The following is a 56,404-nucleotide window of genomic DNA, read 5'->3' as shown; positions in this document are numbered from 1 at the left end:
ACGGCGTCGGATACCGCTTCAAGGAAATGTAGCGCCGGCCCATGTCACCATCGTCCCCGCGAGGGGTAACGCGAGCTATGAGCGCATCCGACGGCAGCGGCGACATCGCCGACGTGGAGAAACGCCCGGACGAGGCTCGGGCGCGAGAAAGCGGTCCCGCCCAAAGCGAACGCGTCGCCCAACCGCGTCCGGCGCGGACGGGGCGCGCGCTCTCCCTGCGGCTGAAGCGCCTGTCGCGCCTCGTTCAATCGCACCTGTCCTCCTCGCTCACGCGGCGCATCGTCGTGCTCAATCTCGGCGGGCTCGTCGCGCTGCTGGGCGGGTTTCTCTATCTCAACCAGTTCCGCGAGGGCCTGATCGACGCCCGCGTGCAGAGCCTGCAGACGCAGGGCGAGATCATCGCGGCCGCCATCGCCGCGTCCGCGACGGTCGACACCGACGCCATCACCATCGACCCCGAGAAGCTCCTGAAGCTCGCGCCGGGCGAAAGCGCCAGCGCGAGCGAGGGCCAGCCGTCGCTCGAATTTTCGCTCAATCCCGAGCGCGTCGGCCCTCTGCTGCGTCGTCTCGTCTCGCCGACGCGGCTGCGCGCGCGCATTTATGACCGCGACGGCTACCTGCTGCTCGATTCGCGCTCTGTCACGGGTCGCTCGAACATCCTGCGCTTCGAGCTGCCGCCGTCGGGCGGACAGCCGACGACGCTGGACGCCTCGTCCTTCCTTCAGCGCTCCCTCGATTTCCTGCGCCGGCTCGTTCGCCGTCCGGAACTGCCGCTCTACGAAGACATCGGCATGGGCAACGGCAAGACCTATCCCGAAGTCGGCAGCGCGCTCGAGGGCCACGCCCATTCGGTGGTTCGCGCGAATGAAAAGGGCGAGACCATCATCTCCGTGGCTGTGCCCGTGCAGCGTTTCCGCTCCGTGCGCGGCGCGCTGCTGCTCTCGACGATGGGCGGCGACATCGACGCGATCATCGCCACCGAGCGCTGGGGCATCATCCGCATCTTTCTCGTTTCCGCCGGCGTGATGCTGCTGCTGTCGCTCTTCTTCACCAACACCATCACCGAGCCGATGCGCCGCCTCGCCGAGGCGGCCGAGCGCGTGCGCCGCGGCGCCAAGTCGCGTCAGGAAATTCCCGATTTCTCCGACCGTCAGGACGAAATCGGCCATCTCTCCGGCGCGTTGCGCGACATGACGACCGCGCTTTACAACCGCATCGAGGCGATCGAGCACTTCGCCGCCGACGTCGCCCATGAGCTCAAGAATCCGCTGACGTCGCTGCGCAGCGCGGTCGAGACATTGCCTATTGCGAAGACCGACTCCGCGCGCGACCGCCTGCTCGCCATCATCAAGCACGACGTCGGCCGGCTCGACCGCCTGATCAGCGATATTTCCGACGTCTCGCGTCTCGACGCCGAGCTCGCCCGCGCCGACATGGATCACGTCGATCTCTCCGCCGCTCTGCTCACCGTCGTCGACGTCGCCCGCGCCGTCGATCGCGGCGACGGGGTGAAAATCGAATTGACGATGCGTCCCTCGCCGGCGGAGCCCCCGCGCAGGCGATGGCGCGTGCTCGGCCATGATTCGCGGCTCGGCCAGGTCTTCAACAATCTCATCGACAACGCCCGCTCCTTCTCCACGCCCGGCGGCAGCGTGCGCGTGCTGCTGTGGCCGGAACGCGCCAAGGGCCCCGGCGGCGTCCAGCTCGAGGGCTATGAGATCATCGTCGACGACGACGGGCCGGGGATTCCCGAAGGCGCTTTCGATCGCGTCTTCGAGCGTTTCTACACCGACCGCCCGGAGGCGGGCTTCGGGCAGAACTCCGGCCTCGGCCTCTCCATCTCGCGCCAGATCATCGAGGCGCATGGCGGGCGCATCCGCGCGCTCAACCGCACGCGCCGGCATCCGCAGGGCACGGACGAGCCGGAGCCCGACGACGTCGTGCTCGGCGCGCGATTCGTGGTCTGGCTGCCGGCGGCGCGATGAGCGGCTCGCCGGCGAGCGTCCACATCCACGCCAACGCCCTTGTCATCGGAGAGCGCGGACTGTTGCTGCGCGGCCCCTCCGGCGCGGGGAAAAGCGCGCTCACCCTCGCGCTGATCGCGCAGGCGCAGGCGCGCGGCGATTTCGCCCGTCTCGTCGGCGACGACCGCGTTGCAATCGAGGCGCTGGGGGGACGATTGATCGCCCGGCCGCATCCCGCAATTCGCGGATTGATCGAGGCGCGCGGCGAAGGGCTGCTCGAGATCCCGCATGAGCCCGCTTGCGTCATTCATGCGGTCGTTGACCTCTGCGAAGCCGAAAGGCCGCCGGAACGCTATCCGGAGGAGGACGAGAAATGCGCGAAACTGCTCGGCCTTACCCTGCCGCGACGGCGCCTCGCGGGCGGCGGCGACGCCGCAGTCGCACAGATTTTCAATTTTATTCAATCAGTTACGATAAAATAATACGCCAATGTTCTTTTTACTTGCGAATTTCGCCGCGTTGCACAAAATGTCGCCCCTGTCCGGCGCCTGGCGAAATGAGAAGTGGCGCGACGGTTTTGCTTGTATATGCTGCCGCGGGCGACGAACCGCCGCCGCGGGCATAAGATATCATCCGTCACCAAGGCATCTGCGCAGCTCGAGACGTCTTCATGAGTGGTAGGGTCGAATGATCGGAATGGTCCTGGTGACCCATGGCCACCTCGCCACGGAGTTTCGCGCCGCGCTCGAACATGTCGTGGGCCCCCAGGAGCAGCTCGTCGCGATCTCCATCGGCCCCGAGGACGACATGGAGCGCCGCCGGCGCGACATCATCGAGGCCATTCGCGAATCCGACAGCGGCGACGGCGTGGTGCTGCTGACCGACATGTTCGGCGGGACCCCGTCGAATCTCGCGATCTCGGTCATGAACGGCGGCAAGGTGGAAGTGCTCGCCGGGGTGAACCTGCCGATGCTCATCAAGCTCGCCTCGGTGCGCGACACGGCTCCGCTGGAGCAGGCCGTTCTGGCGGCGCAGGACGCCGGCCGCAAATATGTTTATATCGCCAGCAAGGTTCTCAATTCGAAATGACGGATCTCATGCCCGACACGCAGGAGCCGGCTGCGCAAAGCGCCCTGTCTCGCGATCTTCCGATCATCAACAAGAAGGGCCTGCACGCCCGCGCAACGGCCAAATTCGTGCAGTGTTGCGAAAAATTCGACGCGGAGATCACCGTCTCCAAAGAAGGCGAGACGGTCGGCGGCAGCTCGATCATGGGCATTCTGACGCTTGGCGCCGGCAAGGGCTCGACGATCACCGTGACCGCCGCCGGCCCGCAGGCGAAGGAAGCGCTCGACGCGCTGGAGGCGCTCGTCGCCAACCGCTTCGGCGAGGAAGAATAGATCAGGGCAGCATTCCGCCCGCGGCGGACGCCGGCTCCAGCCGGTCGGGCCGCCAGGCGGCGAGAAAGGCGAGAAACTCCTGGCGCGGCAGCGGCCGGCTGATGAGATAGCCCTGCGCCTCGCTGCAGCCCACATTTCGCAGCCATTGCAATTGCGCGAGCGTTTCGACGCCTTCGGCGACGATCCTCATGTCGAGGTCCGCGGCCATGCGCGTCACGCCCGTGACGATGGCCGCGCAATCCTTTTTCGTGAGCACGTCGCCCACGAAGCTGCGGTCGATCTTGACCCTGTGCAGCGGCAGTTTGCGCAGATAGTTGAGCGACGAATAGCCGGCCCCGAAATCGTCGAGCGAGATGCTCAGCCCGGCGCCCGACAATTTCCTGATCGCGGCGTCCGAAACCTCGTCATCGGCGAGAAGCGCTGTCTCCGTGATTTCAATCTCGATTCTGCTCGGCTCCGCCTGCGTGCGCGTCAGAGCCTCGAACACGCAATCGGGAAACTCCTGCCGGCGCAGCTGCAAAGGGGAAATATTGATCGCCACGCGAAAATCGGGCGGGAAATGCGCCGCCGCGGCGCAGGCTTCCTCTATGACCCATAGCCCGATCTCGTCAATGAACCCGGTCTTTTCCGCGAGCGGAATGAACAGGGACGGCGCGACCTGCCCTCGCGTGGGGTGGTTCCAGCGCAGCAAGGCCTCGCATCCGACGATCTTGCCTGTCGCGACATTGATGATCGGCTGAAACACCAGCGCAAGCTGCCGCAGGCTGATCGTGCGCCGCAAATCGAGCTCCAGCGCGCGGGATTCGCGCGATTCCATGTCGTGGTTCGATTCGAACAGCCGCCAGCAGCCACCGCGCTGCTTCGCCTGATAGAGCGCGATGTCGGCGCTTTTGACCAGTTCGCGCTGATCGGCGCCGTTGATCGGCGCGAGCGCGCCGCCGACGCTCGCCGCCCCGTAGATCTCGCGGCCCTCGATGAGGAATGAATCGTCGAAACAGAGAATTATCCGCTCCGCCAGGGCGACGGCGTTTTCCCGACCGTCGACGCCATTTGCGATGATGGCGAATTCGTCGCCGCCGAGACGCGCGACGACGTCATAGCCCCGCAGGCAGGCGCGCATGCGCTCCGCCGCCGCGACCAGCAGCTCGTCGCCCGCCGGATGGCCGAGCCGGTCGTTGATCGTCTTGAAATTGTCGAGGTCGACGCAAAGCAGCAGGAATCCCGCCCCGGTGCGCGACATGCGCGCGAATTCGCGTTCGATGGCGTCGGTGAAGCCCAGGCGATTCGGAAGGCCGGTCAGAGCGTCCGTCCTGGCCTGCTGCTCGGCGTCCATATGCGTCAGCACGCGCTTCCTTAGGTTTTCCGCGTCGACGAAGACCGTGCGCAGCAGGACGGCCACGTAGATCGCCAGCACGATGGCGATGCGCATGTGGTCGGGATCGCCGCCGCGCAGAAACGTCGCCTCGGAAGCAATCACGATCGGGCTTATGAAGGCCAGCGCCGCGAGCGGAGCGGTCGCAAGGGCGAAGGCGCCGCCGAAAAGCATCCCGGCGGTGAGCGAGACGACCATGAGCCGGCCGCCGCTGTCCGCGTCGATGAAAAACAGGGCGGGGACAGCCGCCCAGAGCGCGCCCAGAAGGAGGGCGTTGAAGACGGCGCGCCGCGAGACGCGGGACAGCCTCGATGTCGTCAGACGCTTGCAGGCGCGCCGCCGCGCGCGCAGGTAAATGTAGCCGACGACGGCGATCAGCGCGCTCGCCCAGAGCGTCGCCGCGCCCGCCATCGGCGTGTCCCAGAGCGCGGCGAGCAGCACAAGCGCGTTGCAGAGATTCGCCGCCATCATTCCGGGGGTGTTTCGCCACACAGCCGCGAGTTGCTCCTCCTGCAATCGCTCGGCGGCGTGCGGGTCGGCCGGAGCCGCGAACAGGCTGCGCATCCGCTCCAGAAATGACCTGACATACGTCACCGGGGATCCCACCATTCTAGCGGCCTCTCGACGCTTCCCGCGCGGGGCGACGGTATCCGGTCAAGCCTGCGCGGGGCTGTCGTCGCCGATGGCCCGCAAGCGGCGTCCGGGCCTTGCGCGGGGGCGTTCGCCCCTGTAGAGCGCCTGACGGGGCATATTGCGGGCTTTTCGATGTCGGTTCTTTCCATCTACGCCCGCGTCCTCGGCCTGTTGCGGCCGCAGGCGCGGCTTGTGATGATCCTCGTGGTCGCCAATCTGGCGCTCGCCGTCGCGCAATTCGCCGAGCCGCTGCTCTTCGGCCGCATCATCGACCGCATGACCCGCGCGCAGGCGCCGGGCGAGACGCTGACCTGGGGAGACCTTCTGCCGCTCGTCGCCGCCTGGGCCGCTTTCGGCATCTTCTCCATCGGCGGCGCGATCCTCGTCGGCCTCAACGCCGACCGGCTGGCGCATCGCCGCCGACTCGCGGTGATGTCGGATTATTTCGACCATGTGCTGAACCTGCCGCTGACCTTCCACACCAATGTGCATTCGGGCCGGCTGCTGAAGACGATGCTCGACGGCGGCGCCGCAATGTTCGGCCTCTGGCTGTCCTTCTTCCGCGAGAACTGCGCCTCCTTCGTCGCGCTTTTCATCCTTTTGCCAGCAACGCTGCTGGTGAACTGGCGCCTCGGCGCGCTGCTGATGGTTCTCGTCGCCGTCTTCTATTTCGCGACCAGCTTCGTGCTCAGGCGCACCGAGCATCTGCAGGGGCTGGTCGAGCGCTACAACTCCTCGCTGGCCGAACACGCCTCCGACACGCTCGGCAATATTCCGGTCGTGCAGAGCTTCACGCGGATCGAAAGCGAGTCGCAGGCGCTCAACCGCATCATCGACGACGTGCTCGCGGCGCAGATTCCCGTGTTGTCGTGGTGGGCGCTGGTCGTGGTCGCGAGCCGCGCCTCGGCGACGCTGACCATTCTCGCGATCTTCCTGCTCGGAACCTATCTGCACCTGCACGGCCTCGCCACGATCGGCGAGATCGTCACCTTCATGAATTTCGCGACCATGCTCATCGGCCGTCTCGAGCAGGTCGTGGGCTTCGTCAATGTGCTGTTCCAGCAGTCGGCGAAGATAAAGGACTTCTTCGACGTGCTCGACACCAAGCCCGCCGTCGCCGATCGGCCCGGCGCGCGGGACGCCGGCCGGCTCAAGGGCGTCGTCTCCTTCGAGAACGTCGCCTTCTCCTATGACGGGCGCCGGCAGGCGGTGCGCGATGTGAGCTTCTCGGCCAAGCCCGGCCAGACCATCGCGCTCGTCGGCTCCACGGGCTCCGGCAAATCGACGACGCTCGGCCTGCTGCACCGCGTCTTCGATCCAGACGAGGGCGCGGTGAAGATCGACGGCGTCGACATCCGCGACTTCACGCTCGTCTCGCTTCGGCGCAACATCGGCGTGGTGTTTCAGGAGCCCATGCTCTTCGCTCGCACGATCGAGGAAAACCTGCGCATCGGCAATCCGGACGCGACGGATGAGGAAGTCGCCCGCGCGCTGCAGCTGGCGCAGGCGACGGAATTCGTCTCGCGCCAGAGCGACGGACGCGAGACGCGCGTGGGCGAGCGCGGCCGATCGCTCTCGGGCGGCGAGCGCCAGCGCCTCTCCATCGCCCGCGCGCTGCTGAAGGACCCGCCGATCATGGTCTTCGACGAGGCGACCTCGGCGCTCGACGCCACGACCGAGCGGCTGATCCAGAAGGCGCTGGAGGCGGCGACCAAGGGACGCACGACCTTCGTCATCGCCCATCGCCTGGCGACGGTGCGCAATGCGGACGTGATCCTCGTCTTCGATCAGGGCGAGATCGTCGAGAGCGGCTCCTTCGAGACGCTCGTCGAAAAGGGCGGGCGCTTCGCGACGCTGGCGGCGGCGCAATTCATGACCGAGCCCACGACGCCGACGACGCCGCTCGACGGCGTGCACGAGGCGACGGCCCCGCAGGTGCGGGCGGGGTAAGACGCGCCGACCGGCGCGTTCTGGTTGACCGTTGTTGACCCAAAGCAGCCGTTCACTAACCGGGTAACACGCGATCTTCCCGACTACGGTGCGACCGGTTGAAGCCCGTGCTAAAAATAGTCGCTACAGTGCAAACTCCGGGCTCCAGAAGCGCCATTCGATTTTCGTTTTATCAATGGGCCTTTTATTTGGGTGCGGCATTGCGTAGCAACACAGACGATCGCAACCCGGAAGCGATTAGGCGGCGAAAGGCTTAACGAGAGCAGCATGCTTAGGTACGATACAAAAGCGTGGTGGAAGCTTATCTTCCAGTTTCACGAGGGAGACACTCTAAGGACTCTCCTACCAAACATATCCATCTTTGCGCTGCTTGCGTTACTAGTCGTGTATTTCAACTCCGGAATAATGCCAGGGTATCTGAAATATACAGCGACAGTGCATAATCTCTTTGGGTTCGTTATCTCGCTTTTGCTCGTGTTCAGAACCAACACCGCTTATGATCGATGGTGGGAGGGTCGGCGGCTTTGGGGCTCTCTCGTCAACACATCTCGAAATATCGCACTAAAGTGTCATTCGTATCTGGACGCACGAGATCACTTTAGAGCGACGATCGCTTTCGATATAGCGAATTTTGCCGACGTGCTCAAAGACCATCTCCGCGGCTACGCAAGTGACATTCCATACCCCGTTGGCCATGCGCCGAGCCTCGCTGCAGAACAGCTATTCATGGACGTCGCAGATCTTAATCGACAGGGATTGATAAGCGAAGTTCAGTTCTTGACCCTGAATGGCGAGCTGACGGCGCTCTTGGAGATATGCGGTGCATGTGAGCGCATTAAAAAAACGCCAATACCCTTTTCCTATCATGTTTTCATAAAGAAGTTTGTCTTCTTTTACATCGTCAGCATGCCATTCGTTTTTGCGCCAGAGTTTGGTTATTGGACAATTTTGATCACGAGCTTCATGTTTTATGTTCTTGCAAGCCTTGAGACGTTAGCAGAAGAGATCGAGAATCCGTTCGGTACTGACACAAACGATCTACCCTTGGATGAGTTTAGCGCCCTCATCAAAAAGAACGCCCATGAAATTCTTGTCGATTACCCGATTTACAAAAGCGCAGGATGACGGCCAGGACGTAAACTCGTGAACGCCGCGACCCGGGTCCGAAAGCCGGTGGCGTATTCCAAGCTTCTTGAAAGAGCTACGCGATGACCTTTTGTGAGTTGATGGATCTCGACGGGTCTGCTCCTCGCGCATTGCGGACTCAAGCGCGCGCGCAACGTGGCTTTTAAAAGACCCTAAAATCGAAAAGCACAGGGCATGCCATCCAACAAAAAAACCGCGCCCCTTTCGGAGCGCGGTTCTCGAGTCGCGAACAAAGGATCTCTTACCGGATCACATACGGCAGCAGCCCGAGAAACCGGGCGCGCTTGATGGCCTGCGCCAGCTCGCGCTGTTTCTTGGCCGAGACGGCCGTGATGCGCGAGGGGACGATCTTGCCGCGCTCGGAGATGTAGCGCGACAGCAGGCGCGTGTCCTTGTAGTCGATCTTCGGCGCGTTGGCGCCGGAGAAGGGGCAGGACTTGCGGCGGCGGAAGAAGGGACGACGGGGCGCGGTGCTCATTCTGCCTCTCCTTCGGCTCTGCCTTCCTCACGACGGGGGCGACGCTCCGGACGGTCGCCGCGCGGGCCGCGGCGCTCGCCGCGGTCGTCGTCGTCGCGCTTGCGCAGCTGCGCCGACGGACCTTCCTCGAGCTCCTCGACGCGCAGCGTCAGGACGCGCAGAACGTCTTCGTTGATGCTCTGCTGGCGCTCCATCTCGGCGATGGCCGCCGGCGGGGCGTCGATGTTGAGCAGCGTGAAATGCGCCTTGCGGTTCTTCTTGATCCGATAGGCGAGCGACTTCACGCCCCAATATTCGGTCTTGCCGACCGTGCCGCCGAGCGACGTGATGATGTTCTTGAACTGCCCGGTCAGAGCCTCCACCTGCTGGGGAGAAATGTCCTGACGGGCGAGATAGACATGCTCGTAAAGAGGCATGATTTTTCGCCTTTCCGTTGCCGCGAGCCGCTCCGGCGCCAAGCCCTTCGAGCGTTTCTGGGGAAGTTTCCCCGGGGAAAGGCTCGAGAAGGAAAGTTCGAAGGCGGAGACACGGGAAGAAGGGAAACCCACGCCGGCAAGCCGGCGCTTCCGTTCAGCCCCCGGCCGGGAACGTCGCGATGGCGGGGTTATACGCGGGTTTTGGCAGGATGCAAGGGCGCGGGTCCGCCATCCTTGTCGGCGGCGGCGCGCGCGGATATGTTCGCCGCGCAAATCGCCCGAGAGGAAGCGGCATGAAACGCAGATTGGCACTCGCTCTGACGCTCGTCGGCCTCTCGGCGGCGCTCTCCGCCTGCGACAAATGCGGCGGCATTCAGGATATTCGCGTCCCGGGCCAGCCGAACGCCTGCCGGGACGCCTCCGCGCGCTGATTTTCGAGCGCGCCGCCGGAGCCGCCCCGTGCCAGTAGCCGATCGTTTTGCACAGATGAAGCGCCGAGGCGAGAAGATCGTCGTCGTCACCGCCTATGACGCGCCGACCGCGCGGATCGAGGCGGAGGCCGGCGTCGACGTCATCCTCGTCGGCGACAGCGTGGGGGTGAACATCCTCGGCTATTCCCACGAGCGCGAGGTGACGCTCGCCGACATGGCGCATCACATCGCGGCCGTCAGGCGCGGCGCGCCGGACATGTATATCATCGGCGATCTGCCCTACGCGACCTACGACACCCCCGAACAGGCTCTCGCGAGTTCCCGCGTCCTGCGCGACGCCGGCGCCGACTGCGTGAAATTCGAGGGCGCGCAGGCGGACGTCGTCGCCGCGCTCACGGCCGCGGGCTTCGACGTCTGCTGCCATCTGGGGCTCGAATCGCAGCATCAGGAAGTCAAGCGCCGGCAGGGCCGCACGGCCGAGGCCGCCCGCAAGCTCTACGCCGACGCGCTCGCGCTCGACGCCGCGGGGCAGAAATTTCTCGTGCTGGAGCTGGTGCCGCAGGAGCTCGCGGGGCGCATCACCCGCGCGGTGAAAGCCGCGACCATCGGCATCGGCGCCGGGCCGGAGACGGACGGGCAGGTGCTCGTCGTCAACGATCTCGCCGGGATCACGGCGCGGGACTTCAAGCACAATCGCCGCTACGGAGCCGTCGCCGCGGCGCTGCGCGAGGCCGTGGGTCTTTATGCGAAAGACGTGCGGGCCGGCGCCTTTCCGGCGCCGGAGCACGCCTTCCACATGGCGGACGAGGAGCGCGAAGCCTTCGAAAGGCTGATCCGCCAGGGCGCGTGACCCGGGCGCGGGAGCGACGCTTCGCCGGTGTTTTTCGCGGCGCGAAGGCATTATATGTCGGCGCAAAGCTCTCGCCCCCGGGGCGGAGCGAAGCTTCTCGCAAAACAGGCGAAATATGACCCCAGCCTCTTCCGCCGCCGCATCGCCGGTCGGTCTGCTCATCGTCAATCTCGGCACGCCGGACGCCCCGGATGTTCCGTCCGTGCGCCGCTACCTCGCGCAATTCCTCTCCGATCCGCGCGTCGTCGACCTGCCGCGCATCCTTTGGCTGCCGGTGCTGCACGGGATCATTCTCAACACGCGGCCGAGGAAATCGGCGCACGCCTACGCCTCGATCTGGAATCACGAACACGGCGAAGGCCCGCTGAAGACATTCACGCGCCTGCAGGCGGAAAAGCTGCGGGAGCGAGCCGGCGCGCTCGGTGAAAAGGCGCCCGTCATCGTCGATTACGCGCTGCGTTACGGCTCGCCGTCGATAGCCTCGAAGATCGACGAGCTCATGGCGCAGGGATGCGAGCGCATCGCGCTGCTACCGCTTTATCCGCAATACGCCGCCTCCACCAGCGCCTCGGTCGCCGACGACGCCTTCGCGGCGCTGCGCAGGATGCGCAAGCAGCCGGCGCTGCGCGTGGGCGCGCCCTATTACGACGATCCCGCCTATATCGAGGCGCTGGCGGCGAATGTGCGGCGCGAACTCGCCGCGCTCGACTTCGAGCCCGAGGTGGTGCTCGCCTCCTTCCATGGCCTGCCGCAGGCGCAGGTGGATCGCGGCGACCCCTATCGCGCCCATTGCGAGGCGACCTTCGGGCTTTTGCGCGAGGCGCTGGACATGCCGGCCGACAGGCTGCGCCTCTCCTTCCAGTCGCGCTTCGGGCCGGCGAAATGGATCCAGCCCTATACGAGCGACGTGGTGAGCGAGCTGGCGCAACAGGGCGTCCGGCGCCTCGCCATCGTGGCCCCCGGATTCTCGGCGGATTGTCTCGAAACGATCGAGGAGCTCGGCGTCGAGATCCGCGACCTGTTCCTCGAAAAGGGCGGCGAGAAATTCGCGCGCCTGCCCTGTCTCAACGACAGCGAGGAGGGGATGCGGCTCCTCGAGACGCTGGCGAAACGGGAGGTCGCCGGATGGGCGTGAGCGGCGGCCCACTGGCGCCGCAATTCCATGTCCTGATGCGCGGCATGATCCTTCGCCGTCATGCTCTTCTCCTTCTGTCCCTCCTGCTCGCCGGCCCTGCCGCCGCGCAGGAGGCGCCCGCGACCGGCGGCTCGATGATCGGACGCATCTTCGACGCCACCGGCCTGCGCGCGCCGCCGCCGCCGTCCGCCGATTTCGTGCGCCAGTCGCGGCCCGGTGAACTCGACTACGCCCCGCTGACGCCCGCGCCAGCGCAGAGCCGCAAGAAAACCGCCGCTGAAATGGAGGCGTCAGGCGCCCAGCTCGACCGGGCCATCGCAGACAACAAACGCAAGGCGGCGCGGGTCAAGATTCCGAACTGACGCGCCTTCCGGCCCCTGAAAGACTCTTGATTTGAGCAAGCGTTCAGGGGCGTTATGGCGCATGAGATTTTTTCGGGCCCTCCTCCTTTTCATCCTGACGGTCGGCGCTCACGGCGCCGGCGCTCAGACGAGCCGCTCCGTCGTTTCGATGACGCTGACGCAAGGCGATTACGGCGGCGGGCGCGTCTACCTGCCCATGCGCTTCGACAAGGTCATGGGGACGATGCGCCTCGACACCGGCGCCTCCACGACCCGCATTGCGCTCGCGCCATGGAACAAGGACCTGCCGGCCATGGGCGCAAGCGAATCGACGGGGGCCTCCGGGCTCACGATCCGCTGCGACGACGTCGAGGCGAGGAATGTCGCGCTGAAGGCTGTGCAGGGCAACGACATCGCGCGCGCGAAATATGAGGTCACGCGCTGCCCGACGAGCGACGGCGGCGATCTCCTAGGGCTGGATTTCTTCAAGAACGCCCTCTTCACGCTCGATTTCGACCATCGCGAAATGGTGTTTTTCGGCGCGCCGCTTTCAACCGGCCATGCGCGGCCCTTCCGCATGCTCGGCCCCGACCGGCGCCTCGTCGGCGTCGAGCTTCGCGTCGGCAATGTGACGAGCGTGGGCCTCTTCGACACGGGCGCGGAGATTTGCGCCGTCGATCAGTCCTTTGTCCGGAAGCACAAAAAACTGTTCACGCTGGAGAAGGCGGCGGGCAAGGCGAGCGAAGCGGGCGGGAAAAAATTTGCGTCGAAAATCTACCGGATCAGGGAGATCGATCTCGGCGACGGGCGCGTGGCGCGCGACGTCCATGCGCTCGCCTATGACTTCGGCCCCCTGCGCGCGGCGCTGGGAAAGGAGACGCCGTTCATTCTGGGCTATAATCTGCTCAGCCGCTTCACGTGGGAGCTGGATCTTCGCGCGCCCGACCGGCCGATGTGGGATGCGCGGGGGAGGTAGACAGGCTGTGAACGGCGGCCCGTGACTGGCCGGTTTGCTGTTTACCGTATACACGCCAAAGCGCTCGGCGGGCCTCATCAACAAACTGTCGGCGCGTTTCTCGCGGGCTCAATCAATCAATGATTGAAGATGGAGGATATTTGCCCCGGAAGGCGCCGCAGGTCTTTCGTAAATTGTTTTGCAAAGCCGTCGACGGTGCGGCCGATGACGCTGAGCGAATCATTCTGTCGCTTTCTTTTGGAGACCGCGACGGATTTGGGGCGAGCGGCGTGAGCCAGAGGCCTTTTTCCTTTTTCCGATGGTCCAGCGCCCGGATTTTCATCGCCTCCACGCGACTCGCCGGATGCGGCTCCAGCGGACGAGCTCGGTGAAGCGAGGTTATTGGCTGAAAATTTCGCCTCCGCGCCATCCTTGTTTGCATGTTCAGTGACGTCGCCTGCGCGCGCCGACGAATTACCGGCGCCATCCCCATCCGGCGCAACGGACTTCGCGGAAAAATTGGACGCGGCCATTTCATCCGCTCCAATTTGCTGGCCGATGTTCGAAGCTTTCCCGTTTCCTGAAGCTTTATTCGTTGCTGATGAAGCAGCACGCGCTGGAGAAAGTTGCTCGACTGACGCCATCTGCGGCGAGGATCCCGAAAACGGCCTGTTGAATGTTTGCGCTGCGATGAGCGCAATTGCTGCAAAAACAGCCGCCGCCACGGCAAAAGCGTTCATCGATTTCCGCTCGGGAATGCGACGCGTGACTGCTGTCGACATTTTTTCCCCATCAATGCACGGAACTTCTATCAGCGCCCCTGCCCGCTGAAATTTTTGACCGTCGATCTCCGCAAATCTCAAATGGCGGGATGCAGTCATGGCAGGCAGCCGCGACTCCGATTCTTCAGACGCTGCCGGGCCGCCCCGTTCGACACTGTCGCTTGCAAAGCCTTCAACTGCGATGCCCGGCCTGTTTCCCAAAGACTTCACGACACGGAACGCCCAAAACTCGAGCCCCTCGGCCTCGCTATCAAAGAATTCTTTCGACAGCTCATAAAGTCGGGTCACGATTTGATGATGCTTGCCCTTCCCGCCCGGATCGCAAGGATCAGTCGACACTACGCCGCAATCGAGGGTGAGCGTGGGCGCCATGCCGATCAGAAGTTTCTTGCCCTTGCCTTTGGAGTCGTCGCTCAATTGCATCGGCAAATTTACGCCGAGCAAGAAAGCCAATATCAGAATATTCAGCTCCGAAGCGTCCAGTAACCGGGAGGAGGCGCTCGTGTTTAACGTAACCACCTCGCCTTTGAATTTGAGTGGAAGCCTTCTGAGAGCGGCAGGGCAAGCAGATACCGGGTCTGGCTCGACTTCGAGCATGAAACGAACATATCGGTCGGCGACCGGGAAAAAATAGTCGTGCTTCGCTTCAGCGCAGGCATCGTTTCCGAAGCCGCAGGTTTCTGGCAGGACAAATTTTCCCTCTGCGGCGGCGCGTAATTTCCGCGCAGCTTCAAGAAGTTCGTTTCTCGAGAGCTTTTTCATTCGAAGTCTCCGGATGAGAGACGCATTACGAATCAGAAGATCGTCGCTGTGGGCGTTAATTCGAAATTAGCCAAACGCCCCTGGCTGCGCCCCGTGCATGGCCCAATTTCAATCTGCCAGCAAGCCGGAACACCCGGCCCGACGGCGCGTCGCGCTTGGACGCCATGGCGAGCCCTCGCGCCCTGAATCGGCGCCGTCACCGGAAATTCGCGCCTTCGCGACCCAACCCTATGAATCCGACTCGAATATGCGTCAAGCGGGGGCGCGGCGGCGGGGGACGCGATCGGTCGAGGACCCGTTCGTGCCGGGACCCTGCCAAGAGCCGGGATTTGAAATTGCCCCCTTGTCGCCCCGACCCCTCCCCCGCCCCGCCAAAATCGGCTAGACTCCTCACTTCGCGCGGCCATTCCCGGAACAAAGACAGAATGTCGGATTTCTATCGCATCAAGCGCCTGCCCCCTTATGTCTTCGAACAGGTGAACCGCCTGAAGGCCCGCGCCCGTGCGGGCGGCGCCGACATCATCGACCTCGGCATGGGAAATCCGGACCTGCCCGCGCCCAAACATGTCGTCGACAAACTCGTCGAGACCGCCGGCAAGCCGCGCACCGACCGCTATTCGGCCAGCAAGGGCATCGCCGGCCTGCGGCGCGCGCAGGCGAATTATTATGCGCGCCGCTTCGGCGTGAGGCTCGACCCCGAGACGCAGATCGTCGCGACGCTCGGGTCCAAGGAGGGCTTCGCCAATATGGCGCAGGCGATCACGGCGCCGGGCGACGTAGTGCTGGTGCCGAACCCGTCATACCCGATCCACGCCTTCGGCTTCCTGATGGCGGGCGGCGTCATCCGCTCCGTCCCCTCCGCGCCGACGCCGGAATATTTTTCCGCGCTGGAGCGGGCGATGATCCATTCGATTCCAAAACCCATCGCGGTCATCGTCTGCTATCCGTCCAATCCGACGGCGGAAGTAGCCTCGCTCGATTTTTACAAGGACCTCGTCGCTTTCGCGAAGAAGCACGACATCTTCATCCTTTCCGACCTCGCCTATGCCGAAGTCTTCTTCGACGACAACCCGCCGCCCTCGGTCCTGCAGGTGCCGGGCGCGATGGATGTGACGGTGGAGTTCACCTCCATGTCGAAGACCTTCTCCATGGCGGGCTGGCGCATGGGCTTCGCGGTCGGCAATGAGCGCCTCTGCGCGGCGCTGGCGCGCGTGAAGAGCTATCTGGACTATGGCGCCTTCACGCCCATTCAGGTCGCCGCCGCGACCGCCCTCAACGGGCCGGACGATTGCGTCAAGGAGATGCGCGCGATCTACAAGAAGCGCCGGGACGTGATGGTGGAGAGTTTCGCGCAGGCCGGCTGGCCGATCCCTGCGCCGCGCGCCTCCATGTTCGCCTGGGCGCCCGCGCCCGAACGTTTCCGCAACATGTCCACGCTCGAATTCTCGAAGCTTCTCATCGAGAAGGCCGACGTCGCCGTGGCTCCGGGCGAGGGCTTCGGCGAACATGGCGAAGGCTTTGTTCGCCTCGCGCTCGTCGAGAACGAGCAGCGCATCCGCCAGGCCGCCCGCAATCTGCGCCGCTTCTTCGATGCGGCGGACGGACAGCTGCACAATGTCGTGCCGCTCGCGGCGCGGGGGTGAAAGGGGCTCTGACGCCCCTCGTGCTTCGAGACGCCTGCTGCGCAGGCTCCTCAGCATGAGGGGCTTCTTTTTATGCGCCAACGATTAGGCCTCATCCTGAGGAGCGAGCGAAGCTCGCGTCTCGAAGGACGAGGCCGCCCTGGAGCAGGTTTAACAAGGGTGGAGGCGGCTCGACGGCCGCCCGATTTTCAGACGCCTTACCCGTGCCCGCTGATGCGCTCGATCTGCGCGCCGCAGCCGGACAGCTTCTTCTCCAGCCGCTCGAAGCCGCGGTCGAGATGATAGACGCGGTTGATCGTCGTCTCGCCGCGCGCGGCGAGCGCCGCGATGACGAGCGACACCGAGGCGCGAAGGTCGGTCGCCATAACCGGCGCGCCGTCGAGATGATCGGCGCCGGTCACGATCGCCGTATCGCCCTCGAGCCGGATATGCGCGCCGAGGCGCGCCAGCTCCTGCACATGCATGAAGCGGTTCTCGAAGATCGTCTCGGTGATTCGGGACACGCCTTGCGCGCGCGTCATCAGCGCCATGAACTGCGCCTGAAGGTCGGTCGGGAAGGCGGGGAAAGGCGCAGTCTCGACGTTGACCGGCATGATTCCCGAGCCATTGCGCGACACGCGCAGGCCCTCGTTGGTTTCGCTCACCTTCGCGCCCGCTTCGACGAGCGCGTCGAGCGCCGCCTGCAGCAAATCCGCGCGCGCGCCGGCGAGCAGCACGTCGCCGCCGGTCATCGCGACCGCCATGGCGTAGGTGCCGGCCTCGATCCGGTCCGGCAGAACGGCGTGACGCGCGCCATGGAGCGAACTCACGCCCTCGATCTCGATCGTCGAACTGCCCGCGCCGGAAATGCGCGCGCCCATCTTCACGAGGCAATCGGCGAGATCGACGATCTCCGGCTCCCGGGCGGCGTTGCGCAGCACGGTGGTTCCGCGCGCGAGCGAGGCGCCCATCAGCGCCGTATGGGTGCCGCCGACGGTCACTTTCGGGAATTCGATCTCGGCGCCGACGAGGCCGTCCTTCGCCGTGGCGACGACATAGCCGTTCTCGATCTCGATATGCGCGCCGAGTTTCTCAAGCGCCATGATCAGCAGGTCGACGGGCCGCGTGCCGATGGCGCAGCCGCCGGGCAGCGACACGCGGCATTCGCCCATGCGGGCGAGGAGCGGCGCGAAGACCCAGAAGCTCGCGCGCATGCGCGACACAAGCTCATAGGGCGCCGTCGTGTCGACGATCTCGCGCGCGGTGAAATGCACCGTGCGGCCGGAGTTCTCCGTATCGCCCGCGCGCTTGCCGGAAATGGTGAAGTCGACGCCGTGATTGCCGAGAATGCGCTCCAGCTGCGTCACGTCGGCGAGCAGGGGCATGTTTTCGAGCGTCAGCGTCTCTTTCGTGAGCAGCGACGCGATCATCAGCGGCAGGGCGGCGTTCTTGGCGCCGGAGATCGGGATGACGCCGTTGAGCGTCGAGCCGCCGACGATTTTGATCTTGTCCATCACCCCTCGCTGTCGCTTTTTTCGCCTGCGGACTTCAACGCCCTGTCGCGCGCCTTGCGCCTGGCCAGATTGGCGCGCAGAGCAGCCGAAAGCGCTGCGGCGTTCTTTTTGCCTGCGGCATTGCCGCCAGACTTCCCGCCCGATTCGGCCCCTTTTGGGGCGGCGGGGGCGGTTTCCTTGCCCTCTTCCGTCATCGTGTCGTCGATCCTGCGGGAAATCGCGGGTTTTCCTAGGCCTTTGGGGCGGGAGTGGCAAGCAGGCCCGGTCAGAGCGCCTTCACCACCAGCGTTGCGTTGATGCCGCCGAAGGCGAAGGAGTTCGACAACGCGACGCGGATCGGCATCTTGCGGGCCTGGTTGGGGATGGCGTCCACCTGGCATTTCGGGTCGGGCTCGATGAAATTGATCGTCGGCGGGGCGATCTGCTCGCGCAGCGCGTTGATGACGACCGAGAGCTCCAGCCCGCCGCTCGCTCCGAGCGCATGGCCGTGGATGGGTTTGGTCGAGGACACGGGCGGCGGACGGTCGCCGAAGACCGCGCGCATCGCCTCGGATTCGGTGATGTCGTTGGCGTAGGTCGCCGTCCCGTGGGCGTTGAGATAATCGACGTCCCCGGGCTCCAGCCCGGCGCTCTCGAGCGCCAGTCGCATGCACCGCGCCGGACCCTCGACGTCCGCGCGCAGCGGATCGAAGGCGTCGCTCGTCGTGCCATAGCCGGCGAGTTCGCAAAGCGGCGTCGCGCCGCGCGAGACCGCCGACTCCAGCGTTTCGAGGATGAACACCGCGGCCCCCTCGCCGAGCGTCATGCCGTTGCGCTTCGTGGAGAAGGGCCGGCAGAGGTCGGGCGTCAGCACGCGCAGCGCCTCCCAGGCGCGGATCGAGCCGTTGATGACGCAGGCTTCCGATCCGCCGGCGATGGCGCGGTCGGCGCGGCCGGCGCGCAGCATCTCGAAGGCCTCGCCGATCGCCTGCGTGGCGGAGGAGCAGGCCGACGCCAGCGCGAATGTCGGCCCCTTGGCGCCGTAACGCATTCCGAGCGTCGTGGGCGCGGCGCTGGGGATGAGGCGCGGCACGGCGAGCGTGTCGGGACGGCCCCCTTCGGCGTATTCGACATAGGATGTGTCGTCGATCGTCTTGGCGCCGCCGATGCCGGTGCCGATGACGACCGCCGTGCGCGGCCCCCCGGCCTCCTTGCGCGCAAAGCCCGCCTGCGCCAGCGCCTCGTCGGCGGCGACGATGGAGAACTGGGTGAACGGATCGCAATAGGGGAGAATCTCCGGCTCGATATGGGCCGCCGGATCGAAATCCGGCACCTGCGCGGCGATCTTGATGCGGCCCGGATAGGGGCGCGCGAGCTTGAGCGGCCTGATGCAGGAGACGCCGTCGCGCGCCGCCGCCCACAGCGCCTGCGCGCCGACGCCGGCGGCCGAAACGGCCCCCATGCCGGTGACGACGATCCTGCGGCGCGAAATATTGGCTGGCGGCGTCATACGGCTCACTCTCCTGTGACGAATTTTGCGCAACATGCGCGCGGCGGCTGATTCGCCGGCGACGCGGCCCATGGCTTGTTCTTTAAGGGCTTATACGCAACCTTGGCGGGCGTTGATATTATAATGACATGCGCGCTGGCTGTGAAATGCGGCCCGCCTTGCCTCGCCCGCCGCCCTCCCCTATAAGCTGCGGCTGCGCGCCGTGTTTCCGACACCCCTGGAGGCGATGGGCGCGCTTTTTCTTTTTGCAAAGGACACCGACATGGCCGAGATGAAGACGCTCGCGGCCACGGTGCGCAGCGGGACCGGCAAGGGGGCCGCCCGCAGCGTTCGCCGTGAGGGCCGTATTCCAGCAGTACTCTATGGCGGCGGCGAAGCGCCCCTGCCGATTTCGCTCGACAAGAAGATCACGTCCCAGCTGATCTTCGCGGGCCACTTCCTCACGACGATCTTCGAACTCGACATCGACGGCAAGAAGGAGCGCGCCATTCCGCGCGACTATCAGCTCGACGTCGTCAAGGACTTCCCGCTGCACGTCGACTTCCTGCGCCTGAAGCCCGGTTCGCGCCTCAAGGTGAATGTGCCGGTGCATTTCATCAATCAGGACGCCGCGCCCGGCATCAAGCGCGGCGGTTCGCTCAACATCGTCTACCACACGGTGGAGATGTGGGTGCCGGCCGACAACATTCCGGAGGCGATCACCGCCGACCTCGCCGGCATGGACTTCAATGATTCGCTGCATATTTCAGCGATTCCGCTGCCGGAGGGCTGCAAGCCCACCAATCCGGACAAGAACTTCACCGTGGCGAGCCTCGCCCCGCCGGCCGGCGGCGCCGAGGAGCCCGCCGCCGCGGCGGCTGCGGCCGCTCCGGCCAAGGGCGGAAAGAAGTAAGCGCGACGCCGCTTCCTGTGTTAATGGCCGGGACCTTCCCGGCCATTTTCTTTCGGGGCCTTCCATGCTGCTCTTCGTCGGGCTCGGCAATCCCGGCCGCGCCTACGCCAGAAACCGCCACAACATCGGCTTCATGGCCATTGAAGCCATCGCCCGCCGACATGGCTTTCCGGCCGCCCGCGCCCGCTTCCAGGGCCTTTCCCGCGAGGGAACGATCGCGGGCGAGCGCGTGATGCTGCTCGAACCGCAAACCTACATGAACGAAAGCGGCCGCTCGGTGGGAGAAGCCGCGCGTTTTCACAAGATCGGCGTGGGCGAAATCGTCGTCTTCCATGACGAGCTCGATCTCGCCCCCGCCAAATGCCGCGTAAAGACCGGCGGCGGCGTCGCAGGCCATAACGGGCTGCGCTCGATCACCGCCCATGTCGGCAATGATTACAAGCGCGTGCGGATGGGCATCGGCCATCCGGGCGACAAATCGCTGGTGCATTCCTATGTGCTGAACGACTTCGGCCGGAGCGAGGAGCCATGGGTCGAGGCGCTTTGCGACGCCATCGCCGACAACGCCGATCTCATCGTGAAGGGCGACGACGCCGGGCTGCAGAACAGGCTGCATCTTGCGCTCGAAGCGAAAGGCTTCGGCGCGGTGAAGCGCGTCGGCGAGGCGTGATTCGCGGCCGAATGGACGATATGCGCGCCCGTCGGCGGCGACCGCGGCGACAAAAACTCTCTCAACGGACCTCCCGGCGCGGTCAAGGATAAGCGGACCGCCTTGCGAGGGAGCCCGGGAAACGCCCGCCGCTCCGGCGGCGTTTTCTTTATCGGCGCAAAACCAAGTTCGCGGTCGCGCGCCCCTTTTCCAAAACCACGCGACCGCCTATATTCGCTTTGCCGGCTCTCGGGCCGGCTATGGCGATAAACGAACACCGCAATAAACCAATCGGACCCGGGGGCGGTACCCGGCGCCTCCACCCGAGCCCGTCCCAAGGGCGGGCTCCGGCGGGGGCGAAACAGGATTGACGAGGGCGTAAAGGGTGATTTTTCGCTCGGCATGATACCGCCGTTATCGGGTCAAACCTTATAGTTGCCAACGACAACTATGCTCCGGTGGCCGTCGCTGCGTAATGCAGCGCCCAAACTGGGATCAAAGCCCTAGGGGTTTGCACTTCTAGGCGGGGCCCGGAGGCGCCTGGCAACAGAAGCCTCCACTCTATTTCTCGCGCGGGCGCCGTCGTTTTGGCAAAGCGCGGCTAATGGCGTGATCCCCCACGGGGAGCCGGTTCGCCGGACATGTCATGCTGGAACAACGGCAGTTTGGCGCGACGCAATGGCCCAGGATCTCATTCGCTACGACCTCCTCGTTCAGGCCGCCATGCGCGGCGTCATGCGCAAGGTCCTTTCCGACGTTGCGGAAAGCGGTTATCTGCCGGGCGACCATCACTTCACGATCAGCTTCCGCACCGATGCGCCGGACGTCAGGATTTCCCGCCGTCTCGCCGAGCAATGGCCGCATGAGCTGACGATCATCCTGCAGCACCAGTATTCCAATCTCGAGGTCGACGACGAGGGTTTCGGCGTCACCCTGTCCTTCCGCTCCATCCCCGAGCATCTTTACATCCCCTTCGCCGCCGTGACGGGCTTCTTCGATCCTTCTGTCGAATTCGGCCTGCGCTTCGAGGGCGCAGAACCGGAGGAAGAGGAGGAAGAAGAAGAGGAAGAGGAAGAGGCTGCGCCCATGCGCCCCAGCCTCGTGACCGCGCATCATCCGGCGTCGGAAGCGCCCGCGGCCGCCAAACCGGCTGCTGCAAAGGCGCAGCCTGAAAAGACGAAGAAGGAAGAGGCGCCGGCGGAAGCCGAAGAGGCGGGCGAGAGCGACGCCAAGGTCATCTCGATCGACGCCTTCCGCAAGAAGACCTGACGGGTCGGGCCTGATGGGCGAAATCGTCAATCTGCGCCGCGCGCGCAAGGACCGCGACCGACGGTTTCGCGAGGACAAGGCCCAGGAAAATCGCATCGCCTTCGGCCGAACGAAGGCAGAGCGTGAGCTGACCGCGGCGCAAAAAGACCTCGAAGCCGCGCGGCTGGAGGCGCACAGGCGCGAGACGCCGGACGACCAGGCGTGAAGGACGCGCCCGCGCCGTCCATGCGCGTGATAAAACGCTCCGTCGTCATCGCAGGCCACAGCACGAGCGTCTCGCTGGAGGACGCCTTCTGGCGCGCGCTGAAGGACATCGCGGCGCGGGACGGGCTCTCGCTCGCGGCGCTCGTGGCGCAGGTGGACGCGGGGCGCGGAGAGGCCAATCTGTCCTCGGCGCTCAGGGTGTTCGTGCTGGAGCGGGCGATAGGGCGCGGCGACGAAGATCAGCGCCGCCTCCCGGGACAGTGATTCCCCTTCCGTTCTTCTGTATGCTGCGATGAATCACGAGGAGCAGCCTGTTGACCGATTTCGACGATTACGCGCCCGAGCCCGGCGGGCTCGCCGCCCGCGCCGCCGCTCTGGCGCAAGGGCCGCGCTATCTCGAGGGGCTGAACCCCGAGCAGCGGGCCGCGGTCGAGACGCTCGACGGGCCGGTTCTGGTGCTCGCGGGCGCCGGCACGGGCAAGACGCGCGCGCTCACGACGCGCATCGCCCATATCCTGCAGCTCGGCAAGGCGCGCGCCTATGAAATCATCGCCGTCACCTTCACCAACAAGGCGGCGCGCGAAATGCGCGAGCGCGTCGAGGCGCTGGTCGGCGAAGGCGCGCAGGCCATGCAATGGCTCGGCACCTTCCACGCCATCAGCGCCAAAATCATTCGCCGCCACGCCGAACTCGTGGGCCTGAAGCCCAATTTCACCATTCTCGACACCGACGACCAGATACGTCTGCTAAAACAGGTTCTGCAGGCCGAGAACATCGACGACAAACGCTGGCCCGCCCGCGCCCTCGCCATGCGCATCGACGGCTGGAAGAACCGCGGCCTGACGCCCGCGCAGGTTCCCGCGGGCGACGCCGAGAGTTTTGCGAACGGCAAGGGCGCCGCGCTTTACGCGCTCTATCAGGAGCGGCTCAAGATACTCAACGCCGTCGACTTCGGCGATCTGCTGCTCGAGTCACTGCGGCTCTTTCGCGAAAATCCGGACGTTCTCGCGGAATATCAAAAGCGCTTCAAATATATCCTCGTCGACGAATATCAGGACACGAATGTCGCACAATATCTGTGGCTGCGGCTGATTTCGCAGGGGCGGCGCAACGTGTGTTGCGTGGGCGACGACGACCAGAGCGTCTATGGCTGGCGCGGCGCGGAAGTCGAAAACATCCTGCGCTTCGAACAGGATTTTCCCGGCGCGAGGATCATCCGGCTCGAACGCAATTACCGCTCGACCGGCCACATCCTCGCCGCCGCCTCGCATCTCATCGCGCATAACGAGGACCGTCTCGGCAAGACGCTCTTCACCGACGGCGCCGCGGGCGACAAGGTGACGCTCACCGGCGTCTGGGACAGTCAGGAGGAAGCGCGCGTCATCGGAGAAGACATCGAGCAGCTCCACCGAAAAAGCCATTCGCTCGAAGAAATCGCCATCCTCGTGCGCGCGTCCTTCCAGATGCGCGAATTCGAGGAGCGCTTCGTCGAGATCGGCCTGCCCTATCGCATCATCGGCGGCCCGCGCTTCTATGAGCGCATGGAGATCAGGGACGCGCTCGCCTATCTGCGCTGCGTCGCGCAGCCCTCCGACGATCTCGCCTTCGAGCGCATCGTCAATACGCCCAAGCGCGGCCTCGGCGACGCGACGGTTCAGATGCTGCATGAATATGGGCGGCGCGAACGCATCCCGCTGATGCAGGCGGCGCGCGTCCTCGTCGAAACCGAGGAGCTGAAGCCGAAGCCGCGCGGCGCGCTGCGCGCGCTGATCTGCGATTTCGACCGCTGGCGCGAACTCATCGACGTGAAGCCGCAGCACGAACTCGCCGAAATGGTGCTCGACGAATCCGGCTACACGGAAATGTGGAGGCAGGACAAGACGCCCGAGGCCGCCGGCCGTCTCGAAAACCTGAAAGAGCTGGTGCGCGCGATGGAGGAGTTCCCCGACCTCGCCGCCTTCCTCGAACATGTCTCGCTCGTGATGGAGGCCGACGAAGCGAAGGAGCAGGAGCGCGTTTCGATCATGACGCTCCACGCAGCGAAGGGGCTTGAGTTCGAGACCGTTTATCTCCCCGGCTGGGAGGAAGGGCTCTTTCCGCATCAGCGCTCGCTCGACGAACAGGGCCGCGCCGGGCTCGAGGAAGAGCGCCGACTCGCCTATGTCGGCATCACGCGCGCCAAGCGTCGCGCGAAAATTTTCTTCGCGAGCAACCGCCGCATTCGCGGCCTGTGGCAGCCGACCGTGCCGTCGCGCTTCGTGGACAACCTTCCCCCGGATCACGTCGAGGTGGTCGAGGCGCCGGGCGGCTCGCAATATGGCTCCTATGGCGTCTCGCGCTTCGCCAATCTCGACGTCTATGGCTCGGATTATTCGACGCCCGGCTGGAAACGCGCAAAGGCGGGTGCGACATCCGCCCGGAGCGAACCCGCGCGGGAGACGCGGCCCTCCCGCGCGAAACAGCCGCTGACCATCGATGGAGAAGTGATTTCGCGCGCGTCGACCGCCGGGCGCTACACCGCCGGCGCGCGCGTGCTGCATCTGAAATTCGGCCCCGGAACGGTGGCGGCGGTGGACGGAAACAAGCTCACCGTCGATTTCGACAAGGCAGGAAGGAAAATGGTGCTGGAGAGTTTCGTGCAGGCGGGGTGAGGCGGCTTTGTCAAGTTTGATACATAGCTTGTCCCCGCAATTGAAGACCGTGCTCAGCCTTTAGCAGAGCGCGGGCTGGACGAAGGACTGAATCGCTCGGCCGCCTGACGTGGAGGCGCCCAGGGCGCCTCGACTGCGATAGCGATTTCGGCGTCGGCAAAACGCCCGCCCCACCCCGCATCGGCGCGCAACGTCTCGAAATCCCTCGGCTCTGGAATCGGCAGCCCGTCCTCCCGCATGCCCTCGGCCCAAAGCTCCAGCGCCTCGCCCGCCATTGCGAACAGGTCATCGATTTCATCGGCCGCCGAGAAACAGCCCGGCGCGTCCGGGAAAGTCATGCCATAGGCGCTGTTCTCGTCCTTGTGGACGATGACGATATAGGGCTTCATCGGGGCCGGTCTCTGCTGGGTCCGGGCATCATAACGTCAGCCGCCGGCCTTCGCCACACTCCTGCCATTCACCATGTGGCGCGCGGGCCACAGTCACCGAATTTCAACCATGACCGGCCGATACTGCGTCCCGGGCCGATTCACATGGGAGACGGGTCGCGTTACAGTTTGTGTAACCGAGGCGGATTGCTTGCGTCTGCGATGCGCCTATCTCCTGTTTCATCCGGCATTCGGAAATCGCGCCGAGAGACGGTTTCACGCGAGGGCGGCCATGCGGGCTTGCGCTTGGTTTTCACGGCATATCTGCGCTTCGGCGGCGGCGATTGCGGCCGTTGTCGCGGCGGCGTCGGCCTCGGCGCAGCAAAATCCGCCTCGCCGGGCCGACTTGTTCGCGCCGCCGGCGGCGATCGCGCTGACCGGCCTCGACAGGGCGGCGACCGCCGAACCTCTCGACCCGATCCTCGCCGCGCCGGCGGCGCCGCCGATCGTCGCCGTGCTCGACGCCCGAGTGCAAATCGTGAGCCCGGAGCCGGATGGCCTCGACCTCGCCTGGCAGCTTCTCGACGACGAGCATCGCGCGGTGGCGCTCGCGCTCGACGACTGGACCCGCGCGCCGGAAGTCGCCCGCGACTTTGAGCGCCGCCGCACGCGCGCGGCCATCGCGGCCGGCTATGCCGCTCGCGGCTTCGCGCCCTTCTGGATCGACGCCAACGGCTGGCGCGAAGGCGCAGCCTCCGCGCTGTCGCGGCTGAAGGACGCCCGCGACGACGGGCTCGATCTTCGCGCCTATAAATTGCCCGCCGCCGAAAAATCCGCGCCGGACGTAGCGGATGAACTTGCGCTGTCCGAGGCCGTCGCCGCTTACGCCCTGCAGGCGCGCGGCGGGCGCATCCAGCCCGGGCGCCTCTCGCGTCTCATCGGCGCCAAGACCACTCTGCCAGACCCGGCTCAGGCCGTGGCAGAGGTGGCCGCCGCCGGCTATCGCGCCGGAGAAACGCTGCAGGCGTTCAACCCGCCGCACTATGGCTATCAGCAACTGCGCGAGAAGCTCGCCGAACTGCGTTCGCAGCGCGCGGCGGGGTTGGCGGGCGCGGAGCGGGTCGCCTCCGCCGAAGAAGGGCTGCAGACCGACGCCGATCCGCCGCCGCTGAAGTCCCGGAAACGCCGCGCCGCGAGTGCGGCGGGCGCCTCGACATCGGCGCTGGAGGCGGAAATCGTCGCCAATATGGAGCGCTGGCGCTGGCTGCCGCGCGACCTCGGCGACGAGCGCATCGAGGTGAACATTCCGGACTTCGAGCTCGCCGTGGTGCGCGGCGGGATGGTCACCCATCGCACGCGCGTCATCGTGGGCAAGGAGCAGACGCCGACGCCGATCTTCTCCGATGAAATGGTGGAGATCATCGTCAACCCCTCCTGGTATGTGCCGCAGTCGATCATCCAGAAGGAATGGCATGGCGGCGTCGGCGCGGGCTATCAGGTATCCTATCGCAACGGGCAGATGGTCGTGCGCCAGCCGCCCGGCGAGAAGAACGCGCTCGGCCGGATCAAATTCGTCTTCCCCAATGATTTCGCCGTCTATATGCACGACACGCCGTCGCGCGGGCTCTTCGCCGCCTCGCATCGGGCCTTCAGCCATGGCTGCATGCGCGTCGACGATCCCTTCGCGCTGGCGGGAGCGGTGCTCGGGCCGGGGAGCGGCTGGTCCGAGGCGCGCGTGAAGAAGCTCATCGGCCCCAGCGAACGCTACATCAACCTCTCGAAGCCCCTGCCTGTCCACATCCAGTATTTCACCGCTTACGTGGATGAGGGCGGACGGCTAGTGCAGCGGCCGGACCTTTACGGCTATTCGGCGCGGGTGCGGAAGGCGCTGGGCCTGGGGGGCTAGATCACAGCCGCCCGGAAAACAGCGCTGCGCAGCCGACGATCTCGATAGAAACATCGCTGAAGCGCTTTTCAAGTTCGCGCTTCAGCGTTCCGGGATCGTCCTGCGTATTCGAGAAAACGCCCGCCCTGTTGTAATGAGCCATCAGCGCCCTCGCCGCCAAGCTGCGCTCGACCCCTTCGTGCAACAACGTCGATCCGAAAATGACGGCGCCGGGATTCATCAGCGGCTTCAGGAAATCGAACGCCCGCGCCTTGGTCGCCATGTCGCCGGGCAGGCAATGCAGCAGGTAGTTCACGCCGGCCGAGTCGAATTTCGCGCCGTCATACGCGATCTCCTCCAGAACATTGCGCACCGCGACTTCCGGCCGGTAACGCGCGATGCGGCGCGCGGCGAATTCCAGCGAATTGGGGTTCAGATCCATCAGCGCGACGCGCGGCGCGGGCGTCGGAAAGCGGCAGCGGTCGAGAAAATAGCCGGAGCCGACGCCGACATCGAGATGATTGCCGCTCACATGCCGGTCGTAATGCGCGAGGAGGCGCTCCGTCGGGCATTTCCATATCCAGCGGTTGGACAGGACGAGCACGCGCAGATCGTAGAATTGCAACATTCGCGGCGTGTAAATGGCCTGTCCGGCGTGGATCTGTTCGGGCGTGACGAACACTGAACGGCTCCGCAAAAACAATCGCCGGCGCAAGGGGTGACAAATCGGCCGGCGGCGTGGAAAAGCTTATCTCACATCACACAGAGGTTCGCTAAGCTTCCATGGCTCCCCCGCCCCTACTCGCGCTGCAAGGCGTAATGCTCACCCTCGGCGGCAAGCCGCTGCTCGAAGGCGCGGACCTTTCCGTCGCGCCCGGCGCGCGCGTCTGCCTCGTGGGGCGCAACGGCTCCGGAAAGTCGACGCTCCTGAAAATCGCGGCCGGAGAGATCGAGGCCGACGCCGGAACGCGCTTCCTGCAACCCGGCGCGAGTCTGCGCTATCTGCCGCAGGAGCCGGATTTCTCGGGCTTCGCCACGACGGCCGCTTACGCCGAGGCGGGGCTCGGACCGCTCGACGATCCCCATGTCGCCAGAACCCTGTTGCTCGAACTGGGGCTGACGGGCGAGGAAGATCCGTCGAGACTTTCCGGCGGCGAGGCCCGCCGCGCCGCCCTCGCCCGCGTGCTGGCGCCCGAGCCAGACATTCTGCTGCTCGACGAGCCGACGAATCATCTCGACCTGCCCACGATCCTCTGGCTCGAAGAGAAGCTCGCGTCCCTGCGCTCGGCGATGGTGCTGATCAGCCACGACCGCCGCTTCCTGCAGGATCTCACCCGCGAGACCGTCTGGATCGACCGCGGCCGCGCAAGGCACCTCTCGCGCGGCTTCGGCGAATTCGAGGCCTGGCGCGACCGCGAGCTGGAAGAGGAGGAGAAGCAGCAGCACAAGATCGATCGCAAGATCGTCGCGGAAGAACACTGGCTGCGCCATGGCGTCTCCGGTCGGCGCAAGCGCAATATGAAGCGCCTCGCGGGCCTTCACACGATGCGCGCCGAACGGCGCCAGCGCGTGATGCCGACGGGCGACGTGAAGCTGGAGGCGAGCGAGGCGCAGCTCTCCGGCAAGCTCGTTATCGAGGCGATCAAGCTGCGCAAGTCCTATGGCGAGCGGGTCATCGTCGACAATTTCACGACCCGTGTGTTGCGTGGCGACCGTCTCGGCGTCGTCGGGGCGAATGGCGCGGGCAAGACAACGCTGGTCAGCCTTCTCACCGGCGCGCTGGCCCCCGACAGCGGCAAGCTCAGGCTCGGCGCCAATCTCGAAATGGCGACGCTGGACCAGAGCCGCGCGAGCCTCAATCCCGAGACGACGCTCTCCGACGCCCTGACGGGCGGCGGGTCAGACACCGTCGAGATCAATGGCGAACGTCGCCATGTCGTCGGCTACATGAAGGACTTTCTGTTCAAGCCCGAACAGGCGCGCACCCCCATCGGCAAGCTCTCGGGAGGCGAGCGCGGGCGGCTGATGCTGGCGCGCGCGCTGGCGAAGCCGTCGAATCTCCTCGTGCTCGACGAGCCGACGAACGACCTCGATCTCGAAACGCTCGATCTGCTCGAGGAAATGCTCGCCGACTATCCCGGCACGCTGATCGTCGTCTCGCACGATCGCGACTTCCTCGACCGCATCGCGACAAGCGTTCTCATGAGCGAGGGCGAGGGCCGCTGGGTGGAATACGCCGGCGGCTATAGCGACATGGTCGCCCAGCGCGGCAAGGGGGTCGACGCGCGCGCCAGCGCCACGCCCGCGCGAGAGGCGCCGAAGGAAAAAGCGCCGCCGCGCGAGAAATCCGCGGCCAAAGCGAAACTTTCCTTCAAGGAGCAGCACGCGCTCACGACGCTGCCGGCGAAGATGGAGGAATTGCGCGTGAAACGCGCAAAACTGCAGGCGCTGCTGGACGACGCGGAGCTCTATGCGAAAGACCCCGCGAAATTCGCAAAGGCGAGCGAGGCTTTTGCAGCGGTGGAAGCCGAGCTTTCCGCCGCCGAGGAAGAATGGCTGGAGCTTGAGATCAAGCGCGAGGAGATAGAAGGGTAGCGCGGGCGATGAGCAAAACGAGCGGCCCCGCCATGAGCGGCCCCACCGCGAGCGCGAGCAGCGCATAGTCGAATTCGCCGGTCGCGCCCTTGATGAGGCCGACGAGGTAAGGGGCGGCGAAGCCCGAAACATTGCCGATCGAATTGATGACCGCGACGCCGACGACGGCGCCCGCGCCCGGCAGGGCGAGCGTCACGAAGCTCCAGAATGTCGGCATGCTGGCGAGCGTGCCGACGGCAGCGACGGAGAGCGCAATCATCGAAAAGAGCGGCGTCGGCGCATAGGCCGAAGCCGCCAGGCCGAGGCTCGCGACGAGCGACGCCAGCACGGTATGCGTGACGCGCTCGTTCTTGCGGTCGGAGCTTCGGCTCCACAGAACCATGGCGAGCGCGCCGAAAACAAAGGGAACGGCCGTAAGGAAACCCGCGGCGACGACATCGACGCCGAAAGCCTTGATGATCTGCGGCAGCCAGAAACCGAGCCCGTAGAGCGCGACGACAATGCCGAAATAGGCGACGCCGAGCGTCAGCACGCGCGGATCGCGCAGGGCGCGCCATGGGCTTTCGTCGACGGGTCCGCCCTCGCGCGCGAGCTCCGCCAGCAGCCAGTCGCGCTCCTGCGGCGTGAGCCATGAGGCGTCGGAGGGGCGGTCGGGCAAATAGAAATAGCACGCGACGCCCAGAAGCATCGCCGGCGCCGCTTCGATGAAGAAAAGCCATCGCCAGCCGGCGACGCCGAAGACGCCGTCCAGCCCGGAGAGGATAAGTCCCGAGAGAGGAGCGCCCACGACGCTCGACAGCGGAAGGGCCAGCAAAAAGGCGCCGATGATGCGCGCGCGCTGCGCCGCCGGTATCCAGTAGGTGAGATAGAGGATGACGCCCGGCGAAAAGCCCGCCTCCGCTAGGCCCAGCATCACGCGCAGCACGACGAAACTGGTTCCGTCCCACACGAAGGCGGTGAGCGCGGAAACCAGCCCCCAGCTCACCATGATGCGCGCCATCCAGACGCGCGCGCCGACGCGGTGCAGGATGTAATTGCTCGGCGCCTCCAGCAGGCAATAGCCGATGAAGAAGGAGCCCGCCGCCCAGCCGAAGAATTCCGGCGTGAAAGCGAGATCCTTGTTCATGGTGAGGGCGGCGAAGCCGACATTCACCCGGTCGAGATAGGCGACGAAAAATGCGGTGACGAGGATCGGGATGAGCCGTCGCGCGACTTTCGCGACCACCCGCTCTCCGTCTATCTCCTGCGCCGTTCGTCGAGCCGCGCGGGCGAGGACGTCCGTCACTAGCGCAATTCGAAGCCGAGCGCGTTCAGCGCCGCGCGCAGCCGGTCGCGGCCGCTCATGGCGTCGGTTCCGCGCACGCGCGAAAGCACCTGACGGATCCAGCCCTGTTCGGGGAGGCCCTGCTCCCTCTGGAAATCCTTGAACTTCGCGTCGAGCGTCTCGATCGCCTCGCGCTGCGCGTCGCCCCACTGATACTGCTCGCGATGCAGCACCGCCGCCTGACCGAGGCGCGGCTTGACGCCGGCGTTGGCCGCAGGGTCCGGGACGCCGACGGTCATGCCGAAAACCGCGAAGACATTGGGCGGGAGGTTCAGTTCCTTCGCCACTTCCTCGGGCTTGTTGCGCATGGCGCCGATGTAGCAGCAGCCGAGCCCCAGCGCCTCCAGCGCGACGACGGCGTTCTGCGCGGCGAGCGCGGCGTCGACGACGCCGGTCATGAAGATTTCGAGATAGGGAAGCGCGGCGGCGTCGCGGCCCTTCTCACGCCCGAGATTTTCGAGGCGCGCGAGGTCGCACAGCCAGATCAGGAAAAGCTTGCAGTCACGAATGTGCTTCTGCCCGCCGGCGAGGTCCGCGAGACGAATCTTGCGGTCCTCGTCCTCGACCGCGACGACGCTCCAGACCTGAAGATTGGAGGAGGTGGAGGCCGATTGCGCGGCGGCGACGATGGTCTCCAGCGCGCCGGGCGGCAGGGGCTGATCGAGATAATTGCGGTGCGACCGATGCGCGAGAATGAGATCGAGCGTGTCGTTCCAGATCGCCGGACGCGGCGAATCCGCTCGGCGGTAGCGCTCGAACATGGCGGCGGCGCCGCGCGCGTCGAAAGTGTCGGGGGTGACGGGCTTGTTCATCTATCTTCCAGGATTTTCTCGGCGGGGCCGTAAATAGCGGCGCCGGGCGCGAGAGCCTGGCGCATGTCCCGGTCAATCTAGCAAGCCGCGAGCGCCGCTCCAAGAACCTCGCGGCGCTGCAGCAATACATAGACGTTACGCGCGGCCCACCCTCCCAAAGAGGGGGAGGGTGGAGATCGTCATCTCCCGAGCCCGAGCCAGCGCAGGACCTGCCCGCCGATGCCGTCGCTCTTCTCGACTGAGGCCGTGGGGCGCGGCTCGTCGGCCGTCGCGCGGCGCGGCACGAGGATCGCGCGGAAGTCGTTGACGTTGGTGCGCGTCGGGCCCGTCACCACCAGATCGCCGAGCGCCTCGAAGGCCGTGAAGGCGTCGTTATTGGCGAAAAGCGCCTTGAGGTCGACGCCCTTCGCTTGCGCGCGCGCGAAACTGTCGGGGGTCATGATGGCGCCGGCGTTGGTCTCGACGCCGTCGATGCCGTCCGTGTCGCAGGCGATGGCCGAAATGTCGCCGAAGCCTTCGAGCGCCAGCGTCAGACCCAGAAGGAACTCGGCGTCGCGGCCGCCCTTGCCATTGCCGCGCACCGTGACGGTCGTCTCGCCCCCGGAGATGATGGCGACCGGCGGCTCGAATGGCTGGCCGTGAAGCGCGATCTGTCGGGCGATTCCGGCATGGACCAGCGCCACGTCTCGCGATTCGCCTTCGAGGTCGCCGAGGATGCAGGGCGTGAAGCCCGCATCGCGCGCGACTGCGGCGGCGGCGTCGAGCGAGCCCTGCGGCGTCGCGATGAGAATGTTATCGACGCGGTTGAAGATGGCGTCGCCCGGCTTGGGGGTCTCGCAATCAGGGCTGGAGAGGTGCGTCAGCACAGCTTCCGGCGCGTTGATGCCATATTTCCTGATGACCGCGAGCGCATCCTCGCGCGTCGTCGGATCGGGAACGGTTGGGCCGGAAGCGATGACGGAAAGATCGTCGTTCGGCACGTCGGAAATCATCAGCGCGACGACGCGCGCGGGCGCGGCCGCAGCGGCGAGCTTGCCGCCCTTGATGGCCGAGAGATGCTTGCGGACGCAATTCATCTCGGAAATATTGGCGCCGCTCTTCAGCAGCGCCTTGTTGACCGCCTGCTTTTCTTCGAGCGTCACGCCCTCGGCCGGAAGCGCCATCAGCGCCGAGCCGCCGCCGGAGATCAACGCCAGCACGAGATCGTCCTCGGTGAGGCCCTGAACCTTCTGCAGGATGCGCTTCGCGGCCTCGCGGCCGGCGGCGTCGGGGACCGGGTGCGACGCCTCGATCACCTCGATCTGCTTCGTTTCCGCGCCATGCTCGTAGCGCGTGACGACGAGGCCTTCGAGGGGCCCGCCCTTCCAGTGCTTTTCAACCGCCGCCGCCATGGAGGCGGCCGCCTTGCCGGCGCCGATGACGATCGTGCGGCCCCTGGGCGGCGTGATCTTCTCGAGATGCTGCGGCAGGCAGACGGAAGGATGCGCGGCGCCGACGGCGGCGTCGAACATGGCGCGGAGTAGCTGGCGGGGATCGTCAGACATTGGGTGCTTTCCGGGAGAAACTTTCGGGATTTGCGGCATGCCGCCCCAAAAAACCTCCCCCGCGTCGCGGGAGAGGGAGTATCGGCGATCAGCGTTAGCGGAAACGCTGGCGCGGCGCCCCGGCCATTTTCCCCTTCTGCGAGGAAGGTCGGAAGAGGCGCGGAGGCGTTTTTACGCCTCGGCCATCGCGTTGGCCTTTTCGATCAGCGCTTCGGCCATGCGGATCGAAGCGATGTCGATGAGACGGCCGTCGAGCGACACAGCGCCCTTGCCTTCCTTCGCGGCCTGCGCCATCGCGTCGAGAATGCGACGGGCCTTGGTGACTTCCGCCTCGGAGGGCGTGAACACCTGGTTGGCCAGCTCGATCTGCGACGGATGAATCGCCCACTTGCCTTCATAACCGAGCACGGCGGCGCGCTTGGCGGCGGCGATGTAGCCTTCCGGATCGTTGAAGTCGCCGAACGGGCCGTCGATCGGACGCAGGCCGTAGGCGCGGCAGGCGACCATCATGCGCGTCTGCGCCGCGTGCCACTGGTCCATCCAGAAATACTCGCGGGCGCCGTCCTTGTCCTTGTCGGACAACACGCCGTAATCCGGGTTCACGCCGCCGATGACGGTGGTGCGGGCGCGGGTCGACGCGGCGTAGTCGGCGACGCCGAAGGACATGGCCTCGAGGCGCTTCGACGACTGGGCGATGGCTTCGACGTTCGCCATGCCGAGGGCGGTCTCGATCAGGATCTCGATGCCGATGCGCTTGGTGCGCTTCTTGTACTGCTCGATCTGCGTGATCATCATGTCGATCGCGTAGACGTCGGCCGGCACGCCGACCTTGGGAATCAGCACCACGTCGAGACGCGGACAGTTCTCGAGCACGTCGACGACGTCGCGATAGCAGTACTGCGTGTCGAGGCCGTTGATGCGCAGCGTCATCACCTTCTTGCCCCAATCGATGTCGTTGAGGCCCTGGATGATGTTCTTGCGCGCCTGCTCCTTGTCGTCGGGCGCAACGGCGTCCTCGAGGTCGAGGAAGATCTGGTCGGCCTTCGACTGCGCGGCCTTCTCGAACATGCCCGGCGCCGAGCCCGGCACGGCGAGTTCGGAGCGGTGCAGGCGCGGCGTGGCCTGCTCGATCAAAGTGAAGCTCATAACAATTCCCCTTCTGTTGGAGTTATTAGCCGGTGGCCCCGAGGCCAGCGGCGATGCAACTGATCGAAATCAGCAGAGGCACTTTCACTTCCTCTTTCGCTGCTTCGTCCTGCGCGGATCGGAACCGGCGCAGCAATTCCACCTGCTCGCGGTTCACTTCATTGATGGTCTGCAGACGATGCGACAGACGCGCCTGATATTCCTTGAAGCGGTCGCACAATTCGGCGCTGCCGGTGACGCGCAGCACGATGTCGCGGGTCAGCGCATATTCGTCCTCGATCGCTTTGAAGACCTTTTCTCGCACGGCTTCGTCCTCGACGAGGCTGGCGTATTGCCGGGCGATGGAGATGTCGACGAGCGCGAGAGTCTTCTCCACCTCGTCGAGAATGAGGCGGAAGAGGCGTGAATGTTCGAACATGCGGCGCAGAAGTTCGAGCCCGCGGTCGCCGCGCGCGTCGAGAAAGGCTTTCAGGCCCGAGCCGACGCCATACCAGCCGGTGATCGAATGGCGGTTCTGCGCCCATGCGAAGACCCACGGGATCGCGCGCAGATCGGCGAGGCTTTTTGCGCCGAAGCGGCGCGCCGGGCGCGAGCCGATGTTGAGCAGCGAAATTTCCTCGAGCGGGCTCGCCGCCTGAAAATAGACGACAAGGTCCGGATCGCCGACGAATTTCGCGTAGGACGCGAAGGACGCGGCCGAAATTTCGTCGAGCGCCGCGTCGAATTCGGCGTGCGGCGCCAGCGCTTCCTCACGTTCCGACTTCAGCGCATGGGCGAAGACCGACGAGGCGAGCAGCTCCATCTGATAGGCCGCCGTTCCGCGGTTGGCGTATTTGAAGGAGACGACCTCGCCCTGCTCCGTTACGCGGAAGCGGCCGCGGATGGAGCCCGCGGGTTGCGCGGCGATGGCGTGCCCCGTCGGCGCGCCGCCGCGCGAGACCGAGCCGCCGCGGCCATGGAAGAAGGCGATCGCGATGTCCATCTCGCGCCCGACCTCGGTGAGGCGCGCCTGCGCCTTGAACAGCTCCCAGTTCGACGAAAGGAAGCCGCCGTCCTTGTTGCTGTCGGAGTAGCCGATCATCACTTCCTGAAGATCGCCCTGCGATTGCGTGCTGCGGCGCACGACCGGAATCTGCAGCAGGTCGCGCATGATCGCGGGCGCCGCCTGCAGATCGGTGATGGTCTCGAAGAGCGGCACGATCGGCAGGGTCACATGGTCGACGCCAGCCTTGTCGGCGAAGAGACCCGCCTCTTTCGCCAGCAGATAGACGCCGATCACATCCGACGCCGACGACGTCATCGACAGAATGAAGCTGCCGAAGGCCTCACGGTCGAGCCGCGCGCGCAGGTCGGCGACAACCTCGAACATCTCGATCACGTCGCGCGTCTCGGGCGAAAGGCTGTCGCGCGGAATGGGCGCGCCGCGCGGCGCCGAGAGTTCAGCGATCAGCCATTCCCGCCACTCGGGCGACTGCCTTTCAGGCGGCGTCTCGCCTCCGGTTTTCACGCGCCAGATTTCGTGCAGCGCCTGGGTGGTGCGGGTCGTATTCTGGCGGATGTCGAGACGCACCGTGCTGAAGCGGAATATCTCCACCGCGCGGCGGAACGGCCGGACGAGATCATTCGCCAGCGCGTCGCTCTTGATCTCCTTCAGCGCGGCTTCGAGCAGCAGGAGATCGCCGATCAATTCGTCGGCGCTGCCATAACGCGGCCCGGCCGTCGGCTCGTCCTTCGTGGCGAGGAGCGTTTGATCGATCTTGCGCAGGACGGTGGTGACGTATTGGCGATAGGGCTCGTTGTGATTGCGCGCGGCGATCGCCGCGCCGTCGGGAAGCTGCTCGAGGCGGCGAGCGAGCTCCGTGCGGAAAGCGTCGGGAATCGTCGTGGCGCGCTCGCTGATCGAGAGCGCGCGAATGAGATCGACGACGCGGCTGCGATAGTAGTTCAGGCTCGCCGTGGCGTTGTCGCGCATCGTGCGGCGCGTCACCTCATTGGTGACGAAAGGATTGCCGTCGCGGTCGCCGCCGATCCAGGAGCCGAACTGGAAGAAGGGCGTGACCTCGAATGTTTCGTTGGGGTAATGGCGCTTCAGCGCCCGCTCGAAGGAGGAGAGAAGCTCGGGCGCGAGGTCGAAAATGCTCTCCTGGAAGAAGTGCTGGCCCCAGGCCACTTCATGTTCGACCGTCGGCTTTTCCAGATGCAGCTCGCCCGTCAGCCACAGCAGTTCGACCTGATCGTAGATCGACTTCACCAGCGCCTCGCGCTCGCGGTCGGTCCAGCGCGTGGACTCGAGTTCGCGCAGCAGCAGATAGATGCGGCGGTATTTTTCGAGGATCGAGACGCGCTTGGCTTCGGTCGGGTGGGCGGTGATGACAGGGCGAATGCGCAGCGTCTGCAGCTGCGCATGAAGCTCTTCCGGCGTCACGCCGGCGGCCGCGGCGCTGGAAAGCACATAGTCGAAGGTGCCGAGGAGCTTGTCGTGGCCCTTTTCGCGCTCGATGCGCCGGCGCCGGCGCATGGCGTAGGCCTGTTCGGCGATGGAGACGAGCTGGAAGATGATGCCTTGCGCCTGAAGCGCGCGCGCCATCTGCTTCGGCGCGAGGCCGGCCCCGGCTTTCGAGTCGCGCACGACGGCCTCGATCTCCGGCATGTGACGATGGATGACGGCCAGCAACTGATCGCGCAGGAAGGCCGACGCCTCCGTGACCGAACGCGTCGCGAAAGCGGACGGCAGAGCTGTCGGGGCGGCGCTGCTGATCTTCTGTGTCTCGGCGGTCATGGGAACTCCCTGCGCGTGCGACGCCATCGTCGATGCGGCGGTTCGGTTCGCCCCCGTCTCGCCCGCGTGCGGGAAAGACGGGTCTGGCGAACCTCGGGACGGCGGCGGCTACGCCGCCTATATCCGTCAGTCGTTGGCGCGAAGCCGGCGCGTCAGGCGCGCTTGAGAACCTTGGCGACGGTCGTGCCGAACTCGGCCGGATTCGGCGCAACGGTCAGACCGTAGGACTTCATGATCTCGGTCTTCTCCACCGCGCTGTCGCCCGTCGCGGAAATGATCGCGCCGGCGTGGCCCATGCGGCGGCCCTTCGGCGCCGTGAGGCCGGCGACGAAGCCGATCACGGGCTTGGAGAAATTCTCCTTGATCCAGGCGGAGGCCTCGGCCTCCTGCGGGCCGCCGATCTCGCCGATGAGCAGCACGGCCTCGGTCTCCGGGTCCTTGTCGAAGAGGACGAGGTGGTCGAGGAAGGAGGAGCCGTTGATCGGATCGCCGCCGATGCCGACCGAGGTCGAGATGCCGAGGCCCAATTCCTTGAGCTGCGACGCCGCCTCATAGCCGAGCGTGCCGGAGCGCGAGATGAGGCCCACCGAGCCTTTCGCGTAGATGTGGCCGGGCATGATGCCGAGCATCGCCTTGCCCGGCGAGATGATGCCGGCGCAGTTGGGGCCGACCATCATCGGACGGCGGTCCTTGGGGAAGCGCAGGAAATAGCGCTTCACCTTCATCATGTCCTGCGCCGGAATGCCGTCGGTGATGGAGCAGATGAGGCGGATGCCCGCGTCCGCCGCCTCCATGATCGCGTCCGCGCAGAAGGCCGGGGCGACGAAGGTGATCGACGCCTGCGCGCCGGTCGCCTTCACCGCTTCCTTCACCGTGTTGAAGACCGGGACGCCGTGATGGGTCTTGCCGCCCTTGCCAGGAGTGACGCCGGCCACGACATTGCTGCCGTATTCGATCATCTCTTTGGCGTGGAAGCTGCCCTTGTCGCCGGTGATGCCCTGGATGAGGATGGGCGTTTTTTCGTCGATGAGAATGCTCATGATGTCGTTCCCCGGCGATTATTTCGTGCTCAGATAGGCGGCGACGGCCTTCTGGGCGGCGTCGGCGAGCGTATCGGCCTGGATGATCGGAATGCCGCTCTCGGAAATGATCTTCTTGCCGGCTTCGACATTGGTGCCGGCGAGACGCACGACGAGCGGGACTCCCTCGAGCTTCTCGGCGCGCACCGCGTCGACGACGCCCTGCGCCACCCAGTCGCAGCGGTTGATGCCGGCGAAGATGTTGACCAGCACCACCTTCACGCGGCGGTCGGACAGAACGAGGCGGAAGGCGGTCGCGACGCGCTCGGGCGAGGCGCCGCCGCCGACGTCGAGGAAGTTCGCCGGATTGCCGCCGGCGTGCTTGATCATGTCCATGGTCGCCATGGCGAGGCCCGCGCCATTGACGATGCAGCCGATCTCGCCGTCGAGGCCAATGTAATTGAGGCTGTGCTCGGCCGCCTGCGCTTCGCGCGGGTCGCTCTGCGAGGGATCGTTCATGTCGACGATGTTGCGGCGGCGGAACAGCGCGTTGTCGTCGAAGGACATCTTCGCGTCGAGCGCGAGAACCTTGTCGTCCTTGGTGATGACGAGCGGATTGATCTCGAGCATGGTCGCGTCATTGTCGCGGAAGGCGCGATAGGCGCCCATGATCGTCTGGACCGCGCGCGACACCTGCTTGAGATTGAGGCCGAGCTGGAAGGCGAGCTCGCGGGCCTGGAACTGTTGCAGGCCGACGGCCGGCTCGACGATGACCTGAAGCAGCTCGTCCGGCGCCGTGCGGGCGATCTCCTCGATGTCCATGCCGCCATGCTTGGAGGCGATGACGCGCACGCGCTCCAGTTTGCGGTCCAGAACGTAACCGAGATAGATCTCGCGCTCGAAGGGATCGGCGACCTCGACATAGACGCGCTGGACCGGCTTGCCCTCGGGGCCCGTCTGCGAGGTGACGAGCCGCTTGCCGAGGAGATCGCGGGCCGCCTGCTGCACTTCATGGTAGGTGCGGCAGAGTTTCACGCCGCCCGCCTTGCCGCGCGCGCCGGCGTGGATCTGCGCCTTCACGACCCAATGCGAGCCGCCGAGTTCGGTGGCGGCGTAGACCGCCTGGTCCGGGCTGAACGCCACGGTGCCCGGCGGGATCGCCACGCCATGGCTCGCCAGAATTTCCTTGGCTTGATACTCGTGGACGTCCATCTCGGTCCTCCCCTCGCAATGCTTTTGTCGCGCGGCTGAAATCAGCCGCCGATCTTGTCTTTCACCGTCTGGTAGACCGCTTCGGTCTCCGTCGCCGCCTTGGCGAGCAGCGCATTGACCTCGGCCAGCTGCTTCTCGGCGAAGTCGCGGTCCTTGATCGACTTGGCGTTGATGAAGACGTTGAGCGCGCAGGAACGCAGGCCCGCATTGGCCGCCAGCACGGCGACGCCGGCGTCGCTGATGACGTTGAGATTGCCCTTGTCGGCCGCTTCCTTCGAGAGAGCGATGACGTCGTAGCAGATCTTGCAGGTGTGCAGCGGCGCGAGCGTCGCGGCCTTCAGCGCGGACTGGATCGCTTCCGAACGCTTCGCCTTTTCCTCTTCGGTCGCGCGGGGCAGGCCATAGGCGCCCATCAGCGTGTTGAAGGCGACCACGTCCTCGTCGATCCCCCTGGTCAGCTCGGCGCGCAGCTCTTCGGCCTTCGCGAGCGTCTTCTTGAGATCCTCGGAGACGGCCTCGTAGTTCTTCTTGCCGATCGTGAGATTGCAGACCATCGACACGAGCGCCGCGCCCATGGCGCCGGAGAGCGCCGCCGCGCCGCCGCCGCCCGGGGTCGGCGCGTCGCTGGCGAGTTCGTCGAGGAATTTGCCGATCGTTTCGTTCTTAGCGCTCATGTCAATCCTCGAAATCAGGCCAGTTCTTTCGCCTGGGCGTAAATGTTCTCGCAGTCGAACACCTGGTCGGCGCTCTCGAAGAGCTTGCCGACGCATTCGCGATGCAGCTTCAGCTTGAGGCCGCCGAGGCCCAGCGCGCCGATGACGATCTTGCCATGGCGCTCCTTGGCCTTGTCGATCGCCTCGACGCCGCCAATGCCGAGCGGCGGTTGCGCGTTGCAGTCGGCGATGAGTTCGATCGTCGGATCGTTCTGCCAGTCCTTCTCGTCGAGCAGCGGCACGCCGATGGCGCCGGCCGCGAAGACGATCTGCGCGCCCTTCACGGCCTGCGCGCGCGCGGCGTTGTCCACGGCCTCGATCGCCGCCGGCAGGAAGCCGAAGCGCTCATGAATGGCCTTGGCGGCGGCGTCCGCGCGCGACTGCTGGCGCGAGGTGATGGCGACTTCCGCGCCCTCGATGTTCAGCATCGCGGCGGCGCGCATGCCGACGGGGCCGGTGCCGGCGAGCACCACGGCCTTTTTGCCGGCGAGCGGCTTCGCCTTGGCGAGCAGCGCGACGCCGGCCGCGGCCGTCGTGTTGGAGCCGTTCGAATCCAGCATGGCGGAGACGCGGAAGTTGGAGAAGAAGCGCTTCTTCACCGCCTTGAACACCGCCTCGCCGGCGGTCATGGAGCCGCCGCCGACGAAGATCGCCGTATATTGCTTCTCCTTCGGGCCGCGCGTGTAGATGCAGCCGTCGACGAGCGCGCCGACGTTCTCCGGGTTCACGCCGCCATAGCCGATGATGCGATCGGCGCCGCCGTCATATCCCACAACTGTGTCGAAGACGCTGGGAACGGGATCGGTGTCGAAGAGGAAGAGAAGTTTCTTGGTCATTTGCGTCTCGTTCTATTTGTGGCCGCGGGCGGGGCCGGAAGCGTCATTGCCGCCTCAGCGGGCCAATCGAATTCCCAGAAGCGGCGCTCAAAACCGTCGCCGCTTCGTTTCTTGTCGGCGTCGCGCCTTACGCCGTGACGACGTTGCGCGGGCTGCCGGCGACGAAGGCGTCGATATTGTCGATCAGCTGGTCCGAAAGCACCTGCATCGCCTCCTTCGAGGCCCAGGCGACATGCGGGGTGATGATCAGATTCGGGATCGTCGGATCGAGCAGGATATTGCCGTTCTTCGGCGGCTCGACAGTGAGAACGTCGAGGCCCGCGCCGGCGATCACGCCCTTGCGCAGCGCGTCGGCGAGCGCCTCCTCGTCGATGATGCCGCCGCGCGCGGTGTTGATGATGCAGGCGGACTTCTTCATCGACGCGAGCTCCTTCGCGCCGATCATGTTCTTCGTCTGCGGGGTCAGCGGAATGTTCAGCGTGACGACATCGGCCTCGCGCAGGATCGTTGCGACGTCGACCTTGCCGGGAATGTCCATGACGTCGTTGACGAGCACCTTCATGCCGAGCGCCTCGGCGCGCCTCTGGACTTCCTTGCCGAGCGCGCCATAGCCGATGATGCCCAGCGTCGAGCCGGCGATGTCATAGATCGGATAGTCGAAATAGCAGAACTGGTTGGCGTATCCCCAGCGGCCCTGGCGCACCGAATTGTAATAGTTCACGAGATTGCGGCGCAGCGCGAAGAGCAGCGCGAAGACATGCTCGGGCAGCGTGTTGAAGGCGTAGTTGCGGATGTTCGAGACCGTGATTCCATTGGCCGTCGTATAGGCCTTGTCGATCACGTCCGTGCCGGTGGCGGCGACGGCGATCAGCTTCAGCTTCGGAAGCTGCTTCAGGGTCGCCTCGCGCAGCGGAACCTTGTTGGTGATGATGATGTCGCAGTCCTTCGCGCGCTCGACGATCTGGTCGGGGCTGGTCTGCGCATATTCCGTATATTCATGCGGGAAATTCGGCTTGCGCACATTGGCGTCGAGCGTTTCGCGATCGAGAAAAACGATTTTGTGCGACATGAACTTCCCCCGGTTCTTTTGCTTTTTTCAGCGCTTTTTTCCGCGGCGACGCGGAGGCCCTCCCCCTGCGCGGGCAGGGAGAGGGCGATTTTCAGATTACATCTTCAGCAGCGGATTGGCGCGGAAGACGGCCTGAGCGGCCGCGACGCCGGAGCCGGGCTGGATCTTGATGCCGTTGTCGAGCATCGCCATTTCCGCGCCCGCGATGGCGCCGAGCAGCATCAGCTCGTTGAGGTCGCCGAGATGGCCGATGCGGAACACCTTGCCCGCGACTTCCGACAGGCCGGCGCCCAGCGCGAGGTTATAGCGCTTGTAAGCGGTCTCGATGACCTTGGCGGCGTCGAAGCCTTCCGGCACGACGATGGCCGTCACCGTGTCCGAATTCCACTTCGGCTCCTTGGCGCAGGTCTTCAGGCCCCAGGCCGCAACCGCCGCGCGGCAGCCTTCGGCGAGATGATGGTGGCGCTTGTAGACCTGGTCGAGACCCTCTTCGAACAGGATCGAGAGCGATTCCTTGAGGCCGTAGAGCAGCGGAACGGACGGCGTGTAGGGGAAGTAGCCGTTCGCGTTCTGGGCGATCATGTCCTGGAACTCGAAATAGGCGCGGCGACCCTTGTTGGTCTTGCCCTTCTCGATCGCCTTCGGGCTCGCCGCCATCAGCAGCAGGCCGGCCGGCAGCATGAAGCCCTTCTGCGAGCCGGAGACGATGACGTCCACGCCCCATTCGTCCATCTTGAACTCGAGCGAAGCCACCGAAGACACGCCGTCGACGAAGAGCATCGCCGGATGCTTGGCGGCGTCGATCGCCTTGCGGACGGCGGCGATATCCGAGGTCACGCCGGTGGCGGTCTCATTGTGCGTGGCGAGAACGGCCTTGATCTCGTGGTTCTTGTCGGCCTTCAGCGTCTCCTCGATCAGCTCCGGATCATTGCCGGTGCCCCACGGACGCTCCTGCACGATCACCTCGAGGCCCTGACGCTTGCACAGGTCGATCCACAGATGGGAGAACTGGCCGAAGCGCTGGGCGAGAACCTTGTCGCCGGGCGACAGCGTGTTGGTGATCGCCGCTTCCCAGCCGCCGGTGCCGGAAGCCGGGAAAATGAAGGCGTGGCCCTTCTCCGTGCCGAACACCTTCTTCAGGCCGGGGAAAAGCGGCTTCACCAGATCGGGGAAGGTCGGCGAGCGATGGTCTTCCGAGGCGACGGCCATGGCGCGCACGACGCGGTCGGGAAGGTTGGTCGGGCCCGGCACGAAAAGGAAATTCTTACCGGGGACGCGGGAATTCAACATTAGCTGGCTCCTTTCGAGCAGATTGATTTCCAGGATGATCGACCAGCGGCGCCGACGAGCGGCGCCGCGGATTTCTTGGCTATCGCGCGGGCGACTAGAACAGGCCGGCGATACGGCCGTTCGCGTCCACCGCGATATTGTTGGCGGCCGGGACCTTCGGCAGGCCGGGCATGGTCATGATGTCGCCGCAGACCACGACGATGAACTCGGCGCCGGCCGAAAGACGCAGCTCGCGGATCGGGATGGTGAATCCGGAGGGCGCTCCCTTTGCATTGGCGTCGGTCGAGAAGCTGTATTGCGTCTTGGCGATGCAGACGGGGAAATTGCCGAAGCCTTCTTTCTCCAGCTCCGCAAATCGCGCCTTGATGCTCGCGTCGTAGGAGATGTCGGCGGCGCCATAGAGCTCCTTGGCGATGGTGCGCACCTTTTCGGCGAGCGGCGTCTCGTCGGGATAAAGCGGCTTGAAGTTCGACGGCTGCGTCTCGATCGTCTTGACGACCGCCGTCGCGAGATCCGCCGCGCCCGCGCCGCCGGAGCCCCAATTGTCCGCCACGACGCACTCGACCGCCTCGTTCTTGCAGAGCCTGTCGAGCGCCGCCATCTCGGCCGGAGTGTCGGACGAGAACTTGTTGACCGTGACGAGCACCGGCACGCCGAACTTGCGCACGTTGCCGATGTGGCGCTTGAGATTCGCAAAGCCCTTCTCGACGGCTTCGACGTTCTCGGCCTTCAGGTCTTCCTTGGCGACGCCGCCGTGCATCTTGAGCGCGCGGATGGTCGCGACGATGACGGTGATGTCGGGCTTGAGACCGGCCTTGCGGCACTTGATGTCGAAGAACTTCTCCGCGCCGAGATCGGCGCCGAAGCCGGCTTCCGTCACGACATAGTCGGCGAGCTTGAGGCCGGCCTTGGTGGCGATGACCGAGTTGCAGCCATGGGCGATGTTGGCGAAGGGGCCGCCATGGATGATCGCCGGGTTGTTCTCGAGCGTCTGCACGAGGTTGGGCGCGATGGCGTCCTTGAGCAGCGCGGCCATGGAGCCCGCCGCATGCACCTCGCTCGCGCGCACGTTCTTCTTGTCGCGCGTCTGGGCGACGACGATGTTGCCGAGACGCTGCTGGAGATCGGCGAAGTTCGACGCCAGGCAGAAGATCGCCATCACTTCCGACGCGACGGTGATGTCGAATCCGTCCTCGCGGGCGAAGCCGTTGGCGACGCCGCCGAGCGACGAAACGACCGAGCGCAGGGCGCGGTCGTTCATGTCGACGACGCGGCGCCAGCTGACGCGGCGCGAGTCGATCGCCGGCTGATTGCCCCAGTAGATGTGATTGTCGATCAGCGCCGCGAGCAGATTGTTCGCCGCGCCGATGGCGTGGAAGTCGCCGGTGAAGTGGAGGTTGATGTCCTCCATCGGCACGACCTGGGCGTAGCCGCCGCCGGCCGCGCCGCCCTTGACGCCGAAGCACGGGCCGAGAGACGGCTCGCGCAGGCAGCAGAGCGCCTTCTTGCCGATGTGGTTGAGGCCGTCGGTGAGGCCGACCGTGGTGGTCGTCTTGCCCTCGCCCGCGGGGGTCGGCGTGATCGCGGTGACGAGGATCAGCTTGCCGTCGGGCTTGCCTTCGAGCGAGGCGATGTAATCGAGCGAAATCTTGCCCTTGTAATGGCCGTAGGGCTGCACATGTTCGGCGGGGATGCCGAGCTTGTCGCGCGCGACATCGACGATGGGCCGCATCTTGGCGGCCTGGGAGATCTCGATGTCCGACTTGGGCGCGAGATGCTGGTTGTCTTTTCCGCTCGCGCCCGGCGCGGCGGCTGACGTTGTTGACGACATATAGCTCCACTCCCTCTCGGGCCTGCGTTGCACAGGCCCTGGAAATTTATTCGGTCGTCTGGAGCGAACAGCGGCGCGCCGCGCCACCCCCCGCGGCCGGGCCGATCGCCTGATTTCACGTCAGGCTCCAGCCTTTTTCCGCGACCGTAGTTAGTTACCGTTTACGCATCAAGAGCGCCGCTTGCCGCAGGTGCCGCCGCCCGCGCGCCCGTCTCGCGTCAAATTCCAGTTCCGCGAGTTTCGTATGACGGGAATCAAAATTGCGCGTCAAGCGGGCCGCCATGCGGCGGCGTGCGGGATTCGTCATGAATTTTGCAACGGCGCCCATTCTCGCGACGACGCGCCGGGCGATGTCGCATATTCGACAAGCCGGGCGCCATGCCTACCCATGACCCGCCCGAAAAGACTGGCTTTGAATTACCGATGTCCAAAGGGTAAAAAAGTTTGGAAAATTTATGCTTTTCCCGGCACGGCCAAGTCCGATGTGATGGGCTGTCTTGCGAAGCTTTCCGTCCCACGATCGAATTGAAGGCCCGCCCATGCCTATCCGGCCATGGAGGTTAAGGGCGGGCGAGACCCGTTTCCGAGATACGCACAAAAATATTTTGTCGCAGGCGCTGTCGCAGGGTTGACTCTATCGGCCTATCGCAAAGCTGTATCGACGACTCATTTCATTCGGGAATGAAATTCAGCGCGACGCCATTGATGCAGTAGCGCAGCCCTGTCGGCGGCGGACCGTCAGGGAAGACATGGCCGAGATGCGAGCCGCAACGGCTGCAGTGCACTTCCGTGCGAATCATGCCGTAGCTGCGGTCGACCGTCGAGCCCAGCGCGTCGGGCAGAGGATCGAAGAAGCTCGGCCAGCCCGTGCCGCTGTCGAATTTCTCCCCCGAGCGAAACAGGGGCTGATCGCAGCCCGCGCATTGAAATACGCCGCGCCGCTTCTCGTGATTGAGGGCGCAGCTCCCCGGCCTTTCGGTGCCGTGGCCGCGCATCACCTCATATTGCTCGCGCGTGAGGCGCGCGCGCCATTCCTCGTCGCTGCGCGTGACCGGAAAGCTTTCATCGCTCATTGACGCTTCCTCGAAGGGGGACCGCGACCAAGCGTCGCGCCATGCTATGTTGGAGCGGATTCCGGCTTTGGCCAGAGCGCGCCCGCATGTCTATATGCGGCGAGACGAAGAATGAGGCGACGACGCTCCAATGACAGACAAGAAATTCGACGCCGTGGTGATCGGCTCCGGACTTGGCGGCCTCACCGCGGGGGCGCTGCTGGCGCACGCCGGATACAGCGTCTGTCTGCTGGAGCGAAACTTCAGCCTCGGCGGCGCCGCCTCGGTCTACAAGGTTGGCGATCTTTCGATCGAAGCCTCTTTGCACCAGACGTCCGACGCGCGCAATCCGCGAGACGTGAAGCACGACATATTGAGCCAGCTCGGAATTCTGAACGAGATCGAATGGCAGCCGACCGGACCGCTCTACAAGGTTCGCGGCGGCCCGATCGGCGAAGCCTTCGAGCTTCCCTGTGGATTCGAGGCCGCGTATGAGGCGCTGGCCGCGCGTTTCCCCGACAAGCGCGCCGCCATCAAGCGCTTCCTCGGCGAGGTGGAGCAGATCCACGACGCCATATGGACGCTGAAACAGGCGCGCGCGGAAGGCTCGCTCGCCAAATTCACGCGAGGGCTCTGGGAGGTCGCGCCCGCCGCCGCGGGCTGGCAGAATTCGCTCGACGAGATTTTCACGCGCGACTTCGCCGGCGCGGAAGGATTGAAATGCGCGCTCGGAGCCAATCTCGCCTATTATGGCGACGATCCGCGCAATCTGTGGTGGATATTTTACGCGCTCGCGCAGGGCGGCTACATCGCCTCCGGCGGCGCCTATATCAAGGGAGGCTCGCGGCAACTGAGCCTCAAGCTGGCGAAGGTCATCACAAAGAGCGGCGGGGTCGTGCGCATGGGCCGCCTCGTCACGAAGATCGAGACCGATGCGGAGGGGAACGCCGTCGCGATCCGTCACGTCGCTCGACGCGCCGGCGACAATGAGGAACGCGTCGAAGCGCGTGTCGTCATGGCCAATTGCGCGCCCTCCGTCGCGGCCGCAATGATGGACGCTCCCGCGCGCGCAAAGATGGAGGAAGCCTTCGGGGCCCGCCGTCTTTCGACCTCGCTGTTTTCCGCCAATTTCGGCCTCAGCGCGAAACCCTCGACCGTCGGTCTGAAGGATTTTTCGACCATCGTGATGCCGGACGGCATGCAGCGCTTCGATCAATATGGCGACGGCGCCTCCGCGATGGCGGACGTGCCGAAAGGCGAATTGCCGCTGCACACGATCGCGAATTTCACGGCCGTGGATTCCGGCCTCTGGGACGAGCCGCCGATCCTGCTCAGCGTGCTGGGGCTCGATCGGCTCGACAATTGGAAAGGCATGTCGAAGGAAACGGCGCTCGAACGCCGCGAGCGCTGGCTCGACGCGATCCAGGCGTCGCTGGAGCGCGACTATCCGGGATTCTCCAAGCTCGTGACGTCGCGCATGCTGCTCAACGCTTTCTCCATGTCGAGCTATCTCAACACGCCCGAGGGCGCGGTCTACGGTTTCGCCGCCCTGCCGGCCGAGGAGCCGATTCTGTCGGGCTTTCCGCGCACGCCGGCGACGCCCATTCAGGGGCTCTATCTCGCCTCCGCCTTCGGCGGCGAACATGGCTTCAATGGCGCGATGCTCTCCGGCGCGGAGGCCGCGCGAATGGCCGAGAGGCGACTTTCCGCCGGCGCCGAAGGATGAACTCACAATAATCGAAGCGGGGCTGCGGTTTAAACGCGGCCCGGCGCCCAGCTAGCATTTAAATTGATGGCGCCATTACGCGTCATTTCGTTGCGTCCACTTTCCGAGGCAGAACGAAAGCTCGCGGGCAGGCCGAAAACGCGGCTGCGCGCCTTTTTCAACGAAGTGTGTAAAAGACTACGTTAATCAGAAGCGGTTATAAAAGATCCTGACCGTTAAAGCGGGACATCGATTTGCCGGGGGCGTGATTTTCAGCCGCCGCCCGGAGGCATGAAGCCGCCAGATCGCGCCGGCGCGACCGGAATGAAGTGACCAATCAAGAAAGAAATTGAGACGGGACGCCCTCGCGACGCCTTTGAAGGTCGCGGGCGCGACGCGCGCTCCCTCCGATTGACGCAGCGTCTCTTCCCGTGGAGCGACGCGACCGGCTTCCCGGTTGAAGGCCTTTGATCCTCCTGATGAAGCCAAAGTGGAGCGACGCTTTCCGATCTCACAGACCAGGAAAATGACGGCAATGAATTCTCCTCCCGTTCAAATGAACGTCGACCTTGCAGAACGCATGTCTTTCATCGGGCTAGACCAATCCGCATCCGAGTCCATTCGTCGCCTCCAGCCTGTCGTCCAACGCGAGCTTCCCGTTGCGCTCGACAAATTCTACGCGACCGTGCGGGCGACGCCGCAGATGCGCCGCCTGTTCCGGGACGACGCGCATCTCGCCGGCGCCCGGAAAGCGCAGATCGGTCACTGGGAATCGATCAGCTCCGGCAATTTCGACGACCGCTTTGCCAGCAATGTGCGCGCGATCGGCATGGCGCACGCCCGCATCGGGCTGGAGCCGCGCTGGTATATCGGCGGCTATGCGCTGATCCTGGAACATCTCATTGCGTCCATTGTCGCCGACGTCTGGCCGAAGGGAAGTCTCTTCCAGCGCGGGAGCAGGGAAACGGGCGCGGAGATCGGGGCCGCGCTCGCCTCTCTCGTCAAGGCCGTCCTGCTCGACATGGATATTGCGATTTCCGTCTATCTCGACGCCGTCGAGGAGGCGCGTCTGAAGGGCGAAGCGGAAGCGAAGGCGAGCGAACGCGCGCTCGTGACGAACTCCATCGGCGCCGCGCTCGGCAAGCTTGCGTCGAAAGACCTGACGTGTCGCGTGGACGACGATATGCCCGAGGCCTACGCCGGCGTGCAGAACGATTTCAACAGGGCGCTCGAACTGCTCGAGGGCGCGGTCTCCGAAATCACCGGCAACGCAGGGGAAATCGGCGCGATGACCGACGAGATCGCCGCCGCCGCCGATGATCTTTCCAGGCGCACGGAGCAACAGGCGGCGGCGCTGGAAGAAACATCGGCCGCCATGGAGCAGGTCACGAGCACGGCGCAGCGCGCGGCCGACGGGGCCGCCAGCGCGAGCAGCATCGTCAGCGCCATGAAGGACGACGCCCAGTCGAGCAGCGCAATCGTCGCAGAGGCCGTCGAAGCCATGGGCCTGATCGACAGATCATCAGCTGACATTGGCCAGATCATCGGCGTCATCGACGAAATCGCCTTCCAGACAAATCTTCTCGCGCTCAACGCCGGCATCGAGGCCGCGCGGGCGGGAGAGGCGGGACGGGGTTTCGCGGTGGTCGCCTCGGAAGTGCGATCGCTCGCCCAGCGTTCCGCCGAGGCCGCGAAGGAGATCAAGTCGCTCATCTCGGCCTCCTCCTCCCAAGTCGCCAGAGGCGTCGAACTCGTCGATCGGACCGGCAGGGCGCTCTCCAGAATGGTCGATCAGATCAGGGAGGTCGACGGTCTCGTCAGGGACATTTCAGGCGATGCGAGAGAGCAGGCGACGACAGTCCGGGAGATCAACGTCGCCATTTCCAGCATGGACCAGAACACACAACAGAACGCCGCGATGGTCGAGGAGACGACCGCGGCGACGCAAGGCCTGCGGCGGCAGACGCAAGCGATGGTCGAACTCGTCGCCGGATTTGGCGTCGGCGTGCAGAATCCGGATCGAAAGAGCGGCGCCGTCCCGGCCTCCGTCCAAAGGAGTCGCGGCGCGCCGGCGCTCAAACATGTCTCGAACGCCGGCGCCGTCCGCAAGACCGCGCCCCTCGCCGATGAAGAGAACTGGGAGGAATTCTGATGCAGAAACAGACAGACAAGGCCGTCATGAGCGGCGACGCGGTCAAATTCGTGGCCTTCATGCTGGGCGCGCAACGCTTCTGCGTCGACATCATGTCGGTCAGGGAAATTCGTGGCTGGACGCCGGCGACGCCGCTGGCGCTCGCGCCGGAACACGTCCGCGGCGTCGTCAATCTGCGCGGCGCCGTGCTGCCGGTCATCGATCTCGCCGCATGTCTGGGCTTCACGCAGATCGAACCCACGTCCCGGCATGCGGTCATCGTGATCGAGTCGCCGGGCCAGGATGTCGGCTATCTCGTCGATTCGGTGTCCGAGATTCTCGAAATCGCGCCCGACGCAATTCAGGCGGCGCCGGAGACGGCCTCGACGTCTTCGGGAAAAGTTCTGCGCGGGCTGATCCCGCGAGATGACGATCTCATCAGCGTTCTCTCGGTCGAGAAACTCATCCCGGCCAATCTGCCGGATGCGATCGCCGAGGCCCTCGCATGACCCTTTGCGCCGTCTCTGGCGCGCCATGATTTCAAAACGAAACGGCGCGGTCCGGTCTATCAGCCGAACCGCGCCGCAGTCATGTTGCGGAAAGCGAAACCGCGTCCCGCTCAGTTTTCCGCAAGCGTGAAGCGATGGACGACGCCGCCGATCAGCCCGCCCAGCAGCGGGGCCACCCAGAACAGCCATAGCTGCTCCATGGCCCAGCCCCCGACGAACAGCGCCTGACTCGTGGAGCGCGCCGGGTTGACCGAGGCGTTCGTGACCGGGATGTCGACGAGGTGGATCAGCGTCAGCGCCAGACCGATCGCCAGGGGCGCGAAGCCGACGGGAGCGCGTCCTTCGGTCACACCGAGGATGACGAGAAGGAAGAAGGCCGTCAGCACGGTCTCGATGATGAGGGCCGACTGCATCGTGAAACCGGCGGGCGAATGTTCGTCATAACCATTCGCAGCGAAGCCGTTGGCGAGCGAGAAGTCGATGTTTCCCTGCATGATCTTCAGTAGCACGAAGGCGGCGAAGGTCGCGCCGAGAAGCTGCACGATCCAGTATGGCCCGAGCTCCTTCCAGGAGAAGCGGCCCGCGGCGGCGAGACCGAGCGAAACCGCCGGATTGAAGTGCCCGCCCGACACATGCCCGAAGGCGTAGGCGCCGGTCAGCACGGTCAGGCCGAATGCGAGAGCGACGCCCGTGAAGCCGATGCCGAGCTGCGGGAAGCCGGCGGAGATCAGCGCGCTGCCGCAACCGCCGAAGACGAGCCAAAACGTGCCGAGAAACTCGGCGAAAAGCTTGCGACCAAATCCACTTTGCATAACGATGCTCCCGGTTTCATCTCCAATGACGCCCAAGCGGCCGGCCGGTTCGCCGCGCTTGAGAGAAAGTCCCATTCCAATCCAGCTCGATCCCGCGAAAATCAGATCCACGCCCAGAAACGCGCCGAGCACCCAGAGGCTGGAGACCGGCCACTGCATGATGATCAGCAGCCCGAGCAACAGCGTGACGACGCCCGACAGCGCGACGAAAACCCAAGGGGCCTCCTTCGGCAGTTGAAAAGCGAGGAAGGTGCGCACCAGCCCGGAGGCGATCAGGCCCGAGCCGATCAAAAGCGTCAGGAACTTCGCGGCCAACAGCGGGTTCTCGACGACGCCGACGCCGGCGACCACATAGAGAAGTCCGATGAGCGACCAAAGGAAGAATTTCTTCCAGGAGCGCACGACGACCGCGTAGATCATCTCCACGACGCCGCTGGCGATCATCGCGATTCCGACGACGAAGACGCTGGCGAAAGTCGCCGTCACGACGCTGCCCAGGGCGATGAAGCCCGCGAGCGCCAGCACGGCGCCGAACGCGACCATCCAGCCCCATTTTTCACGCAGCGGCGCGGTTTCAGCCCCCCTCGGCGCGATAACATCCGTTGGCGAGAAATTCGACATATCCGCATCCTCCTTGAAAAAATCCTGGCGCGTCCAAAGGTGCCGCTGCGCCGCAACAAAATAACAGCGCCGCGCAATCATTTGCAACCAGAGGTTGCGCTTAATCTTGCTACGGCGCGGGAGCGGCGTCCTTTCCACAGGGCAAGACGCACGCGCCCCGACGTAACCTAAGACGCCGGTCGGCGGCGTCCAGTTGCCTGTCCGAGTGATTCTGTCATGAATGGGCCGCGTCGAAACCGCTCCGAGACGAGGGCGCCGGGCGTCGATCGTCCATCAAAAGCGCGCGCCGACGCCGACGACAGGCCCGTGGAAAATGGCGTTGACCCCGTTTTCCCTTCCCTTGACCCATTTCGAATAATCGAGGCTCAGCGCGCGATAGCCGATCAGGCCGGCAAGCTTCACCCCCTCGAATTCAAAATCATGGGTGTAGCCGCCATAGGCCTGCCAGCTGAAATTGCTTCCCGCGCCAAAACCGCCGACATCGCCCCGCAGCTCGAAAGCGTCGCCCGGCGCGAAACTGTGGCGCATGCGCAGACCGACGAGGGGATCGACCCATTCCATCCGCGCTTTGCTCTCGATATTGCGCGCGATGAGCGCCTGCGCCCCGAGCGCCGACGAATTCACGGCGCCGAGGGCGTCGAGCGTGAGATCGAGGCCCAGATAGACATAACGCGCGCCGGCGTAAGCGTCGAAAGAGGTGACGGACTGCGGCGCGCTCATCAAGCTGAAACGCGCGAGTTCATATCCGACGCCAGCTTCCCCGACGGCGAATGTCTGCCGCAAATGCCCGCCGGAATTCAGGGCGAGCGCGATGTCCGCGACAGGCGAGCGCAGGGTCAGCGTCGAACCCGAGAAGCGCATCTGCGTCCAGACGAAATCGCCATAGGCCGACCAGGGTCCGTTGCTCAATTCGACGCGTCCCATGAAGGGGAGCGGGAAAGAGCTGCTTTTGGCGATGGCGTCGATGATCGTCGTGTTGGCGGCGAGCGATTCATCGCGCAATTTCAACGAGCCATTGGTGTTGAGCGCCCAGAGATAGGGAATGACTCTCAGGCTCCAGTCGGCCGGGGCCGGCTTCTCGGCCATGGCGAATTGCGGGCTCGCGAAGAGCGGCGTCGCGGACGAGCCGGGGGTTTCAGGAATGCTCCAGTCGAAGCGATAGTTGAGGCCGGCGCGCAGGATGTGGCCATTATATCGCGTCGTATAGCGCGACGCGTCGGCGAGGGTCAGCGCCTTCGTCTGGACATCGCTGAAGGTGAGGGGAAAATAGGACGGGGTCGAGAGCGTGACGCCGCCGAGATCGTAATAGAGATATTCGAGCTTCGCGCTGAGATTTCGGGAGAGCGCCACTTCGCCGCCCGCGCCGACCGTCCAGCCGACGCGATTGTCGAAATAATCGAGCTTCCCCGGCTCCGCGAGCAGGAGCGACGGCGTGAGGCTTTGCCTGATCGCCGAATCAGCGGTGACGCCGCCATAGGCCAGGCCGCCCGTCACATAGGCCATGAAGGTCGGCGTGACGGCGTAGCCGAAGCGTCCACGCACCGTGCCGAAATATTCGAGACCGCGACTGAGCTTGACTCCCGAGACCGCGAAGCCGGCCGGCGCCGGCAGGATGCTGGCGAGATGGCCGCCGCCGCGCACGCCGGCCCCCTGAATGTCGGCCTCGAAACCCGCGATCAGCTTTTCGGAGAACTGCCAGTTGTAACCCGCCTGCCCGCCGAAAAAATAACCGCCGAGGCGCGCATCGACCACGCCCGTGGCGCCGAGGGCCGACGCTGGCCCGAATCCCGCCCCCGACAGATCGAACAGATTTAGGGAGCCGATCGAAACCGGATCGCTCGCCGTCCACGTGTGGCCGAAGTTGAAGCCGACGTACAGGCCCGTCCAGGTGAAGACCGGCGGCGGCGCGACCGGCGCCTCTTTGAACGACGGCAGGTCCGCTCCCGAAGCCGGGGCGCAGAAACCGGCGAATGTCAGGGCGCAGGCGGCGAAGCGGCTCGTAATGGATTTTCCGGAGAACATCACGAAACATCCCGGTAATGCAGCGTCGGGGCGGGGGACGCCGCGCAAGCGGCGCACGAAATGATTGCCATACTCAACCTTGAGTTTACTCAAAATTCAGCGTCGTCGATCGCGTTTCCTGGCGGCTGCGGAATTTTTGCGAAGGCGCGTGGCAAATTGGCCACAGGCGAAATCCGAAGCTCCGCGTGGGGCGGCGCCCTCTCCGAGGGGCTTGCTGCATGGAAAACCGCGGCGACAGGAGCTCGCGGCGATGAATGTCGTCAAACCTCCGTCGCTTGCCCGCGGCGCGCGGCCGGACGGCGCAAAGCTTTTCGAGCCGGATATGGAAACGACGGCCCTATCGATATTGCGCGTTCAAGAACCGGCGCGAACGAGGGTTCGTAGTCGAGGAGCATGCAAGTGGCGCCGCCGCTCTGGCGCTTTTCCCCGCCAGCTGGACCGGCGCTTTACGCAGGTTGACAAGCCCGGGCGGCTCTCGTTTAAGATTAAAGAGGTGATGGAGTTCACCTTGTAACCGCCCCCGGGGCTGATGACTCCTACTTGCATCCGCACGGTAGGAGTCCGCGTGAAAACGCAAACTGCGCAAAATCTGCAAACCAGAACAACGCGCGACGCCCAGAGATCCGGAACGCGCGCATGACGGCGGCGGCGGACGAAAAACTGACCGGCTGGCGCTTTCTGCTCCTCAATGTCGCCCTCGGCGCGGCGAATGTCATAGCGCTCTCCAACGTGCCCGGTTACACCATCATGGTGCCCTATGTGTCGGGCGATCTCGGCGGCGTCACGCCGAGCTTCGGCACCTGGGGAACGACAGACCACATGATGGGAATCGTGATGGGCCTGCCCTTCGCGCGCTGGCTCTCCGGGCGCTACGGCAACCATCGCGTCTATGTGGCGGCCTTCCTCGCCTACGCCTTTTTCTCCCTGCTCTGCGCAACAAGCGAGACGATATGGCTATTCGTGCCGTTCCGCTTTTTGCTCGGCCTCGCCGGCGGAGTCATTCTCCCGCTCGGGCAGGCGCTGGCTCTCGGCGAATATCCCGAACGCCACCGCACTTTCGGCGTCGCGCTGTGGGGCGTGCTGAGCATGGCGCCCTTCACGCTCGGCGTCTTCATGGGCGGCTTCTGGGCCGAATATTTCGACTGGCGCACGCTGTTCATTTCCAACATCGCGCTCGGCCTGCCGATCGCCGGCGTCGTGGGGGCGCTGCTTTACGGGCGCAGCCATGAGCGCCGCATCACGCGTTTCGATTGGGTCGGCGTTCTGCTGCTGACCATCGTGTTGGTGGGGGCGCAGACGATCTTCAACATGGGCAACGACTTCGACTGGCTCGCCTCGCCCTTGCTGATGACGATCTTCGTCGCGGTTCTCATCGCCCTGCCGACCTTCGTCGTCTGGGAGCTCGGCGAACGCCATCCGGTGCTGGATCTGCGGCTCTTTGCCCACCGCAATTATGCGGTCGCGACGATCTGTTCGGTGCTGGGCTTTCTGGTGGTGCAGGGCTCGCTGTCCGTCTTCGTCGGGCAGTTGCAATTGCTGCTCGGCTACACGTCGTCGCTCGCGGGCGTCGTCTATCTGTTGATGGCCTTCCTCGCCGTGCCGCTGGTCGCGATCGTGCACGAACTCGTGCGCAATGTGGATCTGCGGCTATTGGCCAGCCTCAACTTCATCGGCTTCGGGGTGACGCTGACCTGGCTCGGCATGTTCGACAAACCGGCGTCGTTCGATCAGATTGCCGCGCCGATGGTCTTCTTCGGCTTTTCGCTCGCGACATTCTTTGCGCCGCCGGCGGCGATCGGCATGCAGGGGCTTTCCGGCCAGCGACTGATTCGCGCCGCCGAGGAGATGGCGATGCTGCGCACCGCGGCCGGCGCCTATGGCATTTCGCTGCAATATGTCGTGCAGTTCAGGCGCACGCCCTTCCATCAGCTCGACCTCGCGGATTTCTTCGGCGGGCGGCGATTCGCCTCGCTCGATCTCCTCGGGCAGCTCAACGAAAAATTACAGGCGATGGGCCTCAGCGAAGCCGTGACGCGCAGCCTGATGGGACGAATGATAAGACAGCAGTCGCAACTTCTCGGTCTCGGCGACGCTTTCCTGCAGGGCGGATTCATATTCGTCTGTCTGGCCGGCTTCGTATGGCTCGCGCGGCCGGCCGCGAAACCCGAGCCGAAGCCCGATCTGATTCGCCTCGAGGCCGAAGAACTCATGGAGCAGCCGTGAT

The 56,404-nt window shown here is 65.0% G+C and carries 52 protein-coding genes, 1 other RNA gene, 1 pseudogene and 1 riboswitch (2 of these 55 cut by a window edge); of the genes and pseudogenes, 29 read left to right on the top strand and 25 right to left on the bottom strand.

From position 1 onward, the window contains the following. The 5 genes from LG047_RS11680 to LG047_RS11660 form a co-directional block, all read left to right on the top strand. Positions 1–32: the end of a response regulator transcription factor gene (locus LG047_RS11680; RefSeq protein WP_036284982.1), read on the top strand. Its footprint begins 667 nt before the window's first position; the window shows 32 of its 699 coding nt (coding positions 668–699); its start codon lies off the left edge, out of view; its stop codon occupies positions 30–32. A gap of 45 nt (positions 33–77) precedes the next feature. Continuing rightward, entirely contained in the window at positions 78–1,985 is a 1,908-nt protein-coding gene (locus LG047_RS11675) for a stimulus-sensing domain-containing protein (protein WP_227966845.1), read from the top strand. After that, complete coding sequence (locus LG047_RS11670) at positions 1,982–2,446, top strand: HPr kinase/phosphorylase (RefSeq protein ID WP_227966842.1); 465 nt, start codon at positions 1,982–1,984, stop codon at positions 2,444–2,446. Before LG047_RS11675 ends, LG047_RS11670 begins: the two co-directional genes overlap by 4 nt. A gap of 205 nt (positions 2,447–2,651) precedes the next feature. Next, positions 2,652–3,053: a PTS sugar transporter subunit IIA gene (locus LG047_RS11665; RefSeq protein ID WP_036284976.1), complete on the top strand. Its 402-nt coding sequence runs from the start codon at positions 2,652–2,654 to the stop codon at positions 3,051–3,053. Continuing rightward, entirely contained in the window at positions 3,050–3,364 is a 315-nt protein-coding gene (locus LG047_RS11660; protein ID WP_036284973.1) for an HPr family phosphocarrier protein, read from the top strand. The genes LG047_RS11665 and LG047_RS11660 overlap by 4 nt, the downstream gene beginning before the upstream one ends. A 1-nt stretch (position 3,365) precedes the next feature. On the opposite strand, the gene LG047_RS11655 is transcribed toward LG047_RS11660, so the two are convergent. Beyond that, positions 3,366–5,345, bottom strand: a complete 1,980-nt coding sequence (locus LG047_RS11655) for a bifunctional diguanylate cyclase/phosphodiesterase (protein WP_227966840.1) — start codon at positions 5,343–5,345, stop codon at positions 3,366–3,368. A gap of 156 nt (positions 5,346–5,501) precedes the next feature. On the opposite strand from LG047_RS11655, the gene LG047_RS11650 reads away from it, so the two are divergent. Together LG047_RS11650 and LG047_RS11645 are read left to right on the top strand one after the other, a co-directional pair. Next, positions 5,502–7,319: a glucan ABC transporter ATP-binding protein/ permease gene (locus LG047_RS11650; protein ID WP_227966839.1), complete on the top strand. Its 1,818-nt coding sequence runs from the start codon at positions 5,502–5,504 to the stop codon at positions 7,317–7,319. 267 nt (positions 7,320–7,586) lie between these two features. Beyond that, positions 7,587–8,444: a bestrophin family protein gene (locus tag LG047_RS11645; protein WP_227966838.1), complete on the top strand. Its 858-nt coding sequence runs from the start codon at positions 7,587–7,589 to the stop codon at positions 8,442–8,444. Positions 8,445–8,706: 262 nt separating this feature from the next. Here LG047_RS11645 and rpsR read toward each other — a convergent pair whose 3' ends face one another. Both rpsR and rpsF read right to left on the bottom strand, forming a co-directional pair. Then, positions 8,707–8,943, bottom strand: a complete 237-nt coding sequence (gene rpsR, locus LG047_RS11640) for a 30S ribosomal protein S18 (RefSeq protein ID WP_016917696.1) — start codon at positions 8,941–8,943, stop codon at positions 8,707–8,709. Continuing rightward, the gene (gene rpsF / locus LG047_RS11635) at positions 8,940–9,359 is read right to left on the bottom strand and encodes a 30S ribosomal protein S6 (RefSeq protein WP_036288632.1); all 420 of its coding nucleotides are present in this window, start codon (positions 9,357–9,359) and stop codon (positions 8,940–8,942) included. Before rpsF ends, rpsR begins: the two co-directional genes overlap by 4 nt. Positions 9,360–9,652: 293 nt before the next feature. Here rpsF and LG047_RS11630 point away from each other — a divergent pair, with 293 nt between their 5' ends. From LG047_RS11630 to LG047_RS11610, 5 genes are all read left to right on the top strand, one after another. Further along, positions 9,653–9,790: a hypothetical protein gene (locus LG047_RS11630; RefSeq protein WP_192815607.1), complete on the top strand. Its 138-nt coding sequence runs from the start codon at positions 9,653–9,655 to the stop codon at positions 9,788–9,790. Between the two features lie 55 nt (positions 9,791–9,845). Continuing rightward, positions 9,846–10,640 (top strand): 3-methyl-2-oxobutanoate hydroxymethyltransferase, encoded by a 795-nt coding sequence (panB, locus tag LG047_RS11625; protein ID WP_227968483.1) that lies wholly within the window; start codon positions 9,846–9,848, stop codon positions 10,638–10,640. A gap of 115 nt (positions 10,641–10,755) precedes the next feature. Next, entirely contained in the window at positions 10,756–11,775 is a 1,020-nt protein-coding gene (gene hemH, locus LG047_RS11620; protein ID WP_227966837.1) for a ferrochelatase, read from the top strand. Next, entirely contained in the window at positions 11,766–12,137 is a 372-nt protein-coding gene (locus LG047_RS11615; RefSeq protein ID WP_227966835.1) for a hypothetical protein, read from the top strand. The genes hemH and LG047_RS11615 overlap by 10 nt, the downstream gene beginning before the upstream one ends. A 61-nt stretch (positions 12,138–12,198) precedes the next feature. Beyond that, entirely contained in the window at positions 12,199–13,092 is an 894-nt protein-coding gene (locus tag LG047_RS11610; RefSeq protein WP_227966834.1) for a retropepsin-like aspartic protease, read from the top strand. Between the two features lie 116 nt (positions 13,093–13,208). On the opposite strand, the gene LG047_RS11605 is transcribed toward LG047_RS11610, so the two are convergent. Further along, on the bottom strand, positions 13,209–14,615 hold the full coding sequence (locus LG047_RS11605) for a hypothetical protein (RefSeq protein WP_227966833.1): 1,407 nt from the start codon (positions 14,613–14,615) through the stop codon (positions 13,209–13,211). Between the two features lie 425 nt (positions 14,616–15,040). Here LG047_RS11605 and LG047_RS11600 point away from each other — a divergent pair, with 425 nt between their 5' ends. Beyond that, a complete protein-coding gene (locus LG047_RS11600) occupies positions 15,041–16,258 on the top strand; it encodes an LL-diaminopimelate aminotransferase (protein ID WP_227966832.1) in 1,218 nt (405 codons plus the stop codon). 197 nt (positions 16,259–16,455) lie between these two features. On the opposite strand, the gene murA is transcribed toward LG047_RS11600, so the two are convergent. The 3 genes from murA to LG047_RS11585 all read right to left on the bottom strand — a co-directional run bounded on the left by murA (position 16,456) and on the right by LG047_RS11585 (position 19,240). Next, a complete protein-coding gene (murA, locus tag LG047_RS11595; protein ID WP_036284952.1) occupies positions 16,456–17,751 on the bottom strand; it encodes a UDP-N-acetylglucosamine 1-carboxyvinyltransferase in 1,296 nt (431 codons plus the stop codon). Next, positions 17,751–17,945, bottom strand: coding sequence for a hypothetical protein (locus LG047_RS11590; protein ID WP_227966831.1), 195 nt, complete (start codon positions 17,943–17,945; stop codon positions 17,751–17,753). Before LG047_RS11590 ends, murA begins: the two co-directional genes overlap by 1 nt. A 71-nt stretch (positions 17,946–18,016) precedes the next feature. Further along, on the bottom strand, positions 18,017–19,240 hold the full coding sequence (locus tag LG047_RS11585; RefSeq protein ID WP_227966830.1) for a beta-ketoacyl synthase: 1,224 nt from the start codon (positions 19,238–19,240) through the stop codon (positions 18,017–18,019). A 262-nt stretch (positions 19,241–19,502) separates the two neighbouring features. On the opposite strand from LG047_RS11585, the gene LG047_RS11580 reads away from it, so the two are divergent. The 7 genes from LG047_RS11580 to LG047_RS11550 all read left to right on the top strand — a co-directional run bounded on the left by LG047_RS11580 (position 19,503) and on the right by LG047_RS11550 (position 24,905). Continuing rightward, positions 19,503–20,132, top strand: coding sequence for a 50S ribosomal protein L25/general stress protein Ctc (locus tag LG047_RS11580; protein WP_227968482.1), 630 nt, complete (start codon positions 19,503–19,505; stop codon positions 20,130–20,132). A gap of 64 nt (positions 20,133–20,196) precedes the next feature. Then, the gene (pth, locus tag LG047_RS11575) at positions 20,197–20,802 is read left to right on the top strand and encodes an aminoacyl-tRNA hydrolase (RefSeq protein ID WP_036284945.1); all 606 of its coding nucleotides are present in this window, start codon (positions 20,197–20,199) and stop codon (positions 20,800–20,802) included. Positions 20,803–20,983: 181 nt separating this feature from the next. Further along, positions 20,984–21,342: a transfer-messenger RNA gene (gene ssrA, locus LG047_RS11570) on the top strand. A gap of 117 nt (positions 21,343–21,459) precedes the next feature. Next, a complete protein-coding gene (locus LG047_RS11565) occupies positions 21,460–22,050 on the top strand; it encodes an SspB family protein (RefSeq protein WP_227966828.1) in 591 nt (196 codons plus the stop codon). 13 nt (positions 22,051–22,063) lie between these two features. Then, positions 22,064–22,255, top strand: a complete 192-nt coding sequence (locus LG047_RS11560) for a DUF4169 family protein (protein WP_227966821.1) — start codon at positions 22,064–22,066, stop codon at positions 22,253–22,255. Next, on the top strand, positions 22,252–22,518 hold the full coding sequence (locus LG047_RS11555) for a ribbon-helix-helix domain-containing protein (RefSeq protein WP_370635048.1): 267 nt from the start codon (positions 22,252–22,254) through the stop codon (positions 22,516–22,518). The genes LG047_RS11560 and LG047_RS11555 overlap by 4 nt, the downstream gene beginning before the upstream one ends. Positions 22,519–22,568: 50 nt before the next feature. Next, entirely contained in the window at positions 22,569–24,905 is a 2,337-nt protein-coding gene (locus LG047_RS11550) for an ATP-dependent helicase (RefSeq protein ID WP_227966819.1), read from the top strand. Positions 24,906–24,958: 53 nt separating this feature from the next. On the opposite strand, the gene LG047_RS11545 is transcribed toward LG047_RS11550, so the two are convergent. After that, on the bottom strand, positions 24,959–25,294 hold the full coding sequence (locus LG047_RS11545) for a type II toxin-antitoxin system HicB family antitoxin (RefSeq protein WP_227966817.1): 336 nt from the start codon (positions 25,292–25,294) through the stop codon (positions 24,959–24,961). A gap of 271 nt (positions 25,295–25,565) precedes the next feature. On the opposite strand from LG047_RS11545, the gene LG047_RS11540 reads away from it, so the two are divergent. Next, positions 25,566–27,179, top strand: coding sequence for a L,D-transpeptidase family protein (locus LG047_RS11540; RefSeq protein WP_227966815.1), 1,614 nt, complete (start codon positions 25,566–25,568; stop codon positions 27,177–27,179). Position 27,180: 1 nt separating this feature from the next. On the opposite strand, the gene LG047_RS11535 is transcribed toward LG047_RS11540, so the two are convergent. Continuing rightward, positions 27,181–27,786: a class I SAM-dependent methyltransferase gene (locus LG047_RS11535; RefSeq protein ID WP_255679732.1), complete on the bottom strand. Its 606-nt coding sequence runs from the start codon at positions 27,784–27,786 to the stop codon at positions 27,181–27,183. Positions 27,787–27,941: 155 nt separating this feature from the next. On the opposite strand from LG047_RS11535, the gene LG047_RS11530 reads away from it, so the two are divergent. Further along, positions 27,942–29,753 carry an ABC-F family ATP-binding cassette domain-containing protein gene (locus LG047_RS11530; RefSeq protein ID WP_227966811.1) on the top strand — a complete coding sequence of 604 codons (1,812 nt, stop codon included), beginning with the start codon at positions 27,942–27,944 and terminating at the stop codon, positions 29,751–29,753. On the opposite strand, the gene LG047_RS11525 is transcribed toward LG047_RS11530, so the two are convergent. The 12 genes from LG047_RS11525 to LG047_RS11470 all read right to left on the bottom strand — a co-directional run bounded on the left by LG047_RS11525 (position 29,728) and on the right by LG047_RS11470 (position 45,328). Then, positions 29,728–31,038 carry an MFS transporter gene (locus LG047_RS11525; protein ID WP_227966810.1) on the bottom strand — a complete coding sequence of 437 codons (1,311 nt, stop codon included), beginning with the start codon at positions 31,036–31,038 and terminating at the stop codon, positions 29,728–29,730. The two genes, LG047_RS11530 and LG047_RS11525, sit on opposite strands and share 26 nt — an antisense overlap. Continuing rightward, positions 31,038–31,889 carry an NADPH-dependent oxidoreductase gene (locus tag LG047_RS11520; RefSeq protein WP_227966809.1) on the bottom strand — a complete coding sequence of 284 codons (852 nt, stop codon included), beginning with the start codon at positions 31,887–31,889 and terminating at the stop codon, positions 31,038–31,040. Before LG047_RS11520 ends, LG047_RS11525 begins: the two co-directional genes overlap by 1 nt. Before the next feature lie 179 nt (positions 31,890–32,068). Next, positions 32,069–33,433 (bottom strand): glycerate kinase, encoded by a 1,365-nt coding sequence (locus tag LG047_RS11515; protein WP_227966808.1) that lies wholly within the window; start codon positions 33,431–33,433, stop codon positions 32,069–32,071. Between the two features lie 171 nt (positions 33,434–33,604). Further along, complete coding sequence (locus tag LG047_RS11510; protein WP_036284923.1) at positions 33,605–34,579, bottom strand: CoA ester lyase; 975 nt, start codon at positions 34,577–34,579, stop codon at positions 33,605–33,607. Between the two features lie 25 nt (positions 34,580–34,604). Further along, a complete protein-coding gene (locus LG047_RS11505) occupies positions 34,605–37,358 on the bottom strand; it encodes a phosphoenolpyruvate carboxylase (RefSeq protein WP_227966807.1) in 2,754 nt (917 codons plus the stop codon). A 152-nt stretch (positions 37,359–37,510) separates the two neighbouring features. Further along, on the bottom strand, positions 37,511–38,398 hold the full coding sequence (sucD, locus tag LG047_RS11500; RefSeq protein ID WP_227966806.1) for a succinate--CoA ligase subunit alpha: 888 nt from the start codon (positions 38,396–38,398) through the stop codon (positions 37,511–37,513). 18 nt (positions 38,399–38,416) lie between these two features. Continuing rightward, on the bottom strand, positions 38,417–39,589 hold the full coding sequence (locus LG047_RS11495) for a malate--CoA ligase subunit beta (protein ID WP_036284914.1): 1,173 nt from the start codon (positions 39,587–39,589) through the stop codon (positions 38,417–38,419). Between the two features lie 41 nt (positions 39,590–39,630). Then, positions 39,631–40,263, bottom strand: a complete 633-nt coding sequence (fchA, locus tag LG047_RS11490) for a methenyltetrahydrofolate cyclohydrolase (protein WP_227966804.1) — start codon at positions 40,261–40,263, stop codon at positions 39,631–39,633. Positions 40,264–40,277: 14 nt separating this feature from the next. After that, entirely contained in the window at positions 40,278–41,138 is an 861-nt protein-coding gene (locus LG047_RS11485) for an NADP-dependent methylenetetrahydromethanopterin/methylenetetrahydrofolate dehydrogenase (RefSeq protein WP_227966801.1), read from the bottom strand. A gap of 127 nt (positions 41,139–41,265) precedes the next feature. Further along, a complete protein-coding gene (locus tag LG047_RS11480; protein ID WP_036284905.1) occupies positions 41,266–42,207 on the bottom strand; it encodes a D-2-hydroxyacid dehydrogenase in 942 nt (313 codons plus the stop codon). A gap of 96 nt (positions 42,208–42,303) precedes the next feature. After that, positions 42,304–43,497 (bottom strand): aminotransferase class V-fold PLP-dependent enzyme, encoded by a 1,194-nt coding sequence (locus tag LG047_RS11475; protein WP_227966799.1) that lies wholly within the window; start codon positions 43,495–43,497, stop codon positions 42,304–42,306. Between the two features lie 94 nt (positions 43,498–43,591). Next, positions 43,592–45,328, bottom strand: a complete 1,737-nt coding sequence (locus tag LG047_RS11470; RefSeq protein ID WP_227966798.1) for a formate--tetrahydrofolate ligase — start codon at positions 45,326–45,328, stop codon at positions 43,592–43,594. A 181-nt stretch (positions 45,329–45,509) separates the two neighbouring features. Here LG047_RS11470 and LG047_RS11465 point away from each other — a divergent pair, with 181 nt between their 5' ends. Next, the gene (locus tag LG047_RS11465; protein ID WP_227966795.1) at positions 45,510–45,857 is read left to right on the top strand and encodes a hypothetical protein; all 348 of its coding nucleotides are present in this window, start codon (positions 45,510–45,512) and stop codon (positions 45,855–45,857) included. A 142-nt stretch (positions 45,858–45,999) separates the two neighbouring features. Here the strand turns inward: LG047_RS11465 and msrB are convergent, their stop codons facing one another. Beyond that, positions 46,000–46,401 (bottom strand): peptide-methionine (R)-S-oxide reductase MsrB, encoded by a 402-nt coding sequence (gene msrB / locus LG047_RS11460; protein WP_227966794.1) that lies wholly within the window; start codon positions 46,399–46,401, stop codon positions 46,000–46,002. A gap of 130 nt (positions 46,402–46,531) precedes the next feature. Between msrB and LG047_RS11455 the strand changes: the two genes are divergently transcribed. The 3 genes from LG047_RS11455 (at position 46,532) to LG047_RS11445 (ending at position 50,725) form a co-directional block, all read left to right on the top strand. Beyond that, complete coding sequence (locus LG047_RS11455; protein ID WP_227966793.1) at positions 46,532–48,106, top strand: NAD(P)/FAD-dependent oxidoreductase; 1,575 nt, start codon at positions 46,532–46,534, stop codon at positions 48,104–48,106. Between the two features lie 514 nt (positions 48,107–48,620). Continuing rightward, complete coding sequence (locus LG047_RS11450) at positions 48,621–50,237, top strand: methyl-accepting chemotaxis protein (protein ID WP_227966791.1); 1,617 nt, start codon at positions 48,621–48,623, stop codon at positions 50,235–50,237. Next, a complete protein-coding gene (locus tag LG047_RS11445) occupies positions 50,237–50,725 on the top strand; it encodes a chemotaxis protein CheW (RefSeq protein WP_051134291.1) in 489 nt (162 codons plus the stop codon). Before LG047_RS11450 ends, LG047_RS11445 begins: the two co-directional genes overlap by 1 nt. 110 nt (positions 50,726–50,835) lie before the next feature. Here the strand turns inward: LG047_RS11445 and aqpZ are convergent, their stop codons facing one another. From aqpZ to LG047_RS11430, 3 genes and pseudogenes are all read right to left on the bottom strand, one after another. Beyond that, on the bottom strand, positions 50,836–51,537 hold the full coding sequence (aqpZ, locus tag LG047_RS11440; RefSeq protein WP_227968481.1) for an aquaporin Z: 702 nt from the start codon (positions 51,535–51,537) through the stop codon (positions 50,836–50,838). Positions 51,538–51,708: 171 nt separating this feature from the next. Continuing rightward, positions 51,709–52,080: pseudogene (locus LG047_RS11435) on the bottom strand (HdeD family acid-resistance protein); the annotation flags it as partial. Positions 52,081–52,431: 351 nt separating this feature from the next. Next, a complete protein-coding gene (locus tag LG047_RS11430) occupies positions 52,432–54,180 on the bottom strand; it encodes an outer membrane protein (RefSeq protein ID WP_227966789.1) in 1,749 nt (582 codons plus the stop codon). A gap of 250 nt (positions 54,181–54,430) precedes the next feature. On the opposite strand from LG047_RS11430, the gene LG047_RS11425 reads away from it, so the two are divergent. The 3 genes from LG047_RS11425 to LG047_RS11415 form a co-directional block, all read left to right on the top strand. Further along, positions 54,431–54,694 (top strand): hypothetical protein, encoded by a 264-nt coding sequence (locus LG047_RS11425; RefSeq protein ID WP_227966787.1) that lies wholly within the window; start codon positions 54,431–54,433, stop codon positions 54,692–54,694. After that, positions 54,664–54,726, top strand: a riboswitch (Fluoride riboswitch). Its footprint overlaps the gene before it by 31 nt. Positions 54,727–54,816: 90 nt before the next feature. Continuing rightward, the gene (locus LG047_RS11420) at positions 54,817–56,403 is read left to right on the top strand and encodes an MFS transporter (protein ID WP_227966781.1); all 1,587 of its coding nucleotides are present in this window, start codon (positions 54,817–54,819) and stop codon (positions 56,401–56,403) included. Continuing rightward, positions 56,403–56,404 carry a 2-nt sliver of an efflux transporter outer membrane subunit gene (locus LG047_RS11415; protein WP_227968480.1) on the top strand. It continues 1,540 nt past the right edge of the window, so a 2-nt sliver of its 1,542-nt coding sequence is all that appears in the window; the start codon is cut by the window's right edge — 2 of its three bases fall inside, at positions 56,403–56,404; its stop codon lies beyond the right edge, outside the window. Before LG047_RS11420 ends, LG047_RS11415 begins: the two co-directional genes overlap by 1 nt.

Origin of the sequence: Methylocystis sp. WRRC1 (assembly GCF_020733155.1) — a bacterium.
Lineage (GTDB): Bacteria > Pseudomonadota > Alphaproteobacteria > Rhizobiales > Beijerinckiaceae > Methylocystis.
Note: the sequence above shows the minus strand (reverse complement) of the source record. Positions and strands in the feature narration are given on the sequence as shown.

Bases quoted from the DNA above. Each gene is read 5' to 3' on its own strand.
- LG047_RS11675 (WP_227966845.1), top strand. From the start codon at position 78: ATGAGCGCATCCGACGGCAGCGGCGACATCGCCGACGTGGAGAAACGC.
- LG047_RS11670 (WP_227966842.1), top strand. From the start codon at position 1,982: ATGAGCGGCTCGCCGGCGAGCGTCCACATCCACGCCAACGCCCTTGTC.
- LG047_RS11665 (WP_036284976.1), top strand. From the start codon at position 2,652: ATGATCGGAATGGTCCTGGTGACCCATGGCCACCTCGCCACGGAGTTT.
- LG047_RS11660 (WP_036284973.1), top strand. From the start codon at position 3,050: ATGACGGATCTCATGCCCGACACGCAGGAGCCGGCTGCGCAAAGCGCC.
- LG047_RS11655 (WP_227966840.1), bottom strand. From the start codon at position 5,345: ATGGTGGGATCCCCGGTGACGTATGTCAGGTCATTTCTGGAGCGGATG.
- LG047_RS11650 (WP_227966839.1), top strand. From the start codon at position 5,502: ATGTCGGTTCTTTCCATCTACGCCCGCGTCCTCGGCCTGTTGCGGCCG.
- LG047_RS11645 (WP_227966838.1), top strand. From the start codon at position 7,587: ATGCTTAGGTACGATACAAAAGCGTGGTGGAAGCTTATCTTCCAGTTT.
- rpsR (WP_016917696.1), bottom strand. From the start codon at position 8,943: ATGAGCACCGCGCCCCGTCGTCCCTTCTTCCGCCGCCGCAAGTCCTGC.
- rpsF (WP_036288632.1), bottom strand. From the start codon at position 9,359: ATGCCTCTTTACGAGCATGTCTATCTCGCCCGTCAGGACATTTCTCCC.
- LG047_RS11630 (WP_192815607.1), top strand. From the start codon at position 9,653: ATGAAACGCAGATTGGCACTCGCTCTGACGCTCGTCGGCCTCTCGGCG.
- panB (WP_227968483.1), top strand. From the start codon at position 9,846: ATGAAGCGCCGAGGCGAGAAGATCGTCGTCGTCACCGCCTATGACGCG.
- hemH (WP_227966837.1), top strand. From the start codon at position 10,756: ATGACCCCAGCCTCTTCCGCCGCCGCATCGCCGGTCGGTCTGCTCATC.
- LG047_RS11615 (WP_227966835.1), top strand. From the start codon at position 11,766: ATGGGCGTGAGCGGCGGCCCACTGGCGCCGCAATTCCATGTCCTGATG.
- LG047_RS11610 (WP_227966834.1), top strand. From the start codon at position 12,199: ATGAGATTTTTTCGGGCCCTCCTCCTTTTCATCCTGACGGTCGGCGCT.
- LG047_RS11605 (WP_227966833.1), bottom strand. From the start codon at position 14,615: ATGAAAAAGCTCTCGAGAAACGAACTTCTTGAAGCTGCGCGGAAATTA.
- LG047_RS11600 (WP_227966832.1), top strand. From the start codon at position 15,041: ATGTCGGATTTCTATCGCATCAAGCGCCTGCCCCCTTATGTCTTCGAA.
- murA (WP_036284952.1), bottom strand. From the start codon at position 17,751: ATGGACAAGATCAAAATCGTCGGCGGCTCGACGCTCAACGGCGTCATC.
- LG047_RS11590 (WP_227966831.1), bottom strand. From the start codon at position 17,945: ATGACGGAAGAGGGCAAGGAAACCGCCCCCGCCGCCCCAAAAGGGGCC.
- LG047_RS11585 (WP_227966830.1), bottom strand. From the start codon at position 19,240: ATGACGCCGCCAGCCAATATTTCGCGCCGCAGGATCGTCGTCACCGGC.
- LG047_RS11580 (WP_227968482.1), top strand. From the start codon at position 19,503: ATGGCCGAGATGAAGACGCTCGCGGCCACGGTGCGCAGCGGGACCGGC.
- pth (WP_036284945.1), top strand. From the start codon at position 20,197: ATGCTGCTCTTCGTCGGGCTCGGCAATCCCGGCCGCGCCTACGCCAGA.
- LG047_RS11565 (WP_227966828.1), top strand. From the start codon at position 21,460: ATGGCCCAGGATCTCATTCGCTACGACCTCCTCGTTCAGGCCGCCATG.
- LG047_RS11560 (WP_227966821.1), top strand. From the start codon at position 22,064: ATGGGCGAAATCGTCAATCTGCGCCGCGCGCGCAAGGACCGCGACCGA.
- LG047_RS11545 (WP_227966817.1), bottom strand. From the start codon at position 25,294: ATGAAGCCCTATATCGTCATCGTCCACAAGGACGAGAACAGCGCCTAT.
- LG047_RS11540 (WP_227966815.1), top strand. From the start codon at position 25,566: ATGCGGGCTTGCGCTTGGTTTTCACGGCATATCTGCGCTTCGGCGGCG.
- LG047_RS11535 (WP_255679732.1), bottom strand. From the start codon at position 27,786: ATGTTGCAATTCTACGATCTGCGCGTGCTCGTCCTGTCCAACCGCTGG.
- LG047_RS11530 (WP_227966811.1), top strand. From the start codon at position 27,942: ATGGCTCCCCCGCCCCTACTCGCGCTGCAAGGCGTAATGCTCACCCTC.
- LG047_RS11520 (WP_227966809.1), bottom strand. From the start codon at position 31,889: ATGAACAAGCCCGTCACCCCCGACACTTTCGACGCGCGCGGCGCCGCC.
- LG047_RS11515 (WP_227966808.1), bottom strand. From the start codon at position 33,433: ATGTCTGACGATCCCCGCCAGCTACTCCGCGCCATGTTCGACGCCGCC.
- LG047_RS11510 (WP_036284923.1), bottom strand. From the start codon at position 34,579: ATGAGCTTCACTTTGATCGAGCAGGCCACGCCGCGCCTGCACCGCTCC.
- LG047_RS11505 (WP_227966807.1), bottom strand. From the start codon at position 37,358: ATGACCGCCGAGACACAGAAGATCAGCAGCGCCGCCCCGACAGCTCTG.
- sucD (WP_227966806.1), bottom strand. From the start codon at position 38,398: ATGAGCATTCTCATCGACGAAAAAACGCCCATCCTCATCCAGGGCATC.
- LG047_RS11495 (WP_036284914.1), bottom strand. From the start codon at position 39,589: ATGGACGTCCACGAGTATCAAGCCAAGGAAATTCTGGCGAGCCATGGC.
- fchA (WP_227966804.1), bottom strand. From the start codon at position 40,263: ATGAGCGCTAAGAACGAAACGATCGGCAAATTCCTCGACGAACTCGCC.
- LG047_RS11485 (WP_227966801.1), bottom strand. From the start codon at position 41,138: ATGACCAAGAAACTTCTCTTCCTCTTCGACACCGATCCCGTTCCCAGC.
- LG047_RS11480 (WP_036284905.1), bottom strand. From the start codon at position 42,207: ATGTCGCACAAAATCGTTTTTCTCGATCGCGAAACGCTCGACGCCAAT.
- LG047_RS11475 (WP_227966799.1), bottom strand. From the start codon at position 43,497: ATGTTGAATTCCCGCGTCCCCGGTAAGAATTTCCTTTTCGTGCCGGGC.
- LG047_RS11470 (WP_227966798.1), bottom strand. From the start codon at position 45,328: ATGTCGTCAACAACGTCAGCCGCCGCGCCGGGCGCGAGCGGAAAAGAC.
- msrB (WP_227966794.1), bottom strand. From the start codon at position 46,401: ATGAGCGATGAAAGCTTTCCGGTCACGCGCAGCGACGAGGAATGGCGC.
- LG047_RS11455 (WP_227966793.1), top strand. From the start codon at position 46,532: ATGACAGACAAGAAATTCGACGCCGTGGTGATCGGCTCCGGACTTGGC.
- LG047_RS11450 (WP_227966791.1), top strand. From the start codon at position 48,621: ATGAATTCTCCTCCCGTTCAAATGAACGTCGACCTTGCAGAACGCATG.
- LG047_RS11445 (WP_051134291.1), top strand. From the start codon at position 50,237: ATGCAGAAACAGACAGACAAGGCCGTCATGAGCGGCGACGCGGTCAAA.
- aqpZ (WP_227968481.1), bottom strand. From the start codon at position 51,537: ATGCAAAGTGGATTTGGTCGCAAGCTTTTCGCCGAGTTTCTCGGCACG.
- LG047_RS11430 (WP_227966789.1), bottom strand. From the start codon at position 54,180: ATGTTCTCCGGAAAATCCATTACGAGCCGCTTCGCCGCCTGCGCCCTG.
- LG047_RS11425 (WP_227966787.1), top strand. From the start codon at position 54,431: ATGAATGTCGTCAAACCTCCGTCGCTTGCCCGCGGCGCGCGGCCGGAC.
- LG047_RS11420 (WP_227966781.1), top strand. From the start codon at position 54,817: ATGACGGCGGCGGCGGACGAAAAACTGACCGGCTGGCGCTTTCTGCTC.